A 56,582-nucleotide genomic window follows, 5' to 3' on the forward strand; every position below is an offset into this window, starting at 1 on the left:
TCAACGAACGCGCTCATGCCTTCCTTCTGGTCGGCGGTGCCGAACAGGCCCTGGAACAGGCGGCGTTCGAACTTCACGCCTTCCGTCGTCGGAAGTTCCAGCGCCCGGCCGACCATTTCCTTCGCCGCCATCAGCGACGGAATGGAAAAGCCCGCGATCTCTTTCGCTGCAGTCATTGCAGTTTCCATCAGCTGCTCATGCGGCACAACACGGGAGACGAGCCCAATCCGGTCAGCCTCGGCGGCGTCGATCATGCGCCCCGTCAGCACGAGATCCATGGCCTTGGCCTTGCCGACAGCCTTGGTCAGGCGGATAGAGCCACCCATGCCGGGCGTCACACCCAGCTTGATTTCCGGCTGGCCGAACTTCGCCTTCTCCGACGCGATGATCATGTCGCACATCATGGCCAGCTCACAGCCGCCGCCGAGGGCGAAGCCGTTGACCGCCGCGATCACCGGCTTGCGGCAAGCCGCGAACCGGTCCCAAAGCCCAAAGAAATCATCGATATACATGTCGGAGAAGGTCTGCGGCTGCATCTCCTTGATGTCCGCCCCCGCCGCGAAGGCGCGGCCTTCGCCGGTGAGGATTGAAACGGCAATGTCCTTGTTCCTGTCGATCTCGCCGAAGACATGCGCCACTTCGCTCATGACTTCCTGGTTCAGCGCATTCAGGCTGTCCGGCCGATTGATCGTGACCAGCGCAATGCGGTTGGAATGCTCGAATGTGATGGTGTCGTAGCTCATAAATTTATCCCATCGTCGGAATGATGAAGGCCTGATCGCCAATGTCTCCTTCGGGCCAGCGCTGGGTGATCGTCTTGATCTTCGTCCAGAACTTCACACCCTCCGGCCCATGCTGGTTCGTATCGCCAAAGGCCGAGCGCTTCCAGCCGCCGAACGTGTGATAGGAGACCGGCACCGGGATCGGCACGTTCACGCCCACCATGCCGACATTCACCTGCGCGGCAAATTCCCGCGCTGCGCGGCCATTCGAGGTGAAGATCGCGCAGCCATTACCGTACTGGTGATTGCTGGGCAGCGCTGCTGCCTCTTCCAGCGACTCGGCGCGTACGACCTGCAGGACGGGCCCGAAGATCTCTTCCTGATAGGATTTCATGCCCGGCTTCACATGGTCGAACAGGCTCGGCCCGATGAAGAAGCCCTCGGCGCCCTGCATGGTCAGGCCTCGGCCGTCGAGCTTCAGGTCCGCGCCCTCGTCGACACCCATCTGGATGTAGCTTTCCACCTTCGCCTTGTGCGCTGCGGAAACAACCGGGCCATAATGCGCTTCCGGATCGGTTGAGAAGCCGACACGCAGGTCGCGCGCGGCATCCATCATGCGCTCAACAAACTCGTCGCCCGTTTTCTTGCCGACCGTCACGGCCACTGGCAGCGCCATGCAACGCTCGCCTGCCGAGCCATAGGCCGCGCCGACGATGTCCTTCACGGCCTGTTCCATGTTGCAGTCCGGCATGATGATGCCGTGGTTCTTCGCCCCGCCCATGGCCTGCACGCGCTTTCCGTGCGCCGTACCTGTGGCGTAGACATATTGCGCAATGTCGGACGAGCCGACGAAGCTGACGGCCTTGATGTCCGGATGTTTCAGAATGGCGTCCACGGCCACCTTGTCACCGTTCACCACGTTCAACACGCCTTCCGGTGCGCCTGCTTCCAAAAGTAGCTCAGCCAGGCGCATCGGCACCGACGGGTCTTTCTCCGACGGCTTCAGGATGAACGTATTACCGCAGGCGATCGCCACAGCTGCCATCCAGCACGGGATCATGGCGGGAAAGTTGAACGGCGTGATGCCGGCCACCACGCCCAGCGGCTGGCGCATGGAATAGACGTCGATGCCAGGGCCTGCGCCCTCGGTATACTCGCCCTTCTGAAGATGCGGGATGCCGCAGGCAAACTCCACCACGTCGATGCCCCGCTGAACGTCGCCCTTGGAGTCGGCCACCACCTTGCCATGCTCGGAGGAGAGCAGTTCGGCCAGTTCCTGCATGTTGGCTTCGAGGAGGCGCTTGAACTCGAACATCACACGTGCGCGGCGCTGCGGGTTGGTTGCGGCCCAGGCCGGGAAAGCGGCGGCGGCATTGGCCACTGCCTTGTCCATCTCCGCCTCCGTGGCGAGGGCCACTTTTGCCTGCACCTTGCCGGTGTTCGGATTGTAGATGTCGCCGAACCGGCCGGAGGCGCCGGCAACCGTCTTGCCGCCGATAAAATGATGCACTTCGCGCATGAAGCTTCTCCCTTGTCTGCGCGGGACTTTAATCCGGCGAATTTCCGGTATAAAGGGAAATATTTGCAGGCTTCACCTGCATTATTGCAGGTTATGTTATGAACTGGGACGACCTCAGGATTTTCCTCACCGTCAGCCGCTCAAGCCGGCTCGACCGGGCCTCAGCGGTGCTGAAACAGGACGCGACGACGATCAGCAGGCGCATCCGGCGGCTGGAGCACGACCTCGGCCAGACCCTGTTCGAGCGGACAAGGCGTGGCCACGTCCTTACCGATCAGGGCGAAGCCCTCGCGCGCCAGATTGAGGACATGGAGTCGGTCGCCGTGAGGATCCAGGCGCACGCCGGGCAGGACCGCACGCTCGCCGGCAAGATCCGCCTCGGCGTGACCGAAGGCTTCGGCACGCAATTCATCGCGCCAGCCCTGTCAGGCTTCGCCTCCGCATGGCCCGCCATCGAGATTGACCTCATCACCCTGTCCGGCTTTCTCAGCGTGCCGAAGCGCGAGGTCGACATGTCCATCCTGCTGACGCGCCCCCGCGCCGGTCGTCTCAAGGTGCGGAAACTGACGGATTACACACTACAGCTCTACGCCCATCGTAATTACCTTGCGAACCATGACGCGATCACCGAACCGCGCGACCTCGAACAGCACACGCTGATCGGCTATGTCGACGACCTCATCTACTCGCCCCAGCTGCGCTATTTCGGCGACATCCTGCCAGGCATCACACCGCGCCTCTGCAGCCCGAGCATCCTTGCGCAGCTGGAACTGACGCGTTCAGGCTCCGGCCTCTGCATCCTGCCGAAATTTATTGCCGGCGCACATGAGGAACTCGAAGTGGTGCTGCCGGAACAGGTGCAGGTCACACGCTCCTTCTGGCTGGTGACGCATGAGGATGTGCAGGACTTCGTCCGCATCCGCCATCTCAGCGACTTCCTGTATGACCTCGCCGCGAAGGAACGCGCCCGCCTGATCTGACGTACCTACTCCGTCACGCCCGGCATCAGCTGCCGCATAAAATAGGCGTACTCCATCGCCGTGCGGTATGCGAGTTGGTCCTGATTTGCCGTGCCGCCATGGCCGCCTTCCGTATTCTCGTAATAGAGCACATCCTTCCCGTATTCTTCGAGCCGCGCAGCCGCCTTGCGGGCGTGGCCGGGGTGGACGCGGTCGTCCTGCGTTGAAGTGTAGAAGAACACGGTCGGATAGCCTGCATCGGGATCGAGGTTCTGGTAGGGCGAATACTTCTCGATAAAGACCCGGTCTTCGGGCACGCGCGGATCGCCATATTCGCCGATCCAGCTGGCGCCTGCGCCGAGCTGGGTGAACTCGATCATGTCGAACAGCGGCACGCCGATGTCGAATGCCGCGAACAGGTCAGGCCGCTGGGTCAGCGCGACACCGAGCAGCAGGCCGCCATTCGATCGGCCCAGCGCCCCGAGGCGATCGGCGGAAGTGACGCCCGCAGCGATCATGTCCTCGGCGATGGCATAGTAATCGTCAAACGCCTTCTGCCGGTTTTCGCGCAGCGCCGCCTGGTGCCAGTTGGGTCCGAACTCGCCACCGCCGCGCAGGTTCGAGATTGCCAGCACGCCACCGCGGGAAATCCACATCTTCCCTGCCAGCGCGCCATGCTGCGGACGGCCCGGATCTTCGTAATAGACCGGCAGCATCGATGACGTGAAACCGCCATACCCGTAGAGGATCGCGGGGGCGTTTCCTTCCGCCAGAACCGATGCCTTGCCGACAAGGAAATACGGCACCTGCACGCCGTCCGAGCTGGTAGCCCAGCGCTGTTCAACTTTTACATCACTTGCGTCATAGAGCTCTGGCAAGCTGAACGCCTTTTCGAGCGTCTCGCCGCCTCTCAGCAGATATAGCGTGTTGGGCTGGGTAAAGCTCTCGATTGTCACATAGGCATCCGGCTTGGAGTTGCTTGCGGCCACGATCTTCACGGTGCTGTTGTCAGGCACGGGCAGGCTGCGCGCAGTCCAGCCGGCTTCACCCGGCGCAAGCATGACCAGCCTGCCCTTGACGTCTTCGAGCAGGTTCAGCAGCAGGCCCTTCTCGGTCAGCGCCGTGCTGCGGACCGCCTGGTTCTCTTTCGGCCGGAACAGGAGTTTGGCTGCACCGCCGTTCAGGGGTACCGCAATAATGTCGCCGCTCCTGAAGCTGAAACCATCGCGCTCCCAATCCTGCTCAAGCGAGAGGAGCAGATCCTGGCCGACGATCCCTGCCGTGTCGGATTTTTGTGGCACATCCACCTGCACCGCTTCGCCGTTGATCACCCGATAGAGATCTTTCACGTTCCAGTCGCTGTGGAGACGCAGGATGAAGGGGAAATCAGCATCCCCGGTGCGCGTCAGGAAGGGGGCGACGAGCGTATCTTCCACAGCTCCTTCAAAAACCGATTTGGCTTCCGCGAGGTCTTCCCCGCGATGCCAGATCCGGATGTCCCGCGCATAGCCGGACTGGGTCATCGCCCCATCGCCCCAATCAGTACCGACCATGAGCGTGTCCGCATCCAGCCATGACACATTGGACTTGGCTTCCGGAACGACGAACCCGTTTTCAACAAACGATTTGGTCGTCAGGGAAAATTCCCGGTAGACGCTGCTATCTGTGCCGCCCGGCGACAGCTCGACCATGCAGCGATCGCTCGGCTTGCCATAGCAGCGCGCGCCTTCATATACCCAGTTCTGGCCTTCCGCCTCAGAGAGCGCGTCGACGTCCAGCACGGTTTCCCATTCCGGATTACCCGAATTGAACGATGCGGGATCCGTGCGACGCCAGACACCGCGGACGTGCACATCGTCCTGCCAGAAATTATAGATGTCATCGCCGATCATCGATGGATCGGGAATGCGATCTTTGTTGGTCAGGATCGCGAGCGCCTCGGCGTCAAGTTCCGCGAACAATGGCGACTCTGTCAGCGCCGCAAAGGCTTTTTCATTGTGGGCCTCGACCCATGCGAGGGCTTCAGGCGCGTACACGTCTTCGAGCCATTTGTGCGGGTCTTCAATTGTCGCTTCCGGACTAGCGGCCTCAATCAAGGTTTCCGCTTCGAGTTCGGGGGCTGTTGCGGGCGGCGAAGCGCAGGCGCCAAGCAGAGCCGCCAGGACGAAGACCGACACATGTTTCATGGAGCAAACCTCTGACAGATTGAAATTTCGGGCACCGGCCATGCCCTGAAGTGCGATCTGCACCATCGCGGCGTTCCCATCGCCTGACAACATCGGCCGGCCTGATCGCCAACGCAAATCACACCTCGCAGCACAGTTCAATATTTTTTGCTTTTTTGAATATGCTGCCGCAACTTATTTGCCCGCGGCTGTGTCTCAACCGCGACGGCTTAATGCGACTGGCCGTTGAAGTTGCGCCCGAGATATCCTTCGATCTCGGCCCGCACATCCGCCTCTGGCTCGGGCATACCCTGCGTATGGATCATCCAATCGATGAGTTCGTGCCAGTGCGCTTCGTCCTTGCTTTGCTGCATGACGATCTGAAGGCTGTGGCAGCCCGAACAATAGGCCGCAACGAAGTCTACGCCTTCATCGCGCGGAAGGCCCCAATATTCATCATTCGGATCGAACGCGGTCGCGACGCCTGTCCCGCTCGCGACCGCGGTAAGAGAAGGATCAAGCGTGTTGAATGCCGTGTCGAACTGGATGTCTCCGGTCCAGGCATCGGCCATCGCCGTCACTGCGGCTGCGACATGGCCATCGTCTTTCGGCTCGTCAGCCCTCTTCGGCCCGCCACACGCAGCGACAAGCATCAGACCAAAGCCCAGGACCACTGGCGCGAACCGAACGGATCGGGGCGGCCGGCGCATCAGATCACAAAAACCGCGATGCGGTGCTGCATATTGTTGTTGTAGCCGTGCGGGTTCCAGCCCGGCGTCGTCGCGGGCTGCGACTTGCCGTTCGTGTCGGTCGCGCGCGCCCAGATTTCATAATAGCCCTGCTGTGGCGGCGTAATGGCGGCCGTGAAGCGCCGCCAGGAAAACCTGTTGGGCGCCGGGGCGAGTTCGGCTTGCGTCCAAGTCTCGCCGAAATCGAGCGACACGTCGACCTTTGCAACATCTGCCTCGCCGCACCAGGCGTGGCCTCTCACGGTAATCGGCCCCCCCAGCTTCTTCCGTGTACCCGTCTGCGGGAACGTGATCAGCGACTTGATCGGCAGGCCTTCGATGATTTTCATATCCTCGTCCGGCACTGTCGTTCCCGGCGCGACCGGATAGGCCGGCAGGCGATAGGACTGGCCCTGCATCTTCTGCCCGTCATGAACCTGGTCGCGAATCCAGATGCGCGTCAGCCATTTCTGCGAACAAGAGCCGGGATAGCCCGGCATCATCAGGCGCAGCGGATAGCCGTTGAGGTAGGGAATATCCTCACCATTCATGGACCAGGCAATCATGCTGTGCGGGTCCAGCGCTTTCTCGATGGGCACGCCGCGCGAGATTGCTTCCTTCGAGGGATCGCCGGACAAATGGGTGTCGGCACCGTAGTGGCCGGTATAGACCGCCGACTTCTTGACGCCTGCGCGCTCCAGCACATCCTTCAGGCGCACCCCCGTCCAGTCGGCGCAGCTGACGCCACCGAACGTCCACTGGTTGCCGCTGGCGGCGGGGCGGTAGAATTTCCGGCCATTGCCCGCGCACTCGACAAAAAGGCGCAGCGTGACGGGCTCGAAGTCGCGCTTCAGATCGGCAATCGAAAGCTCAAGCGGCCGCTCGACTTCGCCGTCGATGGTCAGCTTCCAGGTTTCATCCGTCACGCCTTCCACATCCGGCGGCAGGCCATTATTGCGCACGAAGAAGTGCTTGGCGGGAGTGACGTCATCGTCCAGCAGGTGCGGCGGCGTTTCCATATTGATGGGTCGATCGCCCAGTATGGTGAGCCCTTCCTTGCCTTCCGGCATGGCGCCGGTGCCTTCCTGCGCTTCCGCCAGAAGGCGCATGCCTCGAGGCAGCTTGTCGAGGAATGGCACCGGAATTCCGGCACCGGCAAACAACGCGGCACCGGTGCCCATCAACATGGCGCGCCGACTGGGGATCAGGGCATTCGATGCGTCTTCCTTGCGTGTTCCTTCGTCTGCCACGTCCAGTCTCCTATAAATTCAGGTTCAGCCGGCCATCCAGCGCAGCATGAATACGCCCAGGACCACGACAACAAGCATGATCAGGGTTTGAGCAACAAGCGCGATCACCGGCTTCCAGCCAACTTCGGCGATCTTGCGGAGGTTTGTCTTGATCCCGATGGCGGCGATCGAAATGAGCAGCAGCCACTGCGATGTTGTCACGCCCGCCTTCACGACTGCGGGCGGCGCCCAGTGCATGCTGTTGATCGCGGCGAGCACGAAAAATCCGATCAGGAAGGTCGGCAGATACTGAACGCGGCCACCGCCGGCGGTGCCGGACGCCGTTGCATCCTGACGGCCAATCCAGCTGTAGATTCCGATAACGACCAGAAGAAGCGCAGACACGCGCATCAGCTTCACGATGGTCGCGGTATCGCCCGCATCGTGGGAAATCGAATAGCCCGCACCGACGACCTGAGCGACATCGTGAATAGATCCGCCGAGGACGATCCCCATTTCGTGATCGCTGAGGTGCAGGACCAGATTGGCCAGCGGGTAGATGATCATGGCGATCGTGCTGAGCGTCGTGACGCCTGCAACGACCACAGCCAGATCCCGCTCCGACTCGGGCTTCTTCGGCAACACGGTAGAAATCGCGATAGCGGCCGACACGCCGCACACAGCGACCGAGCCGCTGCTCAGTGCACCGAATTCCCGGCTGAGGCCAAGGCTTCGGGAAATGATGATCCCGCCGACAATCGTTATCACCATGGCGAGCAGCACCACCATGATCGGCGCAATACCGATGGCGATAAGGTCAGCGAAAGCGATGCGCAGGCCAAGCAGCGCGACACCGAGGCGCAGGATCGTGCGCGCCGTCCAGTCAACACCCGGGCGGATGCGGTCGAAATCATAGAGGAAATGTCCGGCCAGGCCCACAAGCAGGGCGATCAGCATGCCCGGTGCGCCATAGCGAACTGAAATGGCAAAAGCGGCGATTCCGAAGACTGTCGAAACGGCGACGCCAGGATAGAGACGCGCTGCTGTCGAAATCAATCCGCCGAAACGATTATCAGCCTTTTTGCCGCCATCGGCCGTATCGGGTTCGGCTGTCATATCCAGATCATTGTCCTTGCAGCGTCAGGCGGGCCAGCGTCAGACAGGCGGCCTGTAAGGAGCTGGCCGCCGCCGGAATGCCGGCAGCGGCCAGAAAAAGTCAGAAGCGCTTGGTCCAGCCAACTGTCAGCTGGAACTGGTGCATCTGCAGTTCGATTGTGTGGCCGGGGTTCGGGCCCTGCGGTGTGATCTCAATGCCGGATACGGACGATTCCGGCGAGTACATGAACGCGAAATCAAGGCCGTTCGACTCATCGAGATCATAGGTGAAGCCGGCGGTGTAATGCTGCTCCTGCACACCCGGCGCAAGGATGTTCAGCGTCACGTCGCTACCACCAATCGGATTGTTGTTGATTGCGACGCCGGCTCGCCAGGTCATGGCTTCACTGGTCTGCCATTCTGCCGCGAGCTTATAGGCATCGACGTCTTTCCAGCTGAAGCCAGCCCCGTTGTTCGCACCAAGCGGAAAAGGCGCCATGGTTGAGTTGGAAACCGAAGGCACGTCTTCATAGGCGATGTGGCGATAGTCGAACATCACCGTCATGGCCGGGGTGACATCATAGGCGACACCCAAGTTCCAGGTCGACGGAATGTTAAACTTGCCCTGCTCCGCGAAAAGGCCGGCATAATCGTCGAACTCGGACATGTCGAATTCGGTCTGGTACGCAGCGCCCACGCGAAACTGGTCCGTCACATCCCATTGCCCGCCGACACGCACACCGAAGCCATGCGAGTAGCTGCTCTCGTTGTTGGTAAGATGGGTCGGGTCCGAGGAAATACCCGAAAAGGCGACAAGGCCATTCGCTTCGAACATCTGCAGTGCGAAGATTGGCGAGATGCCAACCGAGAAATTGTCAGACAGCTCGGTCGCGTAACCAGCGGCAATGAACATCTGGTTGAGGTTCACACCGAGGCTCCCGCCACAGAAGACGCCACTGCCGGGACCGCAGGCCGGGTTGGCGATATTCGGATAAGAGGTGTTCATCCCGCCATTGCCGTACAACGCCACGCCCCAGGCGGACTTCTCACCGAGGCTGCGGGAATAGGCGAAGTTCGGGACCGGAAAGTATTCCGAGCCGCTTTCCACTTCGCCATTCGGCGTGAAGCCAGGGCCGCCGGAACCGGTGAACGAACGAACCGGATTGAACAGCGAAATGCCAAGCTGCATTTCGTTACCTGCATCCAGAAGACCTGCCGGATTGAGGCTGAGCGACATTGCATCGCTGGAATCGGCAACGCCCGCACCGGCAAGAGCCGACTGCCGGGCGCCGAAGCCATGCTGGAAATAGCCTTCGGTTGCCGCAGCATCCTGAGCGGCCAGCGCTGCACCAACCATTACCGTGGCCAGCGCCACACTGTTTGTGAAGATCGCTTTCCGAGTCTTCGCCATTTTGAACCTTCCCTTCACCGCTCGTCCCGATTTTGAAGATGCGGCGTTGTTATCGTTGATTGTTGGTTTCGATAGCGGCCGTCAGCTGGCCTTGCGAAGGATGAAGCGGAAGATCTTTCCGTCATCAGACTTTTCAACGAGCTCGTTGCCCGTTGTCCGGCAGAATGCCTCGAAGTCCTTGATCGACCCCGGATCTGTTGCGAGTATTTCGAGCGTGCCGCCGGTCGGCAACCCCGTGAGCGCCTTCTTCGCTTTCAGGATCGGCAAGGGACAGTTCAGTCCTTTGGCATCCAGCAACTGATCAGCCATGTTGGTCCTCCTCTGGCTGCCCCGGCTCCCGGGGCATTGAAAATGGTTAGATGTAGAGGTTGATGTCCGATTTCAGCGCGTTTTCCATGTAGGTCGCCGCGCCACCATACTCGACTTCGTCCAGCATGTCGGACTGCTTGTATTCGAACAGATCCATCGTCATCTGGCATGCGATCATCTGGACGTCGGACAGGGCAGCAGCTTCACGCAGCTCCTCGATCGAGGCGACGCCTTTCTTCTTGATCATGCCCTTCATCATGGACGTTGCCATGCCAGTCACGCCGGGCAGCATGCCGACAATATTCGGCATGCGCATGTGCCCGCCCATCATGGGCATCTCCATCGCAGCATTGCCGAGCGGCGACACACGAAGATTGAGATTCTTCTTGAGCAGACCGAGGCCATAGAAGGTGAAGAACATCGACACCTTCACATCCATCGCCGCAGCGGTGGTTGCGAGGATGAACGGAGGATAAGCCCAGTCGAGCGTTCCCTTCGTTACGATGATGGACATGGATTTTGCGTTTTCCAGACTTTCCGCCATGGCGCCTGGTTGAATGCCGTTATCAGCCATAGGCCGTCTCCCGAGTTGTCTGGCCCTTGCGCGGTTCGCGGAGGCTCTCTTGATTAAACCACATTATTATAGTTTTCTAATGCTCTCAAGAGATGATCCTCGTTTCTTCGCTCCAGGGCGATCAGTAACGGGCGCGACAGAGCGAGACCCGATGGCGATATTCGTCACGCACAGCGTGTTCCGAGAGCCCGGCTGGAGCCGCCTGCATCCGCTATCGGGCAACCGTCAGGCCGCCGTCATTGATATCTGCGAAATGCTGGGATGGCTTGACGAAGATCATGTCCGCCAGTGCGAGCCCGCAACACGCGAAACGCTGCGGGCTTTTCATGATGCGGATTATATCGATGCCATGATGAAGGCGTCGATGTCGGGGCAGGTCTCATCGGAGATCCGCACAAGATACAAGATCGGCACCATGGAAAACCCCATATTCGAAAGGGTGTTCGAGCGCGCGTCCGCATCCGTTGGGGGATCCATACTCGCGGCTCGCGAAGCACTGATTCACGGATGCGCCTATCATCCGGCGGGCGGTACGCACCACGGGCGCCGCGATACAGCGAGCGGTTTCTGCTACTTCAATGATCCTGTCTTCGCGGTTCAGACCCTGATCGATGCGGGAGCCACTCCGGTGCTGTACGTCGATATCGATGCGCACCATGGCGACGGGGTCGAACTGGCTTTCGCGGACCATCCGGACGTCGTGATGATCTCGACTCACGAAGAGGGCCGCTGGCCGCATTCGGGAATGAATGACGGGAGCGGTCCGCGTAATGCGCACAATTTCCCCCTGCCCCGCGGCATCAACGATTCGGAATTCCTGCGCCTGATCGATGGACCGGTTGCACAGATCGCCGCCCGAACGAAGCCGGCGGCGGTCGTGATTGTGGCCGGCGCCGACTGCCTCGACGGAGACCCGCTCTCTTCAATGGCATTGTCCAACATTGCCTTCTGGGATGCGATTGACAGGGTCAGGGGCTTTGCCCCCGTGCAGGTCGTTCTGGGCGGCGGCGGTTATAATCCCTGGACGACGGTCCGTGCATGGGCTGGCCTTTGGGGCCGCCTGTCCGGACAGCCCTTGCCTGACGCCTTGCCGGAAGCCGCACAGGAGCGGCTTAGGATCATGTCCTGCGACCTTATCGACGAAGACGAGATGCAGGATGAATGGACGACTACCTTGTGCGACACGTCAAACCGAGGCCCAATAAGGGATGAGGTGAAGCGGCTGTCCGAAACCTTCCTGGCCGCATAGGCTGCAGGGAAACATAAAGACCAAACCTCAAGGCCAATTGGCTGCAGAGGACCGGAGGAGACGAAGCGAATGAGCTGGATGGACCAATTGGCCGCTATCGAAACGCTGCAGGAGGCAGAGTTCGACGAGGCGCTTGTTGCGCAGATGGAAGCGCGCGCTGCAAAAGTGACGGCCCGGCCGATCCGCTTCTCCAGCCCAACCTTCAAGGAATACAAGACGGAAGAACTCTCAGGCTGCGGCAAGAACTCCTTTCCGGCGTTCTCGATCACGGCAGCGGGTTGCGCACTGAATTGCGACCACTGCCAGAAGAAAATTCTTGAGCCCATGATCCCGGCAACCAGCCCGGAAATGCTGGACCAGAAAGTTCGTGACCTCATCATGTTGCAGAACCTGCAGGGCTTCCTCCTGTCGGGCGGCTCCAACAAGCGCAACGAGATCCGGTATGAGCGGTTCCTGCCCGTCGTCGAAAACCTGAAGCGTGACTTTCCTCACTTGAAAATCGCCATTCACACCGCACTGCTCGATGAAAAACTCGCGAAGAGCATGGAGTCGGCTGGTGTCGACACAGCCATGATGGACATGATCGGCGCGCAGGAAACCATCCGCGACGTCTACCACCTCGACCGCCCGGTCGAGGATTTTGAGGCAACGCTGGCAGCGCTGACATCAACAAAAATGGAAATCGTCCCGCACATCGTCATCGGCCTGCACTATGGGAAGCTGCTCGGCGAGCAGAATGCGCTCGACATTATTGCGCGCTACCCGGTGCATTCGCTGGTGCTGGTGGTGATCATGCCGTTCTATGCAAAGCCCGGCACATTCGCGACGCCGAGCGAGCATGACGTCGGCCGCATCTTCATGGCTGCCCGCGACACGATCGCAGACCGCCAGGTGCTGCTCGGCTGCGCCCGTCCGCCAGGCATGCACAAGCGCATCACCGACGCCTATGCCGTTATGGCCGGCCTCGACGGCATCGCCTTCCCCGCTGATGGCGCCGTCGCTGTCTCGAACGCGATTGGTCGCCCCTATCATCAGGAACATGCCTGCTGCTCCATCAAGATCGGTTCAGATGGTGTCGGAGGAACCACACGGGCAAAGGCTTCGTGCGCAGCGTGACTCCTGAACCCGGCATCGATGTTCTGGTGATCGGACTGGGCCCCGCAGGGGCCTCGGCTGCGCGCGCTGCTGCAAGCGCCGGGCTCAAAGTCGTTGCGCTCGACCGAAAAAAAGCACCGGGATTTCCCGTACAGTGCGCCGAGTTCGTTCCCGCCCTGATCAGTGCAGGCGATGCGACCCAGGTTTCAAGGGTCCAGGCGATTTCCGAAATGCATACTTTTGTCGAAGCGGGCGGTGCAGAAGTCACGCCGGAATTTCCCGGCACCATGATCGACCGCTGTCAGTTTGATGCCCATCTCGTCGAAGGCGCCCGCAACGCCGGAGCCGACATCCGCATGGACTGCGCGGTGAAGGCAATTCATCCCGATGGCCGTTTGGAATTGTTCAGCGGAGAAACTCTGACGGCAAAAGTCCTGATCGGCGCCGATGGCCCTCACTCCCTGCTCGGCAAAGCGACAGGTCACGTCAACACCGACATCATCGCCAGCCGGCAGGTGACCGTGCCGCTTCTGCAGGCGCACACCGCGACTGACATCTATCTCTCGGAACGGCTGCCGGGCGGATATGGCTGGCTGTTTCCTAAAGGTGCGGTCGCAAACGTCGGGCTCGGCGTGTCGCAGGAACACAAGGATTGCCTGAAGCCTGAGCTGGAGGCACTCCTTGCGCGCCTCACCGCGGAAGGGCGGATAGGAGAAGAGCGGCTCGGCCACACAGGCGGCGCCATTCCTGCGGGTGGCATGATCAACCCTGTGGCATTTCTGGGCGATACGCTCGTTCTCCTCGCCGGTGATGCTGCAGGCCTCACCAATCCGGTGACGGGCGCCGGCATTTCCGCGGCGGTCGCGTCGGGCCGCATGGCGGGAGGCGCTGCAGCCGACTGGATTGGCGGCGACGCGAGCGCTGCTGACACGTACACGGAAGACCTCGAAGATCATTTCGGCGCATCCTTGCAGCGGGCCGTGAAACGCCGGGCCGCAGCGCTGGCGGCTCACTCTGCCGGCGCGGCATCGCCCGATTCCCTGCGCAGCGGCTGGATCGCTTATCCCCAATACTGGAACACTGACGATACCCGGGAGGAAACCCATGACCTGCTTGAAGCCTGAATCCGCCCAGCCCGGAGCATCCAAATCCGGGCGTGACTTCAACCCCTTCGACGTGATGGCGCCACGGGCACCCGGCACAATTCCGAAAGAGATGAAGAACGGCGGACGCGTCCTGATCAACAACGTCCGGCCGGAAGGAGTCTACCTTCCGAACAACAACATCATGACGCCGAACATGCGGTCGCCGGAATATGTCCAGATGTCGACGGCCGCAGCGATCACGCTGGGCCTTATGCCGGGATCGATGCACCGCTGCGAGTGCACGCGCTGTCTCAACCTACTCCTGACCTATCCGGAGGGCTGTCGCGCGAACTGCGCCTATTGCGGCCTGGCCCGCCACCGCGAAGCCGATCGCGACTATGCCGACCGTAATTTCATTCGCGTCGACTGGCCTGCCGTTCCAATGGCCGAGATTGCAGCGCGGGTGGGTGCCGATCCTGAGAACAGCCCGTTCCATCGGATGTGCATTTCGATGATCACGCATCCGAATTCGGACGAGGATACATTCACCGTCCTCAAGACCTGGACCGATCATGTCGACCCCGACACGATCCCGATTTCGATCCTGTCGAACCCGACGACGATGACGCGTGAAGACGTGCAGCGGCTGCGCGACATGGGGTCAGACATCTTCACCGTGGCGCTCGACGCCGCAACGCCGGAGATCTTCGACCGCACTCGCGGCAAAGGCGTTCAGTCTCCGCACTCCTGGAAGAAATACTGGGAAATCCTGCTGGACGCGCGGGACATCTTCGGACCGCAGAAATTTGGCGCCCATATCATCGTCGGCATGGGCGAGACCGAGCATGAAATCCTGAACCTGGTGCAGCAGCTGGTGGATATGGGCGGCCATAGCCACATGTTCTGCTTCTACCCGGAAAAGGGGTCGCTCATGGACCACCTTCCCGCGACGCCGCGAGACCAGTGGCGCCGGGTGCAGCTGGCCCGTTACCTGATCGACTATCAGGGTGTCCGGGTTGACCATATGAAATTCGACGAGGAAGGGCGCGTCGCCGACTACGGTCTGCCGCAAGGCGAACTCGACACGATCATCGACAATGGCGTCGCCTTCCGCACGAGCGGTTGCCCCGGCAAGGTCGCCGAAGACATCTCTGCCTGCGACCGTCCGTATGGAGACAGCCCGCCGTCCAACATCGCCTCCTATCCCTTCCAGCCGGCTGCCGCAGACCTGCGCCGCATCCGCCACCAGCTGGATATGGAAAAGCCGGGCGAGGAATATGTCGACGGCGAGGAATTCGACTATCTCGACGCCGATACGCCTGCCGAGTAAGTCATGGCTGCTGCGTTTCGGATGATCGATACCGGGCTTCGGTCCGGCAGGGCGAATATTTCGCTTGATCAGGCCATGATCGACGCGCGCTCGGCTGGTGAGATCGGGGACACACTCCGCTTCATCAGCTTCGAGCCCTGCGTGCTTGTCGGCCGCCATCAAGCCGTCGCCCAGGAAGTCCAGCTGGAATATTGCCGTGCGAACGGGATTGAAGTCGGCCGCCGGATTACCGGTGGCGGCACCATCTTCATGAACCAGGGCGTGCTCGGCTGGGCGCTCGTCTGCGACAAGCGCGCGCTTGGAACAGCATCCCTTGCCGAGATCACGCAGCGTGTTTGCGAAGCGGCCGCGCGGGGCCTTTCGATGCTGGGTTTCCCCGCCCGCTTCCGTCCGCGCAACGATATCGAGGTCGAAGGCCGCAAGCTGTGCGGCACGGGCGGCTTCTTCGACGGTGACATCATGATCTATCAGGGCACTGTTCTGGGACAGCTCGATCCGCAGGTCATGCTGTCGGCCCTGAACGTTCCACGCGCCAAGCTCGAAAAGCGTGGGCTGGACGATGCCTCCAAACGGGTCGTCACGCTCAAAGAACTGACGGGTGCCGCGCCGGATTGGGCGGCAGTTAAACGGGCCCTGGCACAGGCATTTTCGGAAGACCTCGGGATCACGCTGACGCCAGACGTGATGAGCGATGCCGAAACCGCTCGGGCGGATGAACTCTTCCAGACGGAAATCGGCACGGACGACTTCGTCTACGAGATCAACGACCCTGCGCGCGACGCATCGGTTCATACCGGCCAGGTATCGACGCCGGGGGGACTTGTTGCGGCCCATGTGCGCGTCGAAGGCGCCACCAGCCGCCTGATCCGCGAAGTCCTGTTTACGGGCGACTTTTTCGTCGCTCCTCCACGGATCGTGATGGATCTCGAGTCCAGCCTGCGCGGCATTCGGATCGAGGCAATGCGCCAGCATATCAGGGAATTCTTTGCAGGGACCGGCGCCGCGGGCCTACTGTCAATTGCGCCAGACTCATTTGCGGACGCAATCGAAAGCGCCGTCGCTGAACTGGAAGGTGCTCCTTGAAGGCGCTTACAATCATCCAGCACACATCGTCCGATCATCTGGGGCTGATCGAAGACCATCTGGAAGCGCGCCAGATCCGGTTCCGGTATGTGCGCCCCTTTTCGGCCGGATCCCGTGTGCCCTCCCTCGGTGAAGTCGGAGACGGGCTGGTCCTGCTTGGTGGCGGCCCCTGGGGCACGGCCGGTGAGCAGAACGTGCCGACGCTCGACAAGGAACTCGAACTCGCCCGGCATTGCCTCATGTCAAACAAGCTGATCATCGGCATCGGTCTTGGCGCACAGATCCTTGCGCTCGCTGCCGACGGCAGCACTCGCGCGACACCTCTTGAGCTGAGAACAGGCGAAGGCCTCAGAACCATCGAAGGGGCCCTGAACGGCTATCTGCCCGAGCGCTTCCCTTATGCCACCTATATGCGCGACTGGCCCGTCCCACCATCATACGCCAGGATCCTTGCGAAAACGGAACAGGGCGAGCCACTGATATTCCAGATGGGCGATACGGCGTTCGGATTCGCCTTCCACCCCGGCTTCAAACTCGCGATCGCCGAAGATCTGGTGATGGAATTCGAGGAGGCGCCGGAAGGCACAGCCGATTCTCTCACGCAGGCACGGGCCGTCAGCAGGCATATTGAAGATTCGCTGGTTCCAATCATGACGGGGCTGGTGCAAGTGACCGGCCTGATGGAAACGGAATAGACACTCCGCCCCCCCCTTGCGCAGCAGTTGCAGCAAGCACTGGGGCAAACACCCCAAAAAAAATCCGTCATCGAATTCGCGGAAGTTCGCTTGCTTACGCGCATTAGAATATGCTACTTTTCCAGAAAGGCGCATAAGTCGCCATCTATTTTCGGTCCTGCCGGTCACTCGTTCCGAGGGAAGGCAAGGATGGGCGCGGAGGAAACTATCTATGGCTGAGAAGCTTATCATCGTTATGGCCAATACCGATCCTCGCAACGGGGAAGAGCTTGGCGCCCCCATTTTCCAGGCAACCGTGGCCGCGGCCATGGATTATGAAGTCGACGTCATCTGCACGGCGACGTCTGGCCGCCTGATGAAGAAGGGTGTCGCCGAAATGCTGACGGTGAAGCCGGGCTCGCCCAAGACGGTCTATGATTTCATCAAGGACGCGCATGAAGCCGGCGCGAAATTCTATTGCTGCTCGCCCAATCTCGACCTGTTCGACATGACCGAGGACGACCTGATTCCGGAATGCTCGGGGATTGTTGGCGGCGCATACCTCATCGAAGAAGTAATGGAAGGTGACACGAAGGTGATGACCTACTGATCTTCGTTTCGCTGAACGATCAGAAACCGGAAAGGTCAGGACGACATGCATTCTTCAGCAACCCGTGTGCAGACATACATAGGCGACCCGGTCTCTGATCAGGCGCCCGTATCGCGCGAAATGCTTGAAGAGGTCTTCGCCGATATTCAGGCGGACCTTCGATATGATCACGAACTCAACGGCTGCCTGAATTGCGGCATCTGCACAGCAACCTGCCCCGCAGCCCACTATTATGACTTCAGCCCGCGCGAGATCGTCCAGCTTCTCTGGACGGAGAATCTCGAAGGCATCTACGACGCAATGCAGGAAAAGATCTGGGCCTGCGCTCAGTGCTACACCTGCGCCGCGCGCTGTCCGTTCGGCAACTCACCCGGCGGTCTCGTCATGCTGATGCGCGAAACCGCGATCAAGCACGGCATGGAATCCGCCAAGAACGTGCTTCGTCCCTTCTCCCGCGTGATGCTGAAGCTGGTGTCGACCGGCAACCAGCTTTCGCCTGACATGATCAACCCGGATGGCTTCGCCGACTGGGGGCCGAATATCTCGAAGATCGACGCGCCGCTTCAACTGCTGCGCAATGCCATCCCGATGCCCACGCTGAACACGACCAAGACGGCGTGGGAGGTGAACCTCAAGACATCGGTGGAGTTGTACACGATCTGGGAAGACACCGGCGTGCTCGATCAGCTGGAAACCATCGACGAAAACCTGTTCGACGTGATTTCCGACATCATGGATGAGAAGCGCGAGGACTGGGCAGACTTCCTCGACGAACAAGACGACGACTGAGACCAGTCGGACCGAAAAGCGAAGGAGAACAACATGGCGAACGATCCTGGCAACGGCTCCGGCGAACGATTCACCGGCCACGGCTCAGAATGGCGCGACGCGAACCTCAGCCCTGAGGATGCAATGACAGCGACGGCGTGGGTTGAACAGAAAATCAACAAACGCTCCATGCTCACCAACAAGGATCGCGTCGAAGACGTCCGCGATATCATGTGGCAGCTGGAGAAGGAGGGCGAGATCGTCGTCCACCGCGTCACCGAACAGCACGAGCCCGAAATCGCGAAGACGCTGTACGGCTGGGAAAAGAAGATCCCGACCAACCAGCTCTGGCACCACAAATCCTGCGGCCAGTGCGGCAACATTCCGGGCTATCCCGCATCCCTCCTCTGGCTGATGAACCAGATGGACATCCGTTATCTCGACGAAACGGACCAGACGTCCTGCACAGCCTGGAACTATCACGGGTCTGGTATCGGCAACCTGGAAAGCCTTGCCGCAGTGTTCCTGCGCAATTTCCATCAGGCTTATGTTTCGGCGAAAGCCGAAGGCCTGCCGGAAGGCTACTACTATCCGCTCGTCCACTGCGGCACCTCGTTCGGCAACTATAAGGAAGTCCGCGGCTATCTGCTGACCTCGGCAACGCTGCGTGAGCGCGTGAAGAAAATTCTCGGCAAGCTCGGCCGTCTCGTCGATGGCAAACTTCTGATCCCGGAAGAAGTCGTGCACTATTCCGAATGGGTGCACGTGATGCGTAAGCGGATTGCTGAGCGTCAGGTGATCGATTGCTCGAACATTCGCGCAACGATCCACCCGGCTTGCCACGTCTACAAGATGGTCCCGCAGGACGTGATCTACGATGACGACGTGCTGGACGGTGAGCGCGTTGCAGTATCAACCGGCATCATGGAATCGCTCGGCGCACAGGTGATCGATTACAAGACCTGGTATGACTGCTGCGGCTTCGGTTTCCGTCACATCATTTCCGAGCGTGAATTCACCCGCTCCTTTGCGATCGATCGCAAGATCAAGGTCGCCGTCGAGGAAGCGAAAGCCGACGTTATGATCGGTCACGACACGGGCTGCATCACCACGCTCGACAAGAACCAGTGGATCGGCAAGGCCGAAGGCAAGGACTACAACCTTCCCATCCTGGCAGATGCCCAGTTCGCAGCCCTGATGTGCGGCGCCCATCCGTACAAGATCGTCCAGTCCCACTGGCACGCTTCGGCAACCGAAAAGCTGTTCGAGAAACTCAACATCGACTGGCAGGAAAAGAAGCGCGAGTTCGAAGACTATCTCAAGCAGATCCAGGCGGGCGGTGAGCGCGAAAACCTTTACGATCCCCGCCGCATGATTACGGGCGGCCCCGGCTACAAGCAGATTGGAAATCAATAATGACAAAAGAGGTTCTTGTCGTTGGCGGCGGTCCTGCCGGCCTTGCAGCAGCACATTCCCTGGCCTCGGCCGGCGTTCCGGTAACACTGGTCGAAAAGACCGACATTCTCGGCGGCGCGCCGATTCATTCCGGCTATGCGAAACTGGTTCCGTCCGGCGAATGGGCCAAGGACGCGATCGGCGGCATGGTCAAGCGCGTGCAGGATAACCCGTCGATCAAGACGCTGCTCGGCACGACCGTTAAGAGCTTTGACGGCAGCCCCGGTGACTTTACGGCCAAGCTTTCGAACGGCGCGGAAGTGAAGTCCGCTGCCACGATCCTCTGCACCGGCTTCACGCACTTCGATTCCATTAACAAGCCGGAATGGGGATTTGGTCTGTTCCCGGACGTTGTGACCACATCTCAGGTCGAGCAGATGATTTCGTCGGGCAAGGGCGTTCGCCGACCTTCCAATGGAGAAAAGCCGAAGCGCGTAGCGATCCTGCTCTGCGTCGGGTCGCGTGACCGCCAGATCGGCCGCGAATGGTGCTCGAAAGTCTGCTGCACGGTTTCCGCCAACATGGCCATGGAGATCCGTGAGGAACTGCCCGATTGCCACGTCTACATCTATTACATGGATATCCGGACGTTTGGTCTGTACGAAGAGTTCTACTGGGACTCCCAGGAAGAACACAAAGTCAAATACATCAAGGCCCGGATCGCCGAAGTCACGTCTGATGGCGACAAGGTCATCGTCAAGGGCGAAGACACGCTGGTCAAACGCCCAATTACAATCCCGTTCGACATGGTCGTTCACGCCATCGGGATGGACCCGAATGTCGACAACTTCCTGATCGGAAGTACGTTCGGGATCGACCTGCACCATTGGGGCTTCCTGAAGCGTGAAAACGCCTATGGCGTCGCGGGTGCAACCTCTCGCCCCGGCGTATTTGTCGCCGGCGCGGCCATTGGGCCGGAAACAATCGACGATTCCATCGCTCAGGGGCAGTCGGCCGCCATGTCCGTCCTCGGAATGATGCATGCCGGCGCAAGCCTGACGGCAGCGGAATAGGAATATGATTCTGACTGCGCCCAATCGTCCCCTTGATGTCAGACCCAGCCTCGAACTCAGCGGGCCGGTTCTGACGGAGGCGCTTGAGCGAGTCGTCGCGGGGTGTGAACAGGTTGCCGGCATTGAAGCGTTCGTCGAAGCGCTGAAGCTGCGGGCCATGATCATTCATCAGGTGTTTGACCGCGCTGGTCCGCAAGGGCCGGCAATGGACCAGTTCGCCAAGATCACGTCGCTGATGCCGACCGTGCGCCGACGTGTGGTAGACCACCTGAATGCTGAAGACTACCCCGCGCTCGTCGGAGCCTGCCTCGAACTGGTGGGCGGCAAGCATGACCCTGCAACGGTCGATAGCCGCCTGGCTGCATTCTGCGGACATTTCCCGCAAGATTCGAAGCATCGCTGGGTGCGTGACCTCGCCGCCGAACTCCTCCACGCATTCAATCCTGAGCGTTACCCATTGATGTGCCGCTGGATTTGGGACGTTCGCGCCAACACCGGCGTCCTGCGCGAGATCTGGCATGGTGACATTGACCGCGTCACGCTGAAGGTTCCCGACACGTATGCAACGTTCGTCATGCTGCGCGAGGAGATGTCCCAGTTCCTCGCATCGAATGGGATCTTCAGAGACACCCTCCAATATGTCGATCTGATCTGTGCTCAGATCTACGCCGAATACATCTCGGCGCAAGGCGGGAGCTATTTGCGGGCCGACTTCTCCAGTGCGGAAGACCCGACGCAGCACGTCCGTCGTCTGCTCGGCCTGGATGGCGTCCGCACCAAAGGCGACATTTCGAACCCCGTAAGCGCACTCATCTCACTTGATTCAACTTCGTCCGACGAGGCCTGACCATGCCCATCCACGAAAAGAGCCTGATCAGGCCGGAAAACCTCTCCACACACGACAATCTGACGATCGATGGCGTCGACGTCTCCGGCGACTGGAGTACGTTCATCAAGTCCCGTGTCGTGCAGGACTATAATGAAGACCTGCAGGAAGAGATCGCGGCCCTGCCCGGCGGCGAGTACATCCATCGCTGCTGGCAGTGCGGATCCTGCACCAATGCGTGTACCGTCAACGCGCTCAATCCGGACTTCAATCCCCGTCAATGGATCTACCTGATCCGTATGGGTTTCGAAGCCGAACTGGTGCGCGACAAGGACATCATCTGGCAGTGCGTGTCGTGCAACAAATGTACATCGGCCTGCCCGCGCGACGTTGTCCCCGAAGGCGTGATGAAGGCCACGGCCCATTGGCTGGAGCTGAAAGGCTACACGCCGGAATCCCCCTCCACGGTGTTTGACGACATCTTTAGCTCGCAGGTGATCCACACCGGCAAAATCGAGGATGGCGCGGTCCTGCTCGGCTTCTTCCGCCGGACCGGACAGAGCCCCTTCCAGAGCTGGGTCATCCAGATGGGAAAGCAGCTTATTCTCGGTTTCCCGATCCGCATGCTGATGAGAATGGGCTTTGCAACGCTGTTCCATCCCCGCACGCAAGGGTGGGACCGGGCACGCCATGCCATTGAAGAATATGTCGAAGAACAGGAAGCCGCGCGTCGCAAGGCACTTGGCCTAGACGCACACCCGGCCCAGCCCGCAGAATAGGACACATCAGATGACGGATCGTAATAAGTACAACCTCATCGCCTACTATCCCGGCTGCGCGCTTGAAGGTACGGGCACGGCCTACAATACCTCGACCAAGGCGGTGGGCAAGGCACTGGGCCTGGGGCTGGAGGAAGTGAAGAACTGGAACTGCTGCGGCGCCATGGAGGTCAAGAATATCGACCCCAAGATCCAGACCTATCTCTCGTCCCGCGTGATGTCGATTGCCGCAAACGAAATGGGCCACGACGTGGTCATGGCGCCCTGCAATGGTTGCTATCACAATCTCAAAAAGGCCGAATACGACCTGACCCACGATGAAGGGTCGAAGGAAGTGACCGAACGACTGTCGAGCAAGGCAGGTCACGAAACCTACAAGGCGGGCCAGGTCGAAACGATCCACGCACTCGACTGGATCAAGGGGGCGATCGGCGAAGAAGGCATCAAGAGCCGCGTGAAGAATTCCCTGAGCGGCCTGAAAATCGCAAACTATTATGGCTGCATGTACACGCGCCCACGCCACATCTTCCCTGAGAAGGACAAGGGTCCGGGCACTGAGTCCACGTCTGCCCCGCACTTTATGGATGACATCCTCGAAGCGGCTGGCGCGGACAATGTCGACTTCGCGCTGAAAACTGCCTGCTGCGGCGGCGCCCACACCCTCTCCGACAGCGACACATCGACTCGCCTGGTCCTGAATATTCTTCAGGCTGCTGAGGAGTCGGGCGCCGATGTCATCGCGACTGAGTGCCCGACCTGCCATACCGGCCTCGAAATGCACCAGATCCGGGCAGAGAAAACGCTTGGCGTCAAAACCAATGTGAAGATCCTCTACTTCACCCAGCTTCTCGGCATCGCCCTGGGCCTCAGCCCCCGCAAGGTTGGCGTGCACGAAAACGTATCGAAACCCATGGGCATGCTGAGGGACAAGCGGATCGTATGACGACCTTTGCAGCCATCGACGCGCAGCTGGATGCCATGGCAGCAGCGAACACCGGAACCCGGGAAGACGCAGATGTCCTGATGCGCCTTGGCGAGGCCGTGCTTGAAAACTGGCTGGTCGCAAACGACAAGACGCCGACCCAAGACAAGCGGGAAGGCTTCCGACTGCTGGCGCTTCATGCACAAGGCGCAAAGGGCGATCCAAGCTTCAATGCCTGCCGTGAAACGTGCCGGGAAGCCGTTTATAATTTCAACGTCGCCCAAGCTGCCGCAGACCCGGGCGAATTGTCGCGCGCTGTTGCAACCATGCGCCGGCTCGTGCAACATCTGAGTTTGTTTATTTCGGGAAAATGCCAGTCTGCCCAACTCGGTGAGTTCTGTTGTTCCTCACGCCCACTGAGACAAACAGACAGCGAAATCCTCGAGTCATGATCAAGAACCTTCGGGACGGTTTGAGAAAGGGAAACACATGCCAGTAGTTCGCGGATGCAATCTTCCGGACGACCTTCTCTATGACGTGGAGAACCATATCTGGTTCCGCGAAGTTGGCGACGGCACCGTCAAACTCGGGATGACGACGGTCGCAACGGCGCTCGCAGGCGAGATCGTTGCCTTCACACCCAAAAAAGCCGGCCGGGCGGTTCAGTCTGGCAAGTCTTGTGCAACGATCGAGTCCGGAAAATGGGTCGGGCCCGCAAAGTCCGTCGCAGCCGGAGAAATCGCCGAGGTTAACGAAGCACTTGTCTCAAAACCGAACATTGCCAACCAGGATCCGTATGATGCGGGCTGGATGGTCATTATCAAGCCTGAGGATTGGGCAAGTGCCAAAGCGACCCTCACGCCAGGAACCGATGTAGGACCGTCCTATGAAGCAAAGATGGACAAGGACGGATTCGCGGGCTGCGGGGCCGCTTAACGGGAAAAACATGAAATCTGCTTGCGCAACTGACCTTCAACCTGCGATCTCATTCGAAGATATGCAGGCCAACGCTGCGAACGCGACCATTCTCCTGAAGTCAATGGCGAATGAAACGCGGTTGCTGATCCTTTGCCAGTTGGCTCACGGGGAACGGTCGGTATCTGAATTGCTCGATATCATTCCGCTGGGACAATCCGCATTGTCCCAGCACCTTGCCATTCTGCGTCGCGAACGCCTGGTGGCAACGCGCCGCGAAGGCCAGTCAGTGTTCTATGCGCTTTCCAGCACGGAAGTCCGGGCGATCATCGGTACGCTCTACCAGCTGTTTTGCGATTGCGGCGAACCGGCGGCCTGATCCTTCTCAAAGGCAATGAACCAGTATCTTCATACGATGCTGGTTAAATGGGCCCCAAGCCCTATCGATCTCGTCCTCAAGTGCAGCTGCATCGTCCGCATGCTGCGCATCATAGATTGCCTGCATTAGCGGCGTCAGCTGATCCTTCAACTCCCAGGTCCGCATGTCATCGCGGGTCCAGCCGATATAAAGGCCCTTTTTGAGATAGTCTTCGAGCGAGGGCGCCGCCTTAGCGAGGTTGCAAAGCTTGCGAATGCGCTCGGCATCTTCCTTGGCCAGAAAGCGGCGAAACATGCTTTCGTCGTTGGCAGCTGTCTCATCCAGACGATCCAGCAGGCGCACGGGCATCTCCCTCCACCATTATGGGTGGTTTCGAAGAACACCTTAGCGTAGCGAGCACCGCTTCTAAAGGAAAAACACCGTTAAAATTACGACGCATTTAAACGGCTTCAGCCGGCCGCTTCCCGCATCCTCAGCGGTCAGATTGAATCGGCAGTCCCGCAGCAACCCAGCCCTCGATCCCTGCAGGCATGTGGATCAGGTGCCGGAAGCCCAGGTCGCGCATGAATGAGATCGTCATGCCGCTCCGCCCGCCACAGCGGCAGTAAATGAGGTAATACGCTTCGCGGTCCAGCCCGGCCAACTGGTCTGCGAATTCGTCAGCGTAGAAGTCCAGGTTCAGATCTCCCCGAATGCGGCCCTCGCCGTGTTCCACCGGGGTCCTGACATCCAGCACTTTCAGCTCCGGCATGGTCGCCAACAGCTGCGCGGCCGTCACGACATCGATGTCGCCGCCGATATAAGCATGCGGGACGTCCGGACGGAGCTGAGCCGGACGCACCGGGACGCTATTTGGGGCGTCGATCATATTCAGTTGTGCCGTCGTCATGGAACCTCTGCCTGCGGTCTCGTGTCTGGGCCGCACCGCCTATCTGGGTTTAGTTCTAATGCACACAACCTGCCCCGCAATGGATAGGAGCAACGGCCCCGAGAAAGTCGGAGATTCTTTAGCATTATATTTCAAGGCACTAACAAGCTCCCCATATCGACCCGAAACCAACCCTTTAGCTTAGCTTACAGGTTTCCAGCCTCCCGCCGCCGCAAATCTGCGCCAGCCACGGCTTGACTCCCCCTCCGGATCAACCTTAATAACTGACTGGTCAGTTATTTATTGTTCCGTGCGATGCTCAGAGCCAGAAGCGACGAAGCGAAGGATGTCCGCCGGCAGGCGCTGCTATCGGCTGCGCTGGACGAGTTCTTTGAAAAGGGATTTGCCGCCACGCGGATGAGCGACATCGCGAAGCGCGCGAAACTCTCCAAGGGCGCGCTCTACCTCTATTTCGACTCCAAGGTGGCGCTGTTCGAGGCGCTGATCGAGTCGCTTGCGATGCCCAACCTGCAGCACATGCGCCAGATCATGAATGGCGCCTCCAGCGTCGAGGAAGCCCTGAATGGGTTTCAGACATTCGCCCCCATGCTGGTCCGCCATACGGACCTGCCGCGCCTGTTAAAAGTGCTGGTGGGCGACAGCCACACATTTCCCGACCTCGTGAGCCGGTACCGGAAAGACCTGATCGAACAGGTGCTCGCCATGGTCACCGCGCTGCTTGAGCGCGCAAAATCGGCCGGGGAAATCGAGGTCGAAAACCCCACGCTGACCGCCCGTCTCGTCATCGCACCGCTGATCCTGTCCGCCGTCTGGCAGGCAGTCTTCAACCGGCGTGGCGAAGCGGAAGTCGATCTTGAAACCCTGTTCCGAATCCACGGCCAGCTGATGCTGAAAGCCCTGAGGCCCGCATGAAGTACCTTGTTCTTACCCTGATTTTCCTGCTGCCCCTGAGCGGATGCGCACGCCAGGACGCCAGCGTCCACCTCGGCTATATTGAGGCGGAATGGACCTATGTTTCAGCCCCCGCAGCCGGCCGCATCATTGAACAGCCCGTCGAAGAAGGCAGCACGGTTGCCGCCGGCGATTTCCTGTTCCTGTTGGACAACACGGCGGAACAAGCCGCGCTGAGCGAAGCCGAAGCCCGCCTGAAACGCACCGTTGCTGAAGCCGACAATCTCAGCACCGGCGCGCGGGATCCGGAAATACGGGCGCTCCAGGCGCGGCTCGCCGAGGCCAAAGCCCGACTGGAAAAGGCGACCGCCGACCGCGACCGGATTGTCCCATTAGTTGACCAGGGCTTTGCTCCAAAGGCAGAGAAAGATGCTGTTGAGGCCGCTTTTGAGCAGGCAAAAGCCGCCGTTGATGCAGCCCAGCAGGATCTGAAAGTCGCCGCCCTGCCCGCCCGGCCCGCGACCCGTCAGGCAGCCGATGAAGCAACCCGCTCTGCCGAGGCCGCTCAGACGGCGGCCGCGTACCGCCTCAATGAAAGGTCGGTCCTGTCCCCTAAGAGTGGCCGCATCGAGGAGATCTTCTTCCGGCCGGGGGAGTTCGTTTCTCCAGGCGCGCCGGTGCTTTCACTCTTGCCGGATGACGGCCTGAAAGCCCGCTTCTTTGTCTCCCAGTCCGAACTGCCGCAATTCAGCAAGGGCAAGACGGTACGGCTGATCGCGGACGGGCTGAGCCAGCCCGTTTCGGTCAGCGTCACCTTCATCGCACACGATGCCGAATACGCTCCGCCCGTGATCTATTCGCGCCACTCGCGCGAAAAACTGGTGTTCATGGTCGAAGCGCAGGTGCCCGGGGATTCGGGCCTGCACCCCGGCCTCCCTGTCGAAGTGGAATGGTGATGTCATCCGACCTCGCCATCGACGTTCGCGGCCTCGTCAAGAAGTTTGGCACGAAAACCGCCGTAGACGGCGTGGACATCCAGATGCCGCGTGGCGAAGTCTGGGGCTTCCTGGGGCCGAACGGATCCGGCAAGACCACCACGATCCGCATGATCTGTGGACTGCTGAAAGTCACGGCCGGACAAGGGCAGTGCCTCGGCTACGACATCCAGCGGGAAGCCGCCCGCATCAAGGCCGAAACAGGCTACATGACCCAGAAGTATTCCTTCTGGTCGGACATGACGATCCGCGAAAACCTTGAATTTGTGGCCCGCCTCTATGGCTTGCCCAACATGAAGCGAACGGTCGACGAAGCGCTGGAAAAACTTGGCCTCGCACACCGGCAGAAACAGTTGTCCGGTGCGCTGTCGGGAGGCTGGAAGCAGCGCCTCGCGCTCGCCGCCGTCACCATCCACAATCCAAAGCTCCTCCTGCTCGATGAACCGACGGCCGGTGTAGATCCACAGGCGCGCCGCGATTTCTGGGACGAAATCCACGACCTTTCGCTTGCCGGCATGACCGTGCTCGTGTCCACGCACTACATGGACGAAGCCGAACGGTGTGACCGGATCGTTTATCTCGCACATGGACACAAGATCGTCGAAGGCACGGTAGCCGAAGTCATCGACCAGTCTGATCTCATTACCTTCCGGGGCGAAGGTGATGGCGTGCGCCGCCTCGCACATAAGCTGAAGAGCGTCGAGGGCCTTGGCTCCGTCGCGTATTTCGGGTCGGCGCTGCATGTCAGCGGCCGGAATGTCGACCTGATCCGAAGCGTCCTTGCACAGAACAGTTCGCCGGATGTCACCTGGGAAGAAGTCCGCCCTAACCTTGAAGACGCATTCATCGCGCTGATGGCAGAGGCCGGTGGAGATGCGAGGCAATACGAATGACCTCCCTTCTCAATTCCCTGCGGCGCATCTGGGCGGTCTTCATGAAGGAAACCGTGCAGATGCGGCGTGACCGGCTGACATTTGCCATGCTCGGCGGCATCCCTATTGTGCAGCTCGTCCTGTTCGGTTTCGCCATCAACATGAACCCCAGGCACCTGCCAGCGGCCCTCATCGTCGAGGAACAAACGCCGATCGTACGTACACTGGTGTCTGCACTCACCTCGTCCGAATATTATGATTTCGTGATGCTGGAATCGGACCCCCGCAAGTCGGGCGATCTTCTTGCGCGGGGCGAGGTGTCGTTTGTGGTCACGATCCCGGCCGGGTTCACGCGCGACCTGGTTCGGGGCGACCAGCCGCAGATCCTGATCGAAGCAGACGCTTCAGACCCGGCAGCATCCTCCAACGCCGTCGGACAGGCTCAGGCGATCCTGACGCTGGCCCTGCGTCATGACCTGAAAGGCCCTCTGGCAAACCTGAACGCCGGCCCCGCTCCCTTCGATCTTGTCGTGCACCCGATGTACAACCCGGAAGCCAAGACCAGTTACAATATCGTGCCGGGATTGCTGGGCGTGATCCTGACCATGACACTCGTCATGATCACGGCGATGGCGATGACACGTGAAACCGAACAGGGCACGCTGGAAAACCTGTTGGCGATGCCTGTGCTGCCCGGCGAAATGATGCTCGGCAAGATCCTGCCTTATGTCCTGGTCGGAGCGATTGAAACCGGCGTGATCCTGATGGCCGCACGGGTCATCTTCGATGTTCCTTTTGTCGGCCAGGTCTGGATCCTGCTGCTCGGAGTGACGATCTTCGTCATCGCGAACCTGGCGCTCGGGTTCACCTTCTCGACCATCGCGCGCACCCAGATGCAGGCGATGCAGCTCACCTTCTTCTTTTTCCTGCCGTCGATCCTGCTCTCCGGATTCATGTTTCCCTTCCGCGGCATGCCGGACTGGGCGCAGAATATCGGCGAAGTCCTGCCACTGACGCATTTCCTGAGGATCGTGCGGGGCGTCATGCTGAAAGATGCAACGCTGGCACAGCTACAGGTGCCGATGCTGGCCCTGTGCGCCTTCACGGCGGCCGTTATGGTCATTGCCCTGTTCCGCTACCGGCGGACGCTAGACTAGCCAGAAGCCTTCTATCCGGTCAGCGGGATTTCGACCGGTCCGCCCAGGCGTGTGCGAGCAGGGCGAGACCGAACGCACCTACCAGCGCCAAGATGGGCAACGCAAGACCGGAAACTCCGGCTGGAATTTCCATGAGGCTGTGCGTGGCGTGGCTGTGATCATGGCCAGGGTGCGCCAATGCAGGCACGCTCACAGTTGCCATGGCGACCATCGCCGCGATCCTGCGGAGTGCGCGAAGGTTCATTCCCGTCCCCATCTCTTTCCCCATATCAATAGAGTCCACGAAAGAATTACATCGTCTCACGGGGGCAGCCCGCGGTCCACACGACAAATCCTCGCGGCTGACCATATTGACGACCGGGACCGTTGTGTTTGTCTTATCTCAATTTTCGCGGGCTTCCGGTCGCTTATGTGCTGGAATGACCCGCGCCGGATATTGGTGCCGGCGCGTAGAAGGTATGGACGATGTGTTTCGGACTACCCATGCGGATTGTCGAATCGAACGGCCTTGTCGCCTTGTGTGACGGCGCCGGGCGACAGGAAACCGTGAGCCTCGCGCTGACCGGAGAACTGGCTGAAGGCGAATACGTCCTCGTCCATCTCGGTACGGCCCTGCGCAGCATGAGCGAAGAAGAAGCCGCGGACATCAGCAATGCGATCAGCGCAGTTGCAGCCGCCGTCGAAGGGCGCGACTATGAACACCTGATCCAGGATCTGGTTGACCGGGAGCCCGCTCTGCCGCCCGGCCTGCATCCCGACGACGACCTGCCCGGTCAGGCGGGCTGACGATTGAAATGACGAACACACCCGCGACCTCCTGCAGCTACGACCTGGTGATCACGCAGGCGGACGAAGGTGCAGAGTGCAGTGTCGTTCGCCGGGGCCCCGCGAATGCGCTGGCGGTGACGGGCGGGCGCTCCTGCGACGAAGGGATCCGGCTCGCGGGGCTGCTCTTCCCGATCTGTCCGCGCGCGCACATGGCGGCCGGGCTCTCGGCGATGGAAGCGGCCGCTGGGGTGATGCTATCTTCGGAGCAGGCCGCCGCACGTGAAGCCGCAGTTCTCGCAGAAGCCGCGGCCAGCAGCCTCTGGCGAGCCGGATTCACCTGGCCGCAGCTGATGGGACTCGCGCCTGATCCGGGCCTTGTCCGCAGCGGCCGTCAAGCCAGCGACGGGATCCTTGCGGCGCTCTTCAGCGAAAACTGGGCACGTCCGGGCGGCGCAGAAATCGTATTCCGCGCCAACGACGCTCGCGCCGCACTTAACGTCCTGACAGAATGCGCGGAACAGCTCGAGACAGCCTCAGCTGAAATAGTGAGTGCAGCGGACAGGACATTTGACCAGGCCTTCACGGTGCTTCCAGCGCTGGGGAACCAGCTTCTGTTCGCGGACACAGCCCCTGATCGTATCTCCGCTGAAGAAACGCCGCGCAGCCAGGCCCGCGCCGCACAGACCGCCGGGACGCTGTCAGACTGGTTCGCCGCACAGGCCGCCGCCACGCGCGCACTGACCGGGCAGCTGGCGGACGCACTCGACCGGATCGCTCCAGCACCAGCGGCGAACTTCCCCTCCGACGCCACCGGCACCGGAATGGGCATCGCCACGACCGCACGAGGACGCCTGCGTCACATTATCGACCTAGACCATGGCAGGATCGCCCGATGGACATCCACCGCTCCGACCGACTGGAACTTCGCCCTCAACGGCCCGGCGGCAAACTATGCCGCGCAGTTGGCGCGAGATGAATTTGACCGGATCGCGCCTTGGCTGATCGCGGCACTCGATCCCTGCTCGCCCTGCCGGATCGTGCCTGCCGGGAGTGCCGCTCATGCATGAGATGTCACTCGCCATCGGCGTTGTTGAAGTGATCGAATCGGAAGCCCGCAAGCAGGGCTTCGCCCGTGTCGAACGGATCGTGCTGGAAGTCGGGGCACTCGCCTGTGTTGACGCCAGTGCGCTCGAATTCGGGTTCGAGGCGGCCGGCAAGGGCACAAAAGCCGAGGGCGCCGTCCTGGAAATCCTGACACCGCCCGGCGCCGCCTATTGCTTTGCCTGCCAGAAGAGCGTTCCCATAAGCCGCAAGGGTGATCCCTGTCCGGACTGCGGCGGCTACCAGCTTGTCGTAACCGGCGGCGAAGAACTGAAAATCAAATCCCTGGAGGTATGCTGACATGTGCACGGTTTGCGGATGTGGCGACGGAGAAACCCGGATCGAAGGCGCTGCGCATGACCATGCGCATCACGCTCATGAGCACGGCCATTCCCATGGCCATTCACACGCTCACGATCACGATCACGGCCACAGCCACGACCACGATCATCACCATGGCCACAGCCATGGTGCAGACGGCTCGCTCGACTTCGGTGCAGGCGCAGCGGGCGTGCATGTGAGCGGGCAGAGCCAGACCCGCCTCATCGAAATCGAGCAGAACATCCTGGCCAAGAATGACGAGATCGCAGCCCGCAACCGGGCACGGCTGGAGGCGGCAGGCATTATCGCGATCAATCTCATGTCCAGCCCCGGCTCCGGCAAAACGACGCTCCTGGTCGAAACCATCCAGGCCCTGAAAGACCGGCTGCCCATTGCCGTGATTGAAGGCGACCAGCAGACATCCAGCGACGCTGCACGCATCCGCGAGACCGGCGTTCCTGCCCTGCAGATCAATACCGGCAAAGGCTGCCATCTCGATGCCGGCATGGTGTCGGTCGCGCTCGACCATATGCCCCTGCCGGAAGGCGGCATCCTCTTCATAGAGAATGTCGGAAACCTGGTCTGCCCGGCCGGCTTCGACCTCGGAGAAGCGCGCCGCGTCGTTCTGGCCAGCGTCACGGAGGGCGAAGACAAGCCGCTCAAATACCCGGAAATGTTCGCAACCGCCGACGCCATGGTCATTTCCAAAACGGACCTCCTGCCGCATCTCACCTTCGACGTGGAAGCGCTGGTCGCAAATGCGCGGAAAGTCCGTCCACGGCTCGACATCCTGCGCACATCATCCACATCGCCGGACGGCCTCGGCACCTGGGTGCGCTGGCTGGAAGGCCTCGCCGGACAATTGAGGCACGCCGCCGAATAGTCATGCCAGATACAGCCTTTCCCCCGGCGCAAAGCAGGATCCGCCAATCAGTGCGGATCCGCGGCGCTGTTCAGGGGGTTGGCTTCCGTCCCTTTGTCTGGTCTCTGGCGCATGGCGCCGGCCTCACCGGATGGGTCAGAAATGATAGCGACGGTGTACTTGCCGAGATCGAAGGCGATGACGATGCCGTGTCATCCTTCCTCAGCCACCTGCAGTCACAGGCGCCGCCGCTCTCCCGCATCGATACAATCGAAACGCAGGAAATTTCTCTGAAGGGCGATGCCGAATTTCAGATCCTCACCAGTTCAGCCGGTGAGGCAGCCCGAACGATCATGCCGCCGGATGTCGCCACCTGTGGCGCCTGTCTCGCCGACATGTTCGACCCGGCAAACCGGCGTCATCTCTATGCCTTCACGAACTGCACCCATTGTGGGCCACGCTACACCATTACCCGCGCCCTGCCCTATGACCGGCCGCAGACCTCGATGGCGCCATTCATCATGTGCGCCTCCTGTCAGGCCGAATATGAAAACCCGGCAGACCGGCGCTTCCATGCCCAGCCGAACGCCTGCCCGGACTGCGGGCCGCAGCTTTCCATGGCTCCATCAGAGATCGTCAGGCAACTGGAGGATGGCAGGCTTCTCGCAATCAAGGGGCTTGGCGGGTTCCATCTGGCGGCCGATGCGCAAAATGAGGAAGCGGTCGGCCAGTTGCGCAATCGGAAGGCGCGGGATGGCAAGCCATTCGCCATCATGGTCGCGAACATCGAGAGCGCGCGCAGGCTGGCCGAACTCTCACCAGACGAAGAAGCCCTGCTGACAGACCCGCGCAGGCCGATTGTCGTGTGTCCCGCTCGAAGCGATGCAGGGATTGCCGCCAGTGTGTCGAATGGACTCCCGACCATCGGCCTGATGTTGCCCTACACCCCCCTGCACTACCTGATCTTCCATGCAGCCATGGGCGAGCCCGAAGGAATCGGATGGCTGAACCAGGCACAGGATTTTGTGCTCGTGATGACGAGTGCAAATCCCGGCGGTGAACCGCTGGTGATCACCAATCAGGAAGCGACTGAACGGCTTGGACAGATTGCCGATACAATCGTCACACACGATCGCGACATCCTGATCCGCTGTGACGATAGCGTCGTTCGCATGATCGACGGTGCACCGGCTTACCTGCGCAGGGCGCGCGGGTACACACCGGAGCCCATTCCGCTGTCGCGGGACATGCCGCCCATTCTGGCTGTCGGCGCTCTTCTGAAAAATACGATCTGCGTCACACGAGGGCGCGAGGCGTTCCTGTCGCAGCATGTGGGCGACCTCGACAATGCCGCAACGCTGCGCTTCTTCCGCGAGGCCGTGGCGCATATGACCGGTATTCTTGATGTTGAGCCCGAACTGGTCGCCTGCGACCTGCACCCGGATTTCCTGTCTGCACGCTACGCGGAGTCACTTGGCCTCCCGCTTGTGCCGGTTCAGCATCATCACGCCCACATTGCTGCTGTCGCAGCGGAACACCATCTCGACGGACCGCATCTGGGACTGGCGCTGGACGGATTCGGCCTTGGAGCAGATGGCGCGTCCAGCTGGGGCGGTGAATTCCTTAAGGTCGACGGCGCACGATACGACCGGCTGGGTCATCTTGCCCCGCTGCACATGCCCGGCGGTGAGGCCGCTGCAAGGGAGCCCTGGCGGATGGGCGCTGCGGCCCTGCACCAGCTCGGGCGGACCAGTCAGATTGCGCAACGTTTTTCTGAAATTGAAGGCTCGGCATTGGTGCAGGCCATGCTGGAGCGGAACGTCAACGCGCCGGAGACCTCCTCCGCAGGCCGACTGTTCGACGCCGCCTGCGGTCTCCTTGGTGTGCGCCCCTTTGCCCGGTTCGAAGGCGATGCAGCCATGGCACTGGAAGCCCTTGCAACTGCCCCCAAAATCCTGCCGGGCGGATGGCGATTGACTGAACAAGGCCAGCTGGACCTTTCCCCCTTGCTCGGCGCCCTCGATGGCATGGGAGCTGAAGACGGGGCGGCCCACTTCCATGGCACACTGGCTGCGGCGCTGGCGGACACCTGCGAGCACTTCATTCGCCGACACGCCCTTCCGGCACGCGTGCTCGCGGGCGGCGGCTGTTTCCAGAACCGCGTCCTGACGGAAATGCTCGCAGGCCTGCTCAGTGACAGGGGCATAGACCTCCTGCGGCCAATCAAGGCGCCCGTGAACGATGGCGGCCTCAGCCTCGGCCAGGCATGGGTCGCCGCCAATACTGTCATCGAATTGGAGGGCTGACCGGATGTGCCTCGCAATCCCCGCGGAAGTCCTCAGCATAGACGGCGAACTGGCGACCGTAGACCTCGACGGAGTTCAGATGCCCGTTTCTCTGGCGCTGGTCGATGGTGTCTCACCCGGCGACTTTGTCGTCGTCCATGTCGGCTACGCGCTGACCGTCATCCAGCCGGAAGAAGCCGAAGCGCAGCTTGCCCTCATGCGCGGCGCAGCGATGGGGGACGCGACATGAAATATGTCGACGAATTCCGCGATCCCGCTGCAGCCCGCAACCTTGCTGCCTCTATCCGCGCCGAGATCCATCCGGACCGGGATTATCGCTTCATGGAATTTTGCGGCGGGCACACCCACGCGCTCTGCCGCTTCGGCCTCGAAGACCTGTTGCCCGGCAATATCCGCATGATCCATGGCCCCGGCTGTCCCGTCTGCGTCCTGCCAACGGGCCGGCTCGACATGGCAATCTCCCTCGCCCTTTCGCACCCAGACGTCATCCTGTGCACCTATGGCGACCTGATGCGCGTCCCGGCGTCGAAAGGCGACACGCTGCGCGGAGCAAAGGCCCGCGGCGCCGATATCCGCATGATCTACTCACCGGCTCAGGCGGTTGATATCGCAGCGGCGAACCCGGACCGGCAGGTGGTCTTCATGGCCATCGGCTTTGAAACGACGACTCCGCCCACGGCCGCCAGCATTCTTGCGGCCGAAGCAAAGCGCCTCACCAATTTCACCGTCCTCTGCAACCACGTCCTGACGCCGGCCGCCATCGATGCAATCATGACGACCGCGGACGGCGCAACCGGCGCGCAGCTCGACGGTTTCATTGGCCCCGGCAACGTGTCGACCATTATCGGCGCCGAGCCATATGAGGCGGCGTCCGAAACCTGGCACAAGCCCATCGTCATTTCCGGCTTCGAGCCGAACGACCTGCTGCAGGCGATCCTGATGCTGGTCCGGCAGGTCAATCGCGGCGAGACGGTCGTGGAAAATGCGTTCGCGCGCGCCGTCCGCCCCGGCGGCAATACGAAGGCACAGGATATGTGCGGGCGGGTCTTCACGATACGGAACAGTTTTGAGTGGCGCGGGCTCGGCGAAATTCCCGGCAGCGCGCTCAGGCTTGCCCCCGCCTATGCAGCATTCGACGCTGAAGCCCGTTTCGGCATCGACTACGTCTCGACGCCAGACCACAAGGCCTGCGAATGCGCCGCCATCCTTCGCGGAGAGAAAGCCCCGCGCGAGTGCAAGGTGTTCGCGACGGCCTGCACGCCGGAGCATCCGCTCGGCTCCTGCATGGTCTCGCCGGAAGGCGCATGCGCCGCGCATTATCTCTACGGCCGCTTCCGCAAGGCACCGGAACCGAGCCCCGCCGCAACATGAGCGACCGCCGCCTGTTCACCCGCAGGATCGACTTGCGCAAGGGCCATGTCGAACTCGTCCATGGCGCCGGCGGCAAGGCATCCGCCCAATTGTTCGAGGAGCTGTTCCGCCCCGCCTTCTCAAATCCCGCGCTCGACCGGGGCGACGATTCTGCCTGCCTCACGATGGAGGGCGGCCGTATCGTGGTCGCCACCGACGGTCATGTCGTCAGCCCGCTGTTCTTTCCGGGCGGCGACATCGGAAGCCTCGCTGTGCACGGTACGGTCAACGATCTCGCCATGGGCGGTGCAACGCCGAGACATCTGACAGCCGGTTTCATCCTTGAGGAAGGCTTCCCCTTCAGCGACCTCAAACGCATCGTCGACAGCATGGCCGCCGCCGCTGCAGAGGCAGGCGTTACAATCGTGGCCGGCGACACCAAGGTCGTCGAACGCGGCAAGGGTGATGGCATCTTCATCACGACAACCGGACTCGGCATCCTGCCGGCTGACTGGCCGGAGCCGCCCGGCGCCCACCGGGCCCGGCCGGGCGACGTGATCCTTGTATCCGGTACGCTCGGCGATCATGGCACGACCATCCTTGCCGCGCGCGATGACCTGCCCCTGATGGCACCGATTGAAAGCGACACCGCCCCGCTACATGGCCTCGTAAGCGCTCTGCATGCTGCGGCCCCAGGCGTGCGGACGCTGCGCGATCCGACTCGCGGCGGCTTCGCAACAGCAATCAATGAAATCTGTCGTGCGAGCGGCACCGGTGCACTGGTACGCGAGCCTGCCCTCCCGATCCGGCGACCGGTGGAAGCTGCCTGCGAAATCCTTGGCGTCGATCCGCTCTATCTCGCGAATGAAGGCAAGCTGATTGCTATTGTCCCGCCCGCCGAAGCCGACGCAGCTTTGGCCGCACTGAAGTCGCACCCGCTTGGCGCCGATGCCGCCATCGTCGGTGAGATTGTCGCAGACGAAGACTGCTTCGTGCAGGTCGAAACCGTAATGGGCGGGCGCCGCATGCTGGACTGGCTGGTCGGAGACCCTCTGCCGCGCATTTGCTGACGCCCCGTCCAAAAGCCGCGCAACAGGCGAAGTGTTTAAAAGAATTCAATTATCGGGGTGGCTCTTTGACCTATCTCAAAGCACTATGCCAGCACTGCTACCAAGGTTGCGGCATGAATCCGGAATCGCGCAGCTATGCGTCCGGCATGATGCGTGGGGACTCCGGTTCGATGGAACTGGAAAGGGGCGATTTGGCATGACGGTGCGATCGGCACTTGTCCTGGGGTTGGGGAACAGCCTGATGACCGACGATGCCGCCGGCCCTCTGGTCATCGAGTTCCTGCAGTCTGCGGGTCTTGAGAATGTCCGCCTTTGCGATGGCGGTACGGCCGGCCTCAACCTGCTGCCGGAAATCGAAGCCTGCGATGCCATCATCGCTGTGGATGCAGCACGTTTCGGCGCGTCGCCTGGCACGGTGCGCACATTCGAGGGGGCCGAGATGGATCATCAGCTGCGAGGCCGCAAATCTACCGCACATGAGGTCGCGCTGGCAGACCTGATGGCCGCTGCCGCGCTGATCGACGCCTGCCCCGAAAAGCGTGCACTCGTCGCCGTGGAGCCTGCCGTCGTTCGCCTCGGCCTTGAACCCACGCCGGAAGTGGCAATCGGGATTCCACGTATGGCGGAAGCAGTGGTGAGCCTGCTTGATAAGTGGAACGCAGAGGTGGCCGCCTTATGAGCAACCTGATAGATCGGCGGTCTACAACAGACATGGCACCCTACACGACAGGGCTTGCCAATGCCGTCCTTCGGGAAATCTCGGAACTGCTGGACCGCCTCGTGACAACAGGAGAGGCCGGCTCCATCGACCTGCACAGCCTCCCCATGACGGATGGCGACCGGGAACAGCTCAAGGAAAAACTCGGCACCGGCGAAGTCAGCGTCAAGCTGGACGTGGCCGGGAGTTCCACGCTGGACGAAACCGGAATCGCCGGTGTCTGGTGGGTTCGCCATGAGGGCGGCGACGGCCGCCTCGCCGCCGAAATTATCGAAATCACGCATGTGCCCGCAATTCTCCTGTCACACAGGGACGACATGATTGCGGGACTGAATCGCCTCGACGAGCTGCTGGACGCGCCCGCCGATATGGATACGGAGGATATGACGGGATGAGTGGAAAGCTGACCCTTGGCGAGCATATGAGCCAGAGGGGCGTCTCACGGCGCGCCTTCATGAAATACTGCTCCTATCTCGCTTCCACCATGGCGCTGTCGCCGGCCATGGCCCCCGCGATGGCGCAGGGATTGGCTGCCGCGCGGCGTCAGGCCGTGATCTGGCTGTCGTTCCAGGAGTGTACCGGCTGCACCGAATCGCTGACGCGCTCCTACAGTCCGACGCTCGAAGACCTGATTTTCGATTTCATCTCTCTCGACTATCACCACACGCTCCAGGCCGTGTCAGGATTTGCGGCCGAGGAAGCCCGCGAAGCCTCGATGGAAGAGAACAAGGGCAAGTATATCGTCATCGTGGACGGTTCGGTTCCGACGCGCGATGGCGGTGTCTACTCCATGATTGCCGGGCGCACGAACCTCGACATCCTCGCCGAGACCATCGAAAACGCCTTTGCAGTCGTCGCCGTCGGCACTTGTGCGGCGTTCGGCGGATTGCCTTACGCGAAGCCCAACCCCACCGGGGCCGTCCCGATCTCCGACCTTGTCGGCAGCAAGCCGCTTATCAACATTCCGGGCTGCCCGCCGGTACCGGAAGCGATGACCGGCACGCTCGCGCATATCCTCGCCTTCGGGGAACTGCCGGCGCTCGACGACAAGCACCGCCCGCTCGCCTTCTTCGGCGAGTCCATCCACGACCGGTGCTACCGCCGCCCCTTCTATGAGCGCGGCCTATTCGCCAAGAGCTTCGACGATGAGGGCGCCCGTAAGGGCTACTGCCTCTATGAAGTCGGCTGCAAGGGCCCGATCGCCTACAATACCTGCGCCACCACAAAGTGGAATGGCGGAGTGTCCTTCCCCATCCAGTCTGGACACGGATGTTTCGCCTGCGGCTCCCCCAATTTCTGGGACCAGGGCGGCTTCTACAAATCCCTGCCCTCGAAGACGACCAGTATCGGCAAGATGGCCGCAGCCGCCGCTGTAACAGGCGCAGCCCTCGGCGCCGGTGCGGCCTTCGTGGCCTCAAACAGCAAGAAACAAGCGGCGAAGGAGACATAGAGCCATGGACCTTCTCGACTTTGCCCGGGGCCCCGCCCTTCAGTTTGCCGCCGGTGTTTTCTGTTTCGGCGTCGCCTGGCGCCTTGCCGTCCTGATCTTCACGCCGCAGGCCCGCGACCTGACGCCCGCCCGTAAAGGCGCCCTGCCGGGGCCTGTTGCCGGCGCACGGGAAGTGTTCCGGCGCATGTGGCCGGAAATGCACCCCACCGGCTCCAACATGTTCACGACAATCAACGGCTACGTGTTCCATCTGGGCCTAGCCATCATCGTGTTCGGCTTCGCGCCGCACATCCAGGTGATCAAATCTTTCTTCGGGATTTCATGGATTTCGCTGCCGCCTGTCTTCATCCATGTCGCCGGTGGCATCACCATGGCGTCCCTGCTGGCAGCGCTCGTCAAACGCCTGACCAGTCCGGTGTTGAAACTCCTTTCGACGGCGGATGACTACATCACCTGGGCCGTGACCTTCGCACCACTGGTCACGGGCTACATTCTCGTCGGCCGACTGATCCAGCCCTACAACACAGCGCTCGCGCTCCACATTCTCAGCTTCGCCGTGCTGCTGATCTGGTTCCCCTTCGGCAAGCTGATGCACGCCTTCATCGTCTTCCTGTCCCGCGCCCGGACCGGCGCTCATCTCAACCATCGTGGAGCCCAGCTATGACGGGCAACGCCAAATCCGCCGCTGACCTCACAGACGCCGAGGTCAAATCCGCCGCCGACAAGCTGCTCTCCCTCGTGGGCGGCAGCATCGCAACCTATACCGAAGCGTGCCTGCGCTGCGGCCAGTGCGCCGAGGCCTGTCACTTCTACCACGCCAGCGGCGACCCGAAGCACACGCCGGCCTACAAGCTGGTCCCCATCGCCAAGGCCCACAAACGCTCGGTCTCGCCGCTCGGCTGGCTCGGCCTTGCCCCAAAGGTCACGCGCGAAGACCTCGCCGAGTGGGAAGAGCTGATCTTCGACAGCTGCACCATGTGCGGGCGCTGCACCATCGTCTGCCCCATGGCGATCGACATTTCCTCCGTGGTCGCCTCAACCCGCCAGGCCTTTGCCAAGGTCGGCCTAGGCCCTGCTGACCTGCGCGAAGCCGCCGACAATTCGCGTGACCGCGGCAGCCCGCTGGGCCTGACGCCGGAAGCGCTCGAAGACCGTATCGAATGGCTGGCCGACGACAACGAACTCGACATCCCGCTCGACAAGGACAAGGCCGAAGTCCTCCTCACCGTCTCCTCGATCGAGATGATGAAATATCCCCAGTCCATCGTCGGCATGGCGAAGCTGATGAATGCCGCTGGCGCGGACTGGACCTTCAGCTCCGTCGGCTATGAGTCGACCAATTTCGGCTATCTCTCCGGCCGCGGCGACATCGCCCGCACCATGATCGAACGGATCACCACCGCCGCCGAAAAGACCGGCGCCAAAACGGTCGTTATTCCCGAATGCGGCCATGCCTTCGGCGTCATGCGCTGGTCGGCCGCGAACATCCTCGGTCGCCCTCTGCCTTTCGAAGTGCTGCATATCACGGAATATCTCGCGGCCCTCAAACGCGCAGGCAAGCTGAAATTCAAGCCCTATGACGGCTCACTCACCTATCACGACCCCTGCCAGATATCCCGCCGCGGCGGCGCAACCGAAGAGGCCCGCTACCTGCTCGAAGACTTCGCAACCGACTTCCGCGAAATGACCCCCACCGGCAACCGCAACTGGTGCTGCGGCGGGGGCGGCGGCGTGCAGGCCATGGCCCGCGCAGCAGACCTCCGCCACAAGGTCTTCCAGATCAAGATGGACCAGGTGGAAAAGACCGGCGCCGAAACCCTCATCTCTTCCTGTGCGAACTGCCGCCTCACCATGGATGAGAGCGCCGAGCATTTCCACTGGGACCACAAGCGCGACAGCCTGATTGAGCTGCTCGCCGACCATGTCATTGAATAGGAATTGAACGATGGCTGACCGCGTCGTTGTAGACCCCATCACCCGTATCGAAGGCCATCTGCGCATCGAGGCAGAGACTGATCCCTCAGGCGGCATCACACAGGCCTACAGTTCCGGCACCATGGTGCGCGGCATCGAGATCATCCTGAAAGGCCGCGACCCGCGCGAAGCCTGGGCCTTCGCCCAGCGCATCTGCGGCGTCTGCACGCTGGTGCACGGCATCGCCTCGGTCCGCTCCGTCGAGGATGCGCTCGACTACAAGATCCCGGCGAACGCCCAGCTAATCCGCAACCTGATGATTGCCGCGCAATATGTGCACGACCATGTCATGCACTTCTATCACCTGCACGCGCTCGACTGGGTGGATGTCGTCTCGGCGCTGAAGGCCGACCCGGCGGCAACGTCCGCTCTCGCCCAGTCCATCTCCGGCTATGCCAAATCCAGCCCCGGCTATTTCGCCGACACGCAGCAGCGCCTGCGTACCTATGTCGAGGCGGGCCAGCTCGGCATCTTCGCCAATGGCTTCTGGGGGCACCCGGAATACCGACTGCCACCTGAGGCGAACCTCATGGCCGTCGCCCATTATCTCGAAGCGCTCGCCTGGCAGCGCGACGTGGTAAAGCTGCACGCCATCTTCGGCGGCAAGAACCCGCACCCGAACTTCCTCGTCGGCGGCGCGCCGAGCCCGATCAGCGCCGCGCCCGGCGCGGACGGCGCGGCCGCGACCAGCGTCAACATCCTGACGCTCGAAACCGTCCGGACCATCATCAAATCCATGCAGGCCTTCGTGAACGAGGTCTACATCCCCGACACGCTCGCTATCGCAAGCTTCTACAAAGACTGGTTCGCCCGCGGCGAAGGCGTCGGCAATTTCATGACCTTCGGGGATTTCCCGTCACACGGCATGGACGATCCGGCCTCCTGGCTCATCCCCTCCGGCGTCATCCTGAACCGCGACTTGACACATATCGAGCCGGTCGACCTCAACGACCCCACACAGGTCGAGGAATTCGTCGCCCACTCCTGGTATGATTATGAGGGCGGCAAGGATAAGGGTCTTCACCCCTATGAGGGCGAAACCGCCCTGCACTATGACGGCCCCGCGCCGCCTTATGACCAGCTCGACGTCGACAAGGGCTATTCCTGGCTGAAATCGCCGCGCTGGCGCGGTCATCCGGTCGAGGTCGGCCCACTCTCGCGTGTACTGATGCTCTATGCCAGCGGCCACGAGCCGACGCGCGACCTTGCCACCTACGCCCTCGGCAAGCTGGAACTGCCGATCGACGCGATGTTCTCGACGCTCGGCCGCACAGCGGCGCGCACGCTCGAATCCAAGATCGTGGCGGACCAGATGGAAGGCTGGCTCAACACCCTCATCGCCAACATCAAGGCGGGCGATGTGGCCGTGCACAACAAGGAAAAGTGGGATCCATCGACCTGGCCTAAAGAAGCGCGCGGCGTCGGCTTCATGGAAGCGCCGCGCGGTGCGCTTGCACACTGGATCGTCATCAAGGACGGCAAGATCGACAATTATCAGGCCGTCGTTCCCAGCACCTGGAATGCCGGCCCGCGCGACGCCACCGGCGGCATCGGGCCCTATGAAGCAGCCCTTATGGACCGGCACTCACTTTACGATCCGAAACAGCCGCTGGAGATCCAGCGCACTGTCCACAGCTTCGACCCCTGCATCGCCTGCGCCGTGCATGTCGTCGACCCGGATGGCGAGGAGCTCAGCTCGATCCGGGTCTGCTAGGGTCAGTCCCGTTCGTAAGGATAAAGTTGCCCATCGCGGCCCCGCAGGGCTTTTCCGTCCGGCGTCTGAACAATGTCGCTTGGCGCAGCGTTTGCCTTGGAAACGCCGCCGGGAATATCGATCACATAGTGCGGCAGGGCGAGGCCGGACACGCGGTCGCGCAGGTCCGAATAGATTGCCTGTCCTTCTTCCACGCTCAGCCTGAAATGCCCCGTTCCCGGCGCCAGGTCCGGATGGTGCAGGTAATACGGCCGCACCCGCGCTGCCACGAGTGCCTGCATCAGCTCCGCCAGCGTGCCGGCATCATCATTAACGCCGCGCAGCAGGACCGTCTGCGCGAGAAGCGGGAAACCAGCGTCGGCAAACATATTGAGGACGTACCGCGTCTCCAGCGACAGCTCCTGCACATGATTGATGTGAAGGGATACATACACCGCCTTGCCAGAGGCTTGCAGCGCCTCGACATAAGCCGCCGTTATTCGCACAGGATCGGCCACCGGCATCCGGGTGTGCCAGCGGATAATACTGACATGCGGAATCGCCACCAGCGCCTGCGTCAGCGCCCCTGCCCGGGCCGCCGACAACATGAACGGATCGCCGCCCGTCAGGATCACTTCACGGACTTCCGTATGCGCACGGATATAATCCAGCGCATTTCCCAGCGCCGCAGGCGTCAGCGCCTCGCCCAGGTCCGGCCCCACCATTTCTCGGCGGAAGCAGAAGCGGCAATAGACCGGGCAGACTGCGACAGGCTTCAGCAGCACCCGGTCAGGATACCGGTGCACGATTCCTGGCACCGGCGAATGCGTATCGTCACCGATCGGATCCGCCAGCTCCTCCGGCGTGCGCAGCATTTCCTCCGGTCTCGGAACGAACATGCGGGCAATCGGATCATCGGGGTTGTTGCGGTCAATCCGGCTCGCGAGGAACGGTGTCACTGCGATGGCGTAACGCTCCGCCACGGGCGCCAGCGCTTCGGCATCCGCCGAGCCGATCAGGCCGGCGGATTGAAGCGCGTCCGGCGTCGTCAGGGGGCGCTGGCGGCTCATGTCTCAACCGGCGTCCATTGCACATCATGAATGGACCGCGCGCCCGTGGAGAGGATCACCAGACGATCAAAGCCGAGGGCCACACCGCTCGCATCCGGCATGACGCTGAGCGCCGCGAGGAAATCCTCATCCACCGGATACCGCTCGCCATACAGCGCTTGCTTCAGCACCATATCTGCCTCGAACCGCGCGCGCTGCTCCACCGGATCGGTCAGCTCATGAAACCCGTTCGCCAGTTCCACCCCGCAGGCATACAGCTCGAACCGCTCCGCAAAGCGCGGATCGTCCGGACAGGCGCGGGCCAGCGCCGCCTCGCAGACCGGATAACGCTGCAGGAGTGTGAGGCGCCCCTCTCCCAGCCGCGGCTCGATCTTCGAAACGAGAACGGCGGAGAAGATGTCTGTCCACGCCGCATCGTCCGGAACGCCCACGCCGGCGGTTTTTGCCGCGGTCAGAAAGCCTTTTGAGTCATCCAGATACGACTCCAGAGCAACACCAGCGTACCGGTTGAACGCCTCAACCAGCGTCAGATGCTCGGGCTCCAGCGCGGGATCGCAGGCCCGGCCCTTCCACTCGAACGCCTCCCGGCCTGTGGCAGACAGCGCCGTCCGGCAAAGGGAAACCGCATCCTCCATCACCTCGCCAATGTCTGCCCCGGCGCGGTACCACTCCACCATCGTAAACTCCGGCGAATGCAGCGCGCCCTGCTCCCGGTTGCGAAAAACCTTCGCGAAATCAACGATCTTGGTTTCGCCCGCCGCCAGCAGTTTCTTGCAGGAAAACTCCGGCGATGTGTGCAGGAACAGCGGCGCCCGCCGCCCGTCATCGGTCAGGAACTGCGTCGCAAAGGCGTGCAGATGCGTCTCGTTGCCCGGCGAAACCTGTAGCGCGGCACAGTCCACCTCCAGGAACCCCTCCCCGGCGAACCAGCCCCCAAGCGCTGCCCGGATCTGCCCTCGCTGCAACAGGAACGGCCGGCGGTCACGGTGCCGCGCGGGGTGCCACCATCTCCCTTCCGTCATGCCCTGATTCACCTCCGGAAAACGCCGAAATATGTGCACTGGCGCTTGGCGAAACCTGCAAGTGCCGGTATGGCGGAGCCCAATCTGCCGCTCCGGATGGGAGCGCTCTACAGCACCGGAACCCATCCGGGCAACTCGGGAACACGTCATGGCCGTTGAAATCGCAGCGAACGTCCGCAGGGGCAATATCATTGAGCACACCGACGGGCAGCTCTATTCCGTCCTGAAGGCGGAATCCTTCCGCCCCGGCAAAGGCACGCCGACCACAACGATCGAGATGCGCCGCATCTCGGACGGCATCAAGATCGTCAACACCTACAAGACGACCGACAAGCTTGAAAAAGCCTTCGTGGAAGAAGTGGACTACACCTACCTTTACCTCGACGGCGACAATTACGTGTTCATGCACCCCGATACCTATGAACAGGTGTTCGTGCCGGGCTCCATGCTGGGTGATAACAGCGCGTACCTGCAGGAAAACATGGCCTGCACGCTGCAGATCTTCAATGGCGCCCCGGTATCCCTGACGCTGCCGGCCCGCATCACCGCCACGATCGCCGAGACCGAGCCGGTGGTGAAAGGCCAGACGGCATCGGGCAGCTACAAGCCGGCAATCCTGGACAATGGTGTGCGCATCATGGTGCCCCCGCACGTCGAGGCTGGCACCCGCGTCGTCGTTAATACGGAAGACGGCTCCTACATGGAACGCGCCAAGGACTGACCCTTCAGGCGATCCCTTCAACAGCGGCCGGCCAATTCAGCCGGCCGTTTTTGTTTGGGCGTCTAGTAGCGGTGTTTCAGGGAAATCACCCGGGAAACCATCCTGGCGTCTTCCGCTTTGATATTCAGCTTGACGATGAGCTGTTCCAGGAACTCTGCTTCCGCCGGCACAAGCACACCATCGGCGAGCGAAATGTCGAGGCAATGCGTGAAGACCGACAGACGCATGTCCGACGGCAGCGCTTCACAAGCCTCCGACAGCCAGTCCGGCCGGTCGGAGCGCCGCTTCAACACGACACTGTTCGCATGCGCGAGCTCATTCTCGTCGAGGTTTTTGAGGGTGCGCGACCTGTGCGCGAGCGCGCGGATTTCCTCCTGCTCCTGCGGCGCAACCCTGCCATCCGCAAACGCAGCGGAAAGGACGAGGCACAGGAACGCTTCGGGGATGGTCCAGTCGCTCTGATGATCCGGAAACTCCGACACCAGATCCTTCAGGGTGAAGCCCGGCTTTTCTTCAACTGTCAGCGTCGTGAACAGCGTCTGTGAGGTTTCAGATGGATCGCTCATGGGAACTCCTCAGGGAATAGGGGATTGGGATCGAATGGTTCAATCGGGACGCGGGCTCTGCGGCACGGGCGGCCAGGCCTGGATCTCCGATTTCAGGGCCTGCAGCGCATCACGCCGGGCCCGCAGCGCAGCCACCGTGGTGTCGAGCCATTCCACGTCCTCGGGAAGCTTCCTGAGGCGCGCCGGCGCATTTGCGCGGACGGGCTCTGCCAACAAGGCAGCGATCTCCTGTTCCAGCTGATCTGCCTGGCTCTGGAGGGCGGCTATGCTCTGGTAATCGGCGTAGGAGTCGAGCGCCTGTTTCTGGCTTTCGATCTTTGCGTTCGCCTCGGCGATCAGCCCGTCCTTTGCCTCAAGCGCTTTGACTTGCTCTGCCACCGTTGTCTCGAGCGCGGCCACCTGCGTATTCAGGTGCCCATAGGCGAGTGCAGCGGCTGCCAGTCCCGCCGCAATGACACCGGCCAGGAAGATTGACGTGATCAACAGTCGCGCTTGTCCGCGCCGGGCCTGCTGCACCCTGTCGGACAGTTCCGCAAAGTCGCTCTGGGTCGGGACCGGCTGGAAAACCTGCAGGCCCGAATTGTCTTGATGTTCTACCGGAGTGGTCATGCTGCATACCCTGACAGTCTGGGATTGGCGGATGGAACTAGGAGGCGCCTGAACATTTCAGAACTCCGTATTGCCCGAAGAAAGACTCAAGGTCCGGCCAGACGGGATCTGCCGGGCCCAGTTGGATGTCCCGCCGGCACCGCGCGACAACGGAAAGGCCCTGTTCCAGCCTCCGGGGCACATCAACGTCGCCCGCCAAATCGTCAAACCTGACCCTCGTCTCATAAGCAGGCGCGCTGCCGGAGAGGTTCTGCCCCTCGCGGAAGGCGTCCTCGGCGGCGCGCAGAATGCTCCGCCACCGTGTCTGGGACGGCAGATTGTAGGCACTCACCTCCGTCAGCTGTGCTTGCTTGAGATAGAACATGCCCTTGAGCAATTTGCCCTCCGGGCTCCGGACATCCGGGCAATTTGAAGCGCTTACGCCTGACTCGAGATCAGCGCCGCCAAGCAGGATCGTGGCAAGGCAGGCCTGCCGGGAATATTTCCAGATTTGCGTGCCGCCATTGGCGGCGATCATGGCGTGATCCATCGCCCGTTGTTTCCAGCCGGTCGCGCGCTTCTTCGTCTCGATGATCGAGAGCATATAATGCGCCTCCATGAGGCGGCTCCCCGTGAGGCTGCTCACGGCGCGAATGAGCGGCGCCTGGGCGTCCACCACAGCGCCATTGGCAAAGCGCCGGCGGCCAATTTCGTATTCCACTTCCGCGTCGACCGGGCCCTGTGCGGATGCGCGTTCGAGAACCTGAAGCGCCTCTGCCGGATTACCGACCCGGTCCAGCAAGTCCGCCAGCGACAGGCTCGCTTCCACGCGATCGAGGCCATTCAATCCACTTAGGGCTGCCTCATAAGCACGGATCGCCAGATCAGTCTGCCCGGACATCTGGTAGGCTTGCGCAAGCAGGTAGGATCTTTGCGCCGTCGGCTCCAGAGATACAGCTTCGCTGAGCGCTGCGCTCCCCTCCTGGATCAGCGGCGCGGCATCTTCCGACGTGGAATATGTCTGCGCCAGCTCAAGCTGGCTTTGTCCAAGCAGTTCGAGATCTCTCGCCCGGCCACCCACATCCGTCGTGGTTCCGGACAAGTCAGCGCTTGTCCTGAAGGCTTCCACGGCATTTTCGAGATGCGCACGCCTGCTTGCCCGGTCCGCCAGGGCGAGCCAGCGGTGAACCTCGCCCAGGCCTCGGTATGACGGCAAGGTGAACCGGTCGACTTCCAAGGCTTCGTGATACCGTGTGATGGCAGCGATGGCCGCGTCGGTATTGGACGTTTCGGCGGACGCCAATGAGCGCCGGATGCTTTCGGCATGGTCGAACGAAATCTCTGCCAGCCGGTCAGATGCGGTTGCCTTGTACCGGGGGCATTGGTCCACAATCTTCGCCAGATCCTGCAGATATGCGTGCTCCTGCGCACGCCCCAGCTCACTGTTCACCCGCCATCTGAGGTCCAGTCCCTCGCAGGCGATCTGCGCCTGTAGCTTGTCGGCCTCTTCCAGCTCGGCCGGAGCGAGGGCGAGGCTGTTGAGCGTTTCGGCTGCCTGCGTCAGGCATGATGTCTTACCACCGCAGCTGTCCACGCCGTTTTCGGTATCTGCGAGACCTTGCAGTGCCCGGCTCCTGAGGATCGCACGGCGAAGAACGAAGCGGCTATCGGCCAAGCTAGCGGCGGCCGACGCGGCGTTGCTCATCTGGTCATCGCCCTGATTGGCAACGGATAGTTCGGCAAGCGAAAGTGCGCTGCTGAAACAGTCTCCCGGCGCAGGACACAGATCATTTTCTGCGTTGCCCTGCCCCAGTGCCAGATACGCACTGGCCGCATTGAAATAGGAGGTAGACCGGTCGATGCCGCTTCTCGCGGGGTCGCCTGCTGCGGCCCCACCTGCGCAGGATGCCGCCATCGCGGTTGCCGCCGCTTCGGTCGCCGGCACGGTCACATCCCTGAGAAAACAATCTCCTGTATCGGCCCAAACCGGCATCGTGCTTGCTGCACCGGCGGCCGTGGATGCGCACCCGGTGGCGCACACAGCCAATACCCCGAGCAGCGACAGAAGCTTTATCCGCCCTGTCTTCTCCGCCGACCCGACAGATCTGCCCTTGATGCCAGTCTGTGTCATGGGCAGTCACGCTCCTGAGGACGATTTCGTCCGATGGTCTGGTACGCCCCACGTTCGCGGCAGGGCAGAAGAAACGCTACACTGTGTCAGGATAGATGGGCCCAGCCCCTCAAACTTGAGATCGGTCAAATGCCGGTCGGCGTTCCGTCGCAGGCGGCCCATCCTCAGGCCCGAATGATCACGAGGGCATTGACTCCGCCCCGGAAAAGAACAAAAAGAGAACATATGGATCTTGCCATGCTCAAAGCCAGCGGCCTCCTCAGGCACGCAAGGGCCGTCCGGTCACGACCCGCTGACTTCCCATTCGGGCTGGGCAGAAGCGGTGTGCACGAGGTTGCGGAGGCGGCCTATGGCGACCGTGCCGCGGCAACAGGCTTCATTCTGACGGCCACCCAGCCGGCCAAAAGCACCATCTGCCTGTGGATCAGCCAGACCAGCCTTGTCCATGATCTGGGCCATGTTCCGGAAAGGGCTCTGCGTGAGCTGACAGCAGACAGGATGCGCCGCTTTTCGGTCGTCACCCGCCATGGGTCAGAGGCACTCTGGGCTGCCGAGGAAGCCATCATGTCCGGCGCCGTCCATCATGTGATTGCCGAAGTCGAAGAGGCGGATTTTACTGCCACGCGGCGCCTTGCCCTTGCTTCCGAGAAGCATGGCGTTCCTGTGACCCTGCTGCTGCCGCACCGTTGCGAAGGGGCAACCGCCGCCGCAACGCGCTGGCGTGTGTCTCCCCGCCCTTCCGCCCCGAACCGCTATGATCCGCACGCTCCCGGCGCATCCCGCTGCCGTGCCGTACTCGAGCGATGTCGTATCGCCCCTGAAGAGGCCGGGCGGGTTTTTGATCTTGAGTGGAATGATGAGACGTTATCTCTCGGTATGGTTTCCGGAATGGTCGCTGGATCGGCTACGGCGCGCCCGTCGCGGGGCAACAACAGCCCGCCTCCCCAGCGAAAAGCCGGCTGACCTGAAACCCTTTGTTCTCTATGAAAAATCCGCTCACGGACTTGTCGTTGCCGTCGCCAACCTGCCCGCACAGGCGAACGGCATCCACCCCGGCCTCAGCCTCACCGATGCCCGTGCCACATTGCCGGACCTGCAGGCAGAGGAACTCGACCGGCAAGGTGACCACATGGCGCTGGCAGGGCTTGCGGCATGGATGGTCCGGTTTTCTCCTCTGGTCGGCTTTGACGGAGAGGACGGCCTCATCCTCGAAACGACGGGATGCGATCATCTGTTCGATGGCGAGGCGGATATGGCCGCCAGTCTCTCCACACGTCTGACCCGGACTGGCTATGCCCACCGCATCGCCTTTGCCGGCACGCCCGGCGCTGCTCACGCCTTCGCCCGGACGGCAGCAGGAGACAATGCCCCCGTGATTCAACCGCCGGGAACCGATGCCGAAGGACTGGCAGACTTGCCTGTCAGGGGCTTACGCCTCTCCGATACGACCGAAGCCCTGCTACGCCGGTTCGGCCTTACCCGGATCGGCCAGCTTTACGGTATCGATCGGAAGGCCCTGGCGCGCCGGTTCCATTCACGGCAGGCCGCCGAAGCCGTCGGCCTACGACTCGACCAGGCACTTGGTCTGCGTCCGGCCCCGATCCTACCCCTGCGCGCGCCTCCGGAGTATACGGCCCGCCTGCCCTGTCCGGAGCCGCTCACCGATGCGCCGGGCATAAGCGCAGGCCTTAGCCGGCTGACAGATGAACTGTGCGCACAACTGGCCCGCTCCGGGCTGGGCGCGCAATGCTTTGGCTTCCACGCATTCCGCTCTGACGGAGAGGTCTGCAGCCTGCATGTCAACGCCGCCCGGCCTGTCCGCGACCCGGCACATGTCCTGCGCCTCTTCCGGGAACGGATCGAGCGCATAGATCCCGGTTTTGGCATTGACCTTCTTCTGCTGGAGGCCCTGCGGACCGGCCCCATGGAAAGTGGCAGCCGCCCGCTTGGGGACGATATCGCTCCGGTCGCAATAGACGAAATCGCTCTGGCGGCACTGGCAGACAAGATCAATGCGCGACTTGGCGAAGGGATCGTCACATTCACCTCTCCGGAGGCGCGTCATCCCCCTGACGCATCAGAAGAGCAACGCGCCTTTGCCGGAAAAATACCGGAAGGCGCTTCCGCACCTGACATCCAGTCCGGCCTGCGTCCGGTCCGTATGCTTTCCCGGCCCGAACGGATCGAGGTCATCGCCGAGGTGCCGGACGGACCGCCTCTCCGTTTTGTCTGGCGCCGGGTCGTACGGCGGGTCGTGCGCGCCGACGGACCCGAACGGATCGCACCGGAATGGTGGACCTACCTGTCCCCCGCCAATGGAAGAGCCTCCACCCTTCCCCGCACACGGGACTATTATCGTGTCGAAGACGAGGGTGGACGGCGCTACTGGGTCTTCCGCGAAGGCCTCTATGGCGACGGACGCGGCAGCGGGCCTGACTGGTTCGTCCAGGGGATGTTCGCATGAACCGTTTCGCCGAACTCGCCGTCACTACCAATTTTTCCTTCCTGCGCGGAGCAAGCCATGGGGCCGAACTGGTCCTGCGCGCTGCGGAACTTGGCCTCGAAGCGATTGGCGTAGCAGACCGGAATACGCTTGCCGGAGTGGTGCGGGCGCATACTGCGGCAAAAGCCATCGGCCTGCGCCTGCTTGTCGGCGCACGTATCGTGCCGGTCAGCGGACCGGACGTGCTGGTCTATCCCATGGACCGGGCCGCCTATGGCCGCCTTTCCCAACTCCTCACGTGCGGGAAGATGCGCGCAAAAAAAGGCGAGTGTTATCTGGAACTCGCCGATCTCATTTCGGCGAGTGAAGGCCAGGTGATGATTGTCATCCCCCCCTCGAATCCGGATCCAGAATTCGAGGAAACTCTCAGCACCTTCACCCAGGCCGCACCGGGACGCACCTATCTTGCCGCGCGTTATACCTATGCCGGACGCAACCTTGAACGGATTGCGCGCCTCGAGGATATCTCCATCCGCACAGGCGCACCGCTGGTTGCTACAAACGATGCTCTCTACCACATCCCTGACCGCCGCCCTCTCCAGGACGTGCTGACCTGTATCCGCGAGCACTGCACCATCGAGACGGCCGGCTTCCGTCTCGAGGCAAATGCCGAGCGCCACCTGAAAAGTCCGGATGAGATGGCCCGCCTGTTCAAAGGTTTTGAGGCAGCGGTCGAACGCACAGTCGAGATTGCCGATCGCTGCTGCTTCAGCCTCGATGAGCTCGCATATGAATATCCAGACGAGCCCGTGCCTCCCGGCTCCACCCCGCAGGAGCATCTGGAATATCTCGCATGGAAAGGCGCAGATGCACGTTATCCCAAAGGCGTTCCGGAGAAGGTCTCCCGGCAGATCCGCGAAGAACTCGACCTCATCGGAGAACTGTCTTACGCCCCCTATTTCCTGACCGTGCATGACATCGTCGCCTGGGCGCGCAGCAAGAACATTCTCTGCCAGGGGCGTGGATCGGCCGCCAACTCCGCTGTCTGCTACTGCCTCGGCATTACCAGCGTGGACCCCACTCTAACCAAACTCCTCTTCGCCCGCTTCCTGTCAAAGGAGAGAAAAGAGCCACCGGACATTGATGTCGACTTCGAGCACGAACGGCGTGAAGAGGTCATTCAATATGTGTACGACCGATACGGACGGGACCGGGCAGCCCTCACGGCGACGGTCATTTCCTACCGTTCACGCTCTGCCGTGCGCGAAGTGTGCAAGGCGCTCGGGCTCAGCGAGGACATTTCCGGCGCGCTCGCCAATGGTGTCTGGGGGAGCTGGAACGATGCCATGCCTGACAAGCGCATTGCCGAAGCCGGCCTCGATCCGGCAAACCCGCATATCCGCCGCGCCATCAGGCTGACGCGCGAACTGATCGGCTTTCCACGACATCTTTCCCAGCATGTCGGCGGCTTTGTCCTCACCCGCAGGCCGCTCACAGAGACCGTCCCGATTGGAAATGCAGCCATGGACGAGCGCACCTTCATTGAATGGGACAAGGACGACATCAGCGCGCTTGGTATCATGAAGGTCGATGTGCTCGCACTCGGCATGCTAACCTGCATTCGCAAAAGCTTCGACCTGCTCAAAGTTCACAAGGGAATAAGCCAGACACTTGCGAGCATTCCGCAGGACGACACACAAACTTACGACATGCTCTGCAGGGCAGACAGCATTGGTGTATTCCAGGTTGAGAGCCGGGCCCAGATGGCAATGCTCCCGCGCCTGAGGCCGCGCTCCTTTTATGACCTGGTCATCGAAGTTGCCATCGTCCGGCCGGGGCCGATCCAGGGCAATATGGTGCACCCTTATCTGCGCCGTCGGAAAGGCCTCGAAGCGGTGAGCTTTCCAAGCCCATCGCCTGACAAAGGCCCTGCGGATGAATTGCAGTCCATCCTTGAGCGGACTCTCGGCGTGCCCCTGTTTCAGGAACAGGCCATGCAGATCGCGATTGATGCGGCAAAATTCACACCCGATGAAGCCAATGGCCTGCGCCGGGCCATGGCGACCTTCCGAAATCTCGGCACCATCCACCATTATGAAGGGATGCTGGTCTCGCGGCTGATAGAGCGTGGCTATGATCCGGCCTTCGCGGCAGACTGCTTCAATCAGATAAAGGGATTTGGCGAATACGGCTTTCCCGAAAGCCATGCAGCCTCATTCGCCCTGCTGGTCTATGTCTCCTCCTGGATCAAATGCCATCACCCGGACGTTTTCTGCGCAGCGCTCCTCAACAGCCAGCCCATGGGCTTCTATGCGCCAGCTCAGATCACACGCGACGCGCAGGAACACGGTGTCGAACTCCGCCCTGTGGACGTGAACCATTCCGATTGGGACAACACCCTTGAACCCGCCGAGGTAGATGAGGGGCGGTTCGCCGTCCGCCTTGGCTTCCGGCAAGTAGATGGCCTTGCCAAAACCGACATGGAATGTCTCATGAGTCTTCGCGGTCCGGGTTATAAGACCCCCGACACCCTCATACGCCGCACAGGCCTCGCCCGCGCCATCCTGGAACGTCTCGCCGCCGCTGACGCCTTCCGCTCAATGGGCCTGTCCCGCCGCGATGCGCTCTGGCAGGTGCGTGGCAATGCGCTGGGCCACACACTCCCCCTTTTTGCCGCCGCCGACGCAGCAGAACAGGGAACCGAGGCAGATGTGGACCTGCCACAGCCCCCTCCCTCGGAACATATCTTACAGGACTATCAGGCCACCCGGTTGTCGCTCGGTGGTCACCCCATGCACTTCCTGCGGGATGTGCATACGGCTCGTGGCGCACTGACCACAGCCGAAGCTGTCCGGCAGCCTGATGGTGTGCGTATTAGAACTTCCGGGCTTGTCCTCGTGCGCCAGCGCCCAGGCACAGCCAGTGGCGTCGTGTTCATTACCCTCGAAGATGAAACCGGGATCGCAAATCTTGTGGTCTGGCCGCGCGTGCTTGAGCGGTTTCGTCCTGTCGTAATGCGCTCACGGATTATTCTGGTTGTCGGCCACGTCCAGACGGCAGACAATGTCACCCACATTGTCGTCGACCAACTGATCGATTGCACGGGTGACCTTTCTCTGCTTTCGGAAGACGCCTTGCGGGATCCCCTGAGCGGCATTCTGGCAAGACCTGACGAAGTCGCCCGGCCGACGCATGATCACAGAGGAAAGCAGGCAGCTCATCCCGGTGCCCGCCACCCGCGAAACGTCCGCGTTATCCCCCGCAGCCGGGACTTTCATTAAGCAGGCACGGCACCAAGGGCGGCTTCACGTATCGCGCGGATGTTCTCGCCATATCGAGCCGGCTTTTCAAATGACCCACCCCCGAACACCGCGGACCCCGCCACCAGCACATCCGCTCCCGCCGCAGCGACCAGAGGCGCTGTCTTTGGAGAAATGCCACCATCGACTTCGATATGAATGGGCCGGTCCCCGATCATGGATCTCAGCTTGCGGATCTTGTCGACTTGAGATGGGATAAAGGCCTGTCCGCCAAACCCCGGATTGACGCTCATCACGAGCACCAGGTCGACCCTGTCCAACACATACTCCAGACGTTCCGGAGGCGTGGATGGATTGAGCGAGACACCGGCCTTGCACCCAAGATCGCGAATGGCCTGAAGCGAACGATCCAGATGAGGGCCAGCCTCTTCATGAACGGTAATTATGTCCGCCCCCGCAGCCGCGAATTCGGCAAGAAACGGATCTGCCGGCTGGATCATAAGATGCACATCCATGATCGTAGAAATGTGCTTGCGGATCGCCTTGCATACGACCGGACCGATTGTCAGGTTCGGCACAAAATGACCATCCATCACATCGACATGAACCCAGTCACAGCCCTGATTTTCAATCGCCGCAATCTCAGCGCCCAAATTCGCAAAATCGGCAGAGAGGATGGAGGGCGCGATTTTTATGGAACGGTCAAAGGTCATGTCTGTTTCCTCGTCTCAACGGATGTCGCCAATGTCCGATCGCTGTCGAGCCCGCCACGAAACACACGGCTGGCCCGGAAGTCGGCTTCCTCCAACGTCGCGAGGGCTTCACGACCAACAGGCCCCTTAGCCGTTTCAAACACCCTGCTGGCCTGACGCAATCGTGCTCTGTCGAAGGCATTGCGTATGGAACGCGCATTCGCAAAATGCGGCTGCTGGCGACGCAAGGCAATATATTCGATCATCGCTTCTTCTGCCTTCCCGGACAGGGTGTAGTTCTGCTCATCAGCAATATGCTTCGCGATCTCCAGAAGCTCCGCATCCGTATAGTCCGGAAATTCGATGTGATGAGCGATGCGGGATCGAAAGCCGGGATTGCTCTCAAAAAAGCGATCCATCCGATCTGCATACCCAGCAAGGATAACCACCAGATCGTCGCGGTTGTTCTCCATCACCTGCAGGAGAATTTCGATCGCCTCCTGGCCATAGTCACGCTCGTTTTCTGGCCGGTACAGATAATAGGCCTCATCTATGAAGAGGACGCCACCCATGGCCTTCTTCAGCACCTCTTTCGTCTTGGGTGCGGTGTGGCCGATATACTGACCAACCAGGTCATCCCGTGTCACCGAGACGAGATGCCCCTTACGCACATATCCAAGCCGGTGGAGCAGACTGGCCATCTTCAATGCAACAGTCGTCTTGCCGGTGCCCGGGTTTCCCGTGAAACTCATGTGCAAGGTCGGCGTCGCTTGCGCCA

General features: G+C 61.3%; 59 protein-coding genes (2 of these 59 only partly in view). 40 read left to right on the top strand and 19 right to left on the bottom strand.

Annotated features, from left to right (window positions below; translation table 11 throughout):
• Both R3C13_RS10415 and R3C13_RS10420 read right to left on the bottom strand, forming a co-directional pair.
• Positions 1–743, bottom strand: partial view of an enoyl-CoA hydratase-related protein gene (locus R3C13_RS10415; RefSeq protein WP_371310754.1) — the 5' portion only. It extends 31 nt beyond the left edge of the window; only the first 743 of its 774 coding nucleotides appear in the window; its start codon is at positions 741–743; the stop codon falls past the left edge of the window.
• 4 nt (positions 744–747) lie between these two features.
• Positions 748–2,241: a CoA-acylating methylmalonate-semialdehyde dehydrogenase gene (locus R3C13_RS10420; RefSeq protein ID WP_371310755.1), complete on the bottom strand. Its 1,494-nt coding sequence runs from the start codon at positions 2,239–2,241 to the stop codon at positions 748–750.
• Between the two features lie 98 nt (positions 2,242–2,339).
• Here R3C13_RS10420 and R3C13_RS10425 point away from each other — a divergent pair, with 98 nt between their 5' ends.
• Positions 2,340–3,221 (top strand): LysR family transcriptional regulator, encoded by an 882-nt coding sequence (locus tag R3C13_RS10425; RefSeq protein WP_371310756.1) that lies wholly within the window; start codon positions 2,340–2,342, stop codon positions 3,219–3,221.
• Between the two features lie 5 nt (positions 3,222–3,226).
• Here R3C13_RS10425 and R3C13_RS10430 read toward each other — a convergent pair whose 3' ends face one another.
• From R3C13_RS10430 to R3C13_RS10460, 7 genes are all read right to left on the bottom strand, one after another.
• Positions 3,227–5,386 (bottom strand): prolyl oligopeptidase family protein, encoded by a 2,160-nt coding sequence (locus R3C13_RS10430; protein ID WP_371310757.1) that lies wholly within the window; start codon positions 5,384–5,386, stop codon positions 3,227–3,229.
• Positions 5,387–5,595: 209 nt separating this feature from the next.
• Positions 5,596–6,018, bottom strand: coding sequence for a hypothetical protein (locus tag R3C13_RS10435; RefSeq protein ID WP_371310758.1), 423 nt, complete (start codon positions 6,016–6,018; stop codon positions 5,596–5,598).
• Between the two features lie 56 nt (positions 6,019–6,074).
• Positions 6,075–7,343 (bottom strand): sulfite oxidase, encoded by a 1,269-nt coding sequence (locus R3C13_RS10440; protein ID WP_371310759.1) that lies wholly within the window; start codon positions 7,341–7,343, stop codon positions 6,075–6,077.
• 24 nt (positions 7,344–7,367) lie between these two features.
• Positions 7,368–8,438 (bottom strand): YeiH family protein, encoded by a 1,071-nt coding sequence (locus tag R3C13_RS10445; protein ID WP_371310760.1) that lies wholly within the window; start codon positions 8,436–8,438, stop codon positions 7,368–7,370.
• Between the two features lie 100 nt (positions 8,439–8,538).
• On the bottom strand, positions 8,539–9,828 hold the full coding sequence (locus tag R3C13_RS10450; RefSeq protein WP_371310761.1) for an OmpP1/FadL family transporter: 1,290 nt from the start codon (positions 9,826–9,828) through the stop codon (positions 8,539–8,541).
• 81 nt (positions 9,829–9,909) lie between these two features.
• Complete coding sequence (locus tag R3C13_RS10455) at positions 9,910–10,137, bottom strand: sulfurtransferase TusA family protein (protein ID WP_371310762.1); 228 nt, start codon at positions 10,135–10,137, stop codon at positions 9,910–9,912.
• 46 nt (positions 10,138–10,183) lie between these two features.
• On the bottom strand, positions 10,184–10,711 hold the full coding sequence (locus R3C13_RS10460; RefSeq protein WP_371310763.1) for a DsrE/DsrF/DrsH-like family protein: 528 nt from the start codon (positions 10,709–10,711) through the stop codon (positions 10,184–10,186).
• Positions 10,712–10,862: 151 nt separating this feature from the next.
• On the opposite strand from R3C13_RS10460, the gene R3C13_RS10465 reads away from it, so the two are divergent.
• The 16 genes from R3C13_RS10465 (at position 10,863) to R3C13_RS10540 (ending at position 24,894) form a co-directional block, all read left to right on the top strand.
• On the top strand, positions 10,863–11,960 hold the full coding sequence (locus R3C13_RS10465) for an acetoin utilization protein AcuC (protein WP_371310764.1): 1,098 nt from the start codon (positions 10,863–10,865) through the stop codon (positions 11,958–11,960).
• Between the two features lie 69 nt (positions 11,961–12,029).
• On the top strand, positions 12,030–13,076 hold the full coding sequence (locus tag R3C13_RS10470) for a radical SAM protein (protein WP_371310765.1): 1,047 nt from the start codon (positions 12,030–12,032) through the stop codon (positions 13,074–13,076).
• Entirely contained in the window at positions 13,073–14,179 is a 1,107-nt protein-coding gene (locus R3C13_RS10475) for a geranylgeranyl reductase family protein (RefSeq protein WP_371310766.1), read from the top strand. Before R3C13_RS10470 ends, R3C13_RS10475 begins: the two co-directional genes overlap by 4 nt.
• Positions 14,180–14,270: 91 nt before the next feature.
• Positions 14,271–15,470: a radical SAM protein gene (locus tag R3C13_RS10480; RefSeq protein WP_371310833.1), complete on the top strand. Its 1,200-nt coding sequence runs from the start codon at positions 14,271–14,273 to the stop codon at positions 15,468–15,470.
• A 3-nt stretch (positions 15,471–15,473) separates the two neighbouring features.
• Positions 15,474–16,553: a biotin/lipoate A/B protein ligase family protein gene (locus R3C13_RS10485; RefSeq protein WP_371310767.1), complete on the top strand. Its 1,080-nt coding sequence runs from the start codon at positions 15,474–15,476 to the stop codon at positions 16,551–16,553.
• Positions 16,550–17,248: a hypothetical protein gene (locus tag R3C13_RS10490; RefSeq protein ID WP_371310768.1), complete on the top strand. Its 699-nt coding sequence runs from the start codon at positions 16,550–16,552 to the stop codon at positions 17,246–17,248. Before R3C13_RS10485 ends, R3C13_RS10490 begins: the two co-directional genes overlap by 4 nt.
• Before the next feature lie 211 nt (positions 17,249–17,459).
• Positions 17,460–17,837, top strand: coding sequence for a DsrE/DsrF/DrsH-like family protein (locus tag R3C13_RS10495; protein WP_371310769.1), 378 nt, complete (start codon positions 17,460–17,462; stop codon positions 17,835–17,837).
• Positions 17,838–17,957: 120 nt separating this feature from the next.
• Complete coding sequence (locus R3C13_RS10500; RefSeq protein ID WP_371310834.1) at positions 17,958–18,626, top strand: 4Fe-4S dicluster domain-containing protein; 669 nt, start codon at positions 17,958–17,960, stop codon at positions 18,624–18,626.
• Positions 18,627–18,659: 33 nt separating this feature from the next.
• Complete coding sequence (locus tag R3C13_RS10505) at positions 18,660–20,021, top strand: heterodisulfide reductase-related iron-sulfur binding cluster (protein WP_371310770.1); 1,362 nt, start codon at positions 18,660–18,662, stop codon at positions 20,019–20,021.
• Entirely contained in the window at positions 20,021–21,073 is a 1,053-nt protein-coding gene (locus R3C13_RS10510; protein WP_371310771.1) for an FAD-dependent oxidoreductase, read from the top strand. Before R3C13_RS10505 ends, R3C13_RS10510 begins: the two co-directional genes overlap by 1 nt.
• Before the next feature lie 4 nt (positions 21,074–21,077).
• Positions 21,078–21,920, top strand: coding sequence for a hypothetical protein (locus R3C13_RS10515; protein ID WP_371310772.1), 843 nt, complete (start codon positions 21,078–21,080; stop codon positions 21,918–21,920).
• Between the two features lie 2 nt (positions 21,921–21,922).
• The gene (locus R3C13_RS10520; RefSeq protein WP_371310773.1) at positions 21,923–22,678 is read left to right on the top strand and encodes a 4Fe-4S dicluster domain-containing protein; all 756 of its coding nucleotides are present in this window, start codon (positions 21,923–21,925) and stop codon (positions 22,676–22,678) included.
• Positions 22,679–22,688: 10 nt separating this feature from the next.
• Positions 22,689–23,621, top strand: coding sequence for a CoB--CoM heterodisulfide reductase iron-sulfur subunit B family protein (locus tag R3C13_RS10525; protein ID WP_371310774.1), 933 nt, complete (start codon positions 22,689–22,691; stop codon positions 23,619–23,621).
• The gene (locus R3C13_RS10530; protein ID WP_371310775.1) at positions 23,618–24,052 is read left to right on the top strand and encodes a hypothetical protein; all 435 of its coding nucleotides are present in this window, start codon (positions 23,618–23,620) and stop codon (positions 24,050–24,052) included. Before R3C13_RS10525 ends, R3C13_RS10530 begins: the two co-directional genes overlap by 4 nt.
• 37 nt (positions 24,053–24,089) lie before the next feature.
• Positions 24,090–24,536 carry a glycine cleavage system protein H gene (locus R3C13_RS10535; protein ID WP_371310776.1) on the top strand — a complete coding sequence of 149 codons (447 nt, stop codon included), beginning with the start codon at positions 24,090–24,092 and terminating at the stop codon, positions 24,534–24,536.
• Positions 24,537–24,597: 61 nt separating this feature from the next.
• Positions 24,598–24,894, top strand: coding sequence for an ArsR/SmtB family transcription factor (locus tag R3C13_RS10540; RefSeq protein ID WP_371310777.1), 297 nt, complete (start codon positions 24,598–24,600; stop codon positions 24,892–24,894).
• A 6-nt stretch (positions 24,895–24,900) separates the two neighbouring features.
• On the opposite strand, the gene R3C13_RS10545 is transcribed toward R3C13_RS10540, so the two are convergent.
• A complete protein-coding gene (locus R3C13_RS10545) occupies positions 24,901–25,236 on the bottom strand; it encodes a hypothetical protein (RefSeq protein ID WP_371310778.1) in 336 nt (111 codons plus the stop codon).
• A 130-nt stretch (positions 25,237–25,366) separates the two neighbouring features.
• The gene (locus R3C13_RS10550) at positions 25,367–25,783 is read right to left on the bottom strand and encodes a rhodanese-like domain-containing protein (RefSeq protein WP_371310779.1); all 417 of its coding nucleotides are present in this window, start codon (positions 25,781–25,783) and stop codon (positions 25,367–25,369) included.
• Positions 25,784–26,077: 294 nt separating this feature from the next.
• Between R3C13_RS10550 and R3C13_RS10555 the strand changes: the two genes are divergently transcribed.
• The 4 genes from R3C13_RS10555 to R3C13_RS10570 are packed head-to-tail and all read left to right on the top strand — an operon-like array spanning position 26,078 to position 29,698.
• A complete protein-coding gene (locus R3C13_RS10555; RefSeq protein ID WP_371310780.1) occupies positions 26,078–26,695 on the top strand; it encodes a TetR/AcrR family transcriptional regulator in 618 nt (205 codons plus the stop codon).
• Positions 26,692–27,630, top strand: a complete 939-nt coding sequence (locus tag R3C13_RS10560) for an HlyD family secretion protein (protein ID WP_371310781.1) — start codon at positions 26,692–26,694, stop codon at positions 27,628–27,630. Before R3C13_RS10555 ends, R3C13_RS10560 begins: the two co-directional genes overlap by 4 nt.
• Positions 27,630–28,562 carry an ABC transporter ATP-binding protein gene (locus tag R3C13_RS10565; RefSeq protein WP_371310782.1) on the top strand — a complete coding sequence of 311 codons (933 nt, stop codon included), beginning with the start codon at positions 27,630–27,632 and terminating at the stop codon, positions 28,560–28,562. The genes R3C13_RS10560 and R3C13_RS10565 overlap by 1 nt, the downstream gene beginning before the upstream one ends.
• Positions 28,559–29,698, top strand: coding sequence for an ABC transporter permease (locus tag R3C13_RS10570; protein ID WP_371310783.1), 1,140 nt, complete (start codon positions 28,559–28,561; stop codon positions 29,696–29,698). Before R3C13_RS10565 ends, R3C13_RS10570 begins: the two co-directional genes overlap by 4 nt.
• 19 nt (positions 29,699–29,717) lie before the next feature.
• On the opposite strand, the gene R3C13_RS10575 is transcribed toward R3C13_RS10570, so the two are convergent.
• Positions 29,718–29,942 (bottom strand): hypothetical protein, encoded by a 225-nt coding sequence (locus R3C13_RS10575; RefSeq protein WP_371310784.1) that lies wholly within the window; start codon positions 29,940–29,942, stop codon positions 29,718–29,720.
• Between the two features lie 221 nt (positions 29,943–30,163).
• Here R3C13_RS10575 and R3C13_RS10580 point away from each other — a divergent pair, with 221 nt between their 5' ends.
• The 15 genes from R3C13_RS10580 to R3C13_RS10650 all read left to right on the top strand — a co-directional run bounded on the left by R3C13_RS10580 (position 30,164) and on the right by R3C13_RS10650 (position 43,332).
• Positions 30,164–30,484: a HypC/HybG/HupF family hydrogenase formation chaperone gene (locus tag R3C13_RS10580; protein ID WP_371310785.1), complete on the top strand. Its 321-nt coding sequence runs from the start codon at positions 30,164–30,166 to the stop codon at positions 30,482–30,484.
• An 8-nt stretch (positions 30,485–30,492) separates the two neighbouring features.
• The gene (locus R3C13_RS10585; RefSeq protein WP_371310786.1) at positions 30,493–31,533 is read left to right on the top strand and encodes a hypothetical protein; all 1,041 of its coding nucleotides are present in this window, start codon (positions 30,493–30,495) and stop codon (positions 31,531–31,533) included.
• The gene (gene hypA / locus R3C13_RS10590; protein WP_371310787.1) at positions 31,526–31,867 is read left to right on the top strand and encodes a hydrogenase maturation nickel metallochaperone HypA; all 342 of its coding nucleotides are present in this window, start codon (positions 31,526–31,528) and stop codon (positions 31,865–31,867) included. Before R3C13_RS10585 ends, hypA begins: the two co-directional genes overlap by 8 nt.
• Before the next feature lie 56 nt (positions 31,868–31,923).
• Positions 31,924–32,088, top strand: coding sequence for a hypothetical protein (locus R3C13_RS10595; RefSeq protein ID WP_371310788.1), 165 nt, complete (start codon positions 31,924–31,926; stop codon positions 32,086–32,088).
• On the top strand, positions 32,085–32,771 hold the full coding sequence (gene hypB, locus R3C13_RS10600; protein WP_371310789.1) for a hydrogenase nickel incorporation protein HypB: 687 nt from the start codon (positions 32,085–32,087) through the stop codon (positions 32,769–32,771). Before R3C13_RS10595 ends, hypB begins: the two co-directional genes overlap by 4 nt.
• Positions 32,772–32,821: 50 nt before the next feature.
• The gene (hypF, locus tag R3C13_RS10605; RefSeq protein WP_371310790.1) at positions 32,822–35,056 is read left to right on the top strand and encodes a carbamoyltransferase HypF; all 2,235 of its coding nucleotides are present in this window, start codon (positions 32,822–32,824) and stop codon (positions 35,054–35,056) included.
• Between the two features lie 4 nt (positions 35,057–35,060).
• The gene (locus R3C13_RS10610) at positions 35,061–35,285 is read left to right on the top strand and encodes a HypC/HybG/HupF family hydrogenase formation chaperone (protein WP_371310791.1); all 225 of its coding nucleotides are present in this window, start codon (positions 35,061–35,063) and stop codon (positions 35,283–35,285) included.
• Positions 35,282–36,427, top strand: coding sequence for a hydrogenase formation protein HypD (hypD, locus tag R3C13_RS10615; RefSeq protein ID WP_371310792.1), 1,146 nt, complete (start codon positions 35,282–35,284; stop codon positions 36,425–36,427). The genes R3C13_RS10610 and hypD overlap by 4 nt, the downstream gene beginning before the upstream one ends.
• Positions 36,424–37,476: a hydrogenase expression/formation protein HypE gene (gene hypE, locus R3C13_RS10620; RefSeq protein WP_371310793.1), complete on the top strand. Its 1,053-nt coding sequence runs from the start codon at positions 36,424–36,426 to the stop codon at positions 37,474–37,476. The genes hypD and hypE overlap by 4 nt, the downstream gene beginning before the upstream one ends.
• 196 nt (positions 37,477–37,672) lie before the next feature.
• Entirely contained in the window at positions 37,673–38,155 is a 483-nt protein-coding gene (locus R3C13_RS10625) for a hydrogenase maturation protease (protein ID WP_371310794.1), read from the top strand.
• Positions 38,152–38,589 (top strand): hydrogenase expression/formation C-terminal domain-containing protein, encoded by a 438-nt coding sequence (locus R3C13_RS10630; RefSeq protein ID WP_371310795.1) that lies wholly within the window; start codon positions 38,152–38,154, stop codon positions 38,587–38,589. The genes R3C13_RS10625 and R3C13_RS10630 overlap by 4 nt, the downstream gene beginning before the upstream one ends.
• Positions 38,586–39,644, top strand: coding sequence for a hydrogenase small subunit (locus R3C13_RS10635; protein ID WP_371310796.1), 1,059 nt, complete (start codon positions 38,586–38,588; stop codon positions 39,642–39,644). The genes R3C13_RS10630 and R3C13_RS10635 overlap by 4 nt, the downstream gene beginning before the upstream one ends.
• 4 nt (positions 39,645–39,648) lie before the next feature.
• Complete coding sequence (locus tag R3C13_RS10640) at positions 39,649–40,308, top strand: nitrate reductase (RefSeq protein WP_371310797.1); 660 nt, start codon at positions 39,649–39,651, stop codon at positions 40,306–40,308.
• Positions 40,305–41,579 (top strand): (Fe-S)-binding protein, encoded by a 1,275-nt coding sequence (locus tag R3C13_RS10645; protein ID WP_371310798.1) that lies wholly within the window; start codon positions 40,305–40,307, stop codon positions 41,577–41,579. Before R3C13_RS10640 ends, R3C13_RS10645 begins: the two co-directional genes overlap by 4 nt.
• 10 nt (positions 41,580–41,589) lie before the next feature.
• On the top strand, positions 41,590–43,332 hold the full coding sequence (locus R3C13_RS10650) for a nickel-dependent hydrogenase large subunit (RefSeq protein WP_371310799.1): 1,743 nt from the start codon (positions 41,590–41,592) through the stop codon (positions 43,330–43,332).
• A 2-nt stretch (positions 43,333–43,334) separates the two neighbouring features.
• Here R3C13_RS10650 and R3C13_RS10655 read toward each other — a convergent pair whose 3' ends face one another.
• The gene (locus R3C13_RS10655; protein WP_371310800.1) at positions 43,335–44,381 is read right to left on the bottom strand and encodes a lysine-2,3-aminomutase-like protein; all 1,047 of its coding nucleotides are present in this window, start codon (positions 44,379–44,381) and stop codon (positions 43,335–43,337) included.
• On the bottom strand, positions 44,378–45,403 hold the full coding sequence (epmA, locus tag R3C13_RS10660) for an EF-P lysine aminoacylase EpmA (RefSeq protein ID WP_371310801.1): 1,026 nt from the start codon (positions 45,401–45,403) through the stop codon (positions 44,378–44,380). The genes R3C13_RS10655 and epmA overlap by 4 nt, the downstream gene beginning before the upstream one ends.
• A gap of 148 nt (positions 45,404–45,551) precedes the next feature.
• Between epmA and efp the strand changes: the two genes are divergently transcribed.
• A complete protein-coding gene (efp, locus tag R3C13_RS10665) occupies positions 45,552–46,124 on the top strand; it encodes an elongation factor P (protein WP_371310802.1) in 573 nt (190 codons plus the stop codon).
• A gap of 62 nt (positions 46,125–46,186) precedes the next feature.
• Here efp and R3C13_RS10670 read toward each other — a convergent pair whose 3' ends face one another.
• The 3 genes from R3C13_RS10670 to R3C13_RS10680 are packed head-to-tail and all read right to left on the bottom strand — an operon-like array spanning position 46,187 to position 49,409.
• Positions 46,187–46,690 carry a tellurite resistance TerB family protein gene (locus tag R3C13_RS10670; protein ID WP_371310803.1) on the bottom strand — a complete coding sequence of 168 codons (504 nt, stop codon included), beginning with the start codon at positions 46,688–46,690 and terminating at the stop codon, positions 46,187–46,189.
• A 39-nt stretch (positions 46,691–46,729) separates the two neighbouring features.
• Positions 46,730–47,299 carry a hypothetical protein gene (locus tag R3C13_RS10675; protein WP_371310804.1) on the bottom strand — a complete coding sequence of 190 codons (570 nt, stop codon included), beginning with the start codon at positions 47,297–47,299 and terminating at the stop codon, positions 46,730–46,732.
• Between the two features lie 37 nt (positions 47,300–47,336).
• On the bottom strand, positions 47,337–49,409 hold the full coding sequence (locus R3C13_RS10680; protein ID WP_371310805.1) for a tetratricopeptide repeat protein: 2,073 nt from the start codon (positions 49,407–49,409) through the stop codon (positions 47,337–47,339).
• A 324-nt stretch (positions 49,410–49,733) separates the two neighbouring features.
• Here R3C13_RS10680 and R3C13_RS10685 point away from each other — a divergent pair, with 324 nt between their 5' ends.
• From R3C13_RS10685 to R3C13_RS10695, 3 genes are read left to right on the top strand one after another with little or no spacing between them, the layout of a single operon-like run.
• Positions 49,734–50,372, top strand: coding sequence for an ImuA family protein (locus R3C13_RS10685; RefSeq protein ID WP_371310806.1), 639 nt, complete (start codon positions 49,734–49,736; stop codon positions 50,370–50,372).
• Complete coding sequence (locus R3C13_RS10690; RefSeq protein WP_371310807.1) at positions 50,266–51,873, top strand: DNA polymerase Y family protein; 1,608 nt, start codon at positions 50,266–50,268, stop codon at positions 51,871–51,873. The genes R3C13_RS10685 and R3C13_RS10690 overlap by 107 nt, the downstream gene beginning before the upstream one ends.
• Positions 51,870–55,133: an error-prone DNA polymerase gene (locus tag R3C13_RS10695; RefSeq protein WP_371310808.1), complete on the top strand. Its 3,264-nt coding sequence runs from the start codon at positions 51,870–51,872 to the stop codon at positions 55,131–55,133. The genes R3C13_RS10690 and R3C13_RS10695 overlap by 4 nt, the downstream gene beginning before the upstream one ends.
• Here R3C13_RS10695 and rpe read toward each other — a convergent pair.
• On the bottom strand, positions 55,130–55,825 hold the full coding sequence (gene rpe / locus R3C13_RS10700; protein WP_371310809.1) for a ribulose-phosphate 3-epimerase: 696 nt from the start codon (positions 55,823–55,825) through the stop codon (positions 55,130–55,132). The two genes, R3C13_RS10695 and rpe, sit on opposite strands and share 4 nt — an antisense overlap.
• A protein-coding gene (cbbX, locus tag R3C13_RS10705) for a CbbX protein (protein WP_371310810.1) crosses the window boundary here: on the bottom strand, positions 55,822–56,582 show its 3' portion. It continues 193 nt past the right edge of the window; the window shows 761 of its 954 coding nt (coding positions 194–954); the start codon falls outside the window, past its right edge — the gene reads right to left on this strand; it ends in the stop codon at positions 55,822–55,824. The genes rpe and cbbX overlap by 4 nt, the downstream gene beginning before the upstream one ends.

This window comes from Hyphomonas sp. (assembly GCF_041398385.1).
In the GTDB taxonomy this organism is placed as follows: Bacteria; Pseudomonadota; Alphaproteobacteria; order Caulobacterales; family Hyphomonadaceae; genus Hyphomonas.

Coding starts and splice junctions, on each gene's coding strand:
- R3C13_RS10420 (WP_371310755.1), bottom strand. CDS start 2,241: ATGCGCGAAGTGCATCATTTTATCGGCGGCAAGACGGTTGCCGGCGCC.
- R3C13_RS10425 (WP_371310756.1), top strand. CDS start 2,340: ATGAACTGGGACGACCTCAGGATTTTCCTCACCGTCAGCCGCTCAAGC.
- R3C13_RS10430 (WP_371310757.1), bottom strand. CDS start 5,386: ATGAAACATGTGTCGGTCTTCGTCCTGGCGGCTCTGCTTGGCGCCTGC.
- R3C13_RS10435 (WP_371310758.1), bottom strand. CDS start 6,018: ATGCTTGTCGCTGCGTGTGGCGGGCCGAAGAGGGCTGACGAGCCGAAA.
- R3C13_RS10445 (WP_371310760.1), bottom strand. CDS start 8,438: ATGACAGCCGAACCCGATACGGCCGATGGCGGCAAAAAGGCTGATAAT.
- R3C13_RS10450 (WP_371310761.1), bottom strand. CDS start 9,828: ATGGCGAAGACTCGGAAAGCGATCTTCACAAACAGTGTGGCGCTGGCC.
- R3C13_RS10455 (WP_371310762.1), bottom strand. CDS start 10,137: ATGGCTGATCAGTTGCTGGATGCCAAAGGACTGAACTGTCCCTTGCCG.
- R3C13_RS10460 (WP_371310763.1), bottom strand. CDS start 10,711: ATGGCTGATAACGGCATTCAACCAGGCGCCATGGCGGAAAGTCTGGAA.
- R3C13_RS10465 (WP_371310764.1), top strand. CDS start 10,863: ATGGCGATATTCGTCACGCACAGCGTGTTCCGAGAGCCCGGCTGGAGC.
- R3C13_RS10470 (WP_371310765.1), top strand. CDS start 12,030: ATGAGCTGGATGGACCAATTGGCCGCTATCGAAACGCTGCAGGAGGCA.
- R3C13_RS10480 (WP_371310833.1), top strand. CDS start 14,271: ATGAAGAACGGCGGACGCGTCCTGATCAACAACGTCCGGCCGGAAGGA.
- R3C13_RS10485 (WP_371310767.1), top strand. CDS start 15,474: ATGGCTGCTGCGTTTCGGATGATCGATACCGGGCTTCGGTCCGGCAGG.
- R3C13_RS10495 (WP_371310769.1), top strand. CDS start 17,460: ATGGCTGAGAAGCTTATCATCGTTATGGCCAATACCGATCCTCGCAAC.
- R3C13_RS10500 (WP_371310834.1), top strand. CDS start 17,958: ATGCTTGAAGAGGTCTTCGCCGATATTCAGGCGGACCTTCGATATGAT.
- R3C13_RS10505 (WP_371310770.1), top strand. CDS start 18,660: ATGGCGAACGATCCTGGCAACGGCTCCGGCGAACGATTCACCGGCCAC.
- R3C13_RS10510 (WP_371310771.1), top strand. CDS start 20,021: ATGACAAAAGAGGTTCTTGTCGTTGGCGGCGGTCCTGCCGGCCTTGCA.
- R3C13_RS10515 (WP_371310772.1), top strand. CDS start 21,078: ATGATTCTGACTGCGCCCAATCGTCCCCTTGATGTCAGACCCAGCCTC.
- R3C13_RS10520 (WP_371310773.1), top strand. CDS start 21,923: ATGCCCATCCACGAAAAGAGCCTGATCAGGCCGGAAAACCTCTCCACA.
- R3C13_RS10525 (WP_371310774.1), top strand. CDS start 22,689: ATGACGGATCGTAATAAGTACAACCTCATCGCCTACTATCCCGGCTGC.
- R3C13_RS10530 (WP_371310775.1), top strand. CDS start 23,618: ATGACGACCTTTGCAGCCATCGACGCGCAGCTGGATGCCATGGCAGCA.
- R3C13_RS10535 (WP_371310776.1), top strand. CDS start 24,090: ATGCCAGTAGTTCGCGGATGCAATCTTCCGGACGACCTTCTCTATGAC.
- R3C13_RS10540 (WP_371310777.1), top strand. CDS start 24,598: ATGCAGGCCAACGCTGCGAACGCGACCATTCTCCTGAAGTCAATGGCG.
- R3C13_RS10550 (WP_371310779.1), bottom strand. CDS start 25,783: ATGACGACGGCACAACTGAATATGATCGACGCCCCAAATAGCGTCCCG.
- R3C13_RS10555 (WP_371310780.1), top strand. CDS start 26,078: ATGCTCAGAGCCAGAAGCGACGAAGCGAAGGATGTCCGCCGGCAGGCG.
- R3C13_RS10560 (WP_371310781.1), top strand. CDS start 26,692: ATGAAGTACCTTGTTCTTACCCTGATTTTCCTGCTGCCCCTGAGCGGA.
- R3C13_RS10565 (WP_371310782.1), top strand. CDS start 27,630: ATGTCATCCGACCTCGCCATCGACGTTCGCGGCCTCGTCAAGAAGTTT.
- R3C13_RS10570 (WP_371310783.1), top strand. CDS start 28,559: ATGACCTCCCTTCTCAATTCCCTGCGGCGCATCTGGGCGGTCTTCATG.
- R3C13_RS10575 (WP_371310784.1), bottom strand. CDS start 29,942: ATGAACCTTCGCGCACTCCGCAGGATCGCGGCGATGGTCGCCATGGCA.
- R3C13_RS10580 (WP_371310785.1), top strand. CDS start 30,164: ATGTGTTTCGGACTACCCATGCGGATTGTCGAATCGAACGGCCTTGTC.
- R3C13_RS10585 (WP_371310786.1), top strand. CDS start 30,493: ATGACGAACACACCCGCGACCTCCTGCAGCTACGACCTGGTGATCACG.
- hypA (WP_371310787.1), top strand. CDS start 31,526: ATGCATGAGATGTCACTCGCCATCGGCGTTGTTGAAGTGATCGAATCG.
- R3C13_RS10595 (WP_371310788.1), top strand. CDS start 31,924: ATGACCATGCGCATCACGCTCATGAGCACGGCCATTCCCATGGCCATT.
- R3C13_RS10610 (WP_371310791.1), top strand. CDS start 35,061: ATGTGCCTCGCAATCCCCGCGGAAGTCCTCAGCATAGACGGCGAACTG.
- hypD (WP_371310792.1), top strand. CDS start 35,282: ATGAAATATGTCGACGAATTCCGCGATCCCGCTGCAGCCCGCAACCTT.
- hypE (WP_371310793.1), top strand. CDS start 36,424: ATGAGCGACCGCCGCCTGTTCACCCGCAGGATCGACTTGCGCAAGGGC.
- R3C13_RS10625 (WP_371310794.1), top strand. CDS start 37,673: ATGACGGTGCGATCGGCACTTGTCCTGGGGTTGGGGAACAGCCTGATG.
- R3C13_RS10630 (WP_371310795.1), top strand. CDS start 38,152: ATGAGCAACCTGATAGATCGGCGGTCTACAACAGACATGGCACCCTAC.
- R3C13_RS10635 (WP_371310796.1), top strand. CDS start 38,586: ATGAGTGGAAAGCTGACCCTTGGCGAGCATATGAGCCAGAGGGGCGTC.
- R3C13_RS10640 (WP_371310797.1), top strand. CDS start 39,649: ATGGACCTTCTCGACTTTGCCCGGGGCCCCGCCCTTCAGTTTGCCGCC.
- R3C13_RS10645 (WP_371310798.1), top strand. CDS start 40,305: ATGACGGGCAACGCCAAATCCGCCGCTGACCTCACAGACGCCGAGGTC.
- R3C13_RS10650 (WP_371310799.1), top strand. CDS start 41,590: ATGGCTGACCGCGTCGTTGTAGACCCCATCACCCGTATCGAAGGCCAT.
- R3C13_RS10655 (WP_371310800.1), bottom strand. CDS start 44,381: ATGAGCCGCCAGCGCCCCCTGACGACGCCGGACGCGCTTCAATCCGCC.
- epmA (WP_371310801.1), bottom strand. CDS start 45,403: ATGACGGAAGGGAGATGGTGGCACCCCGCGCGGCACCGTGACCGCCGG.
- efp (WP_371310802.1), top strand. CDS start 45,552: ATGGCCGTTGAAATCGCAGCGAACGTCCGCAGGGGCAATATCATTGAG.
- R3C13_RS10670 (WP_371310803.1), bottom strand. CDS start 46,690: ATGAGCGATCCATCTGAAACCTCACAGACGCTGTTCACGACGCTGACA.
- R3C13_RS10675 (WP_371310804.1), bottom strand. CDS start 47,299: ATGACCACTCCGGTAGAACATCAAGACAATTCGGGCCTGCAGGTTTTC.
- R3C13_RS10680 (WP_371310805.1), bottom strand. CDS start 49,409: ATGACACAGACTGGCATCAAGGGCAGATCTGTCGGGTCGGCGGAGAAG.
- R3C13_RS10690 (WP_371310807.1), top strand. CDS start 50,266: ATGAGACGTTATCTCTCGGTATGGTTTCCGGAATGGTCGCTGGATCGG.
- R3C13_RS10695 (WP_371310808.1), top strand. CDS start 51,870: ATGAACCGTTTCGCCGAACTCGCCGTCACTACCAATTTTTCCTTCCTG.
- rpe (WP_371310809.1), bottom strand. CDS start 55,825: ATGACCTTTGACCGTTCCATAAAAATCGCGCCCTCCATCCTCTCTGCC.